Origin of the sequence: Actinoplanes sp. NPDC020271 (assembly GCF_044388125.1) — a bacterium.
GTDB lineage: Bacteria > Actinomycetota > Actinomycetes > Mycobacteriales > Micromonosporaceae > Actinoplanes.
On the sequence record NZ_JBIRWQ010000001.1, the window covers coordinates 230,687 to 287,233 of the forward strand.

The window sequence follows — 56,547 nt, forward strand, 5'->3', positions numbered from 1 at the left end:
CGCTGCACGTCGAGCAGTTGCGCGTGGGCCGCGACGATCATCTGATCCCGGTACGTGGGAGCCGCGCCCAGAAACGACAACGCCACGGCCGCCGGCGAACTGAACGTGAAGCTGTACGAGTCGGCCACCACCATCCCCGGCAGTGCGTGGCACCCCGCGATCACCGCGATGTCGCCCGTGGTGAGCGCCACGCCGTAACGGCCGAAGAACTCGGTGAGCTGATCCAGATCCGCCTGGGTCGTCATGCGCGCGGCTTTCCCGGGAATCGACGGAACCAAACACGAGCGGCTGGAAGGATCAGCACGTGGACCCCGCCTTGCGAGGGCTAGCAAGACGGACGTACGGTTTACCGGACGGCACAACCGAGAGTTAGGCAAACCTAATCCGAAGGTCGCCCTTTCGGTGCGAAAGACTTGACTTCCAGTCGCTGGGTGTGAAGGAGATGACGGTGGCCAGCCTCGACACCTTTGGTGCGAAGAGCGAGCTGCGCGTCGGAGACGCGAGCTACGAGATTTTCACGATCGACAAGGTGAAGGGGCACGATCGCCTGCCCTACTCCTTGAAGATCCTCCTGGAGAACCTGCTGCGTACTGAGGACGGCGCGAACATCACCGCCGACCACATCAACGCGCTCGGCTCCTGGGACCAGAACGCCGACCCCAGCGTCGAGATCCAGTTCACCCCGGCACGGGTGCTGATGCAGGACTTCACCGGCGTTCCCTGCGTGGTCGACCTGGCCACCATGCGCGAGGCCGTGAAGGACCTGGGCGGCGACCCGACCAAGGTCAACCCGCTCGCCCCGGCCGAGCTGGTCATCGACCACTCGGTCATCGCCGACCTGTTCGGCCGTGCGGACGCCTTCCAGCGCAACGTCGAGCTGGAGTACCAGCGCAACCGCGAGCGCTACCAGTTCCTGCGCTGGGGCCAGACCGCGTTCAACGAGTTCAAGGTCGTCCCGCCCGGCACCGGCATCGTGCACCAGGTCAACATCGAATACCTGGCCCGCACCATCATGGAGCGCAACGGTCAGGCCTACCCGGACACCGTGGTCGGCACCGACTCGCACACCACCATGGTCAACGGCCTGGGCGTGCTGGGCTGGGGCGTCGGTGGCATCGAGGCCGAGGCCGCGATGCTCGGCCAGCCGGTCAGCATGCTGATCCCGCGCGTCGTCGGCTTCAAGCTCTCCGGCGAGGCGCCGGCCGGCACCACCGCCACCGACCTGGTTCTCACGATCACCGAAATGCTGCGCAAGCACGGCGTGGTCAGCAAGTTCGTCGAGTTCTACGGCCCCGGCGTGAGCGCGGTGCCGCTGGCCAACCGGGCCACCATCGGCAACATGTCCCCGGAGTACGGGTCGACCGTCGCGATCTTCCCGATCGACGAGCAGACCATCGACTACCTGAAGCTGACCGGCCGCACCGAGCAGCAGGTCGCGCTCGTCGAGGCGTACGCGAAGCGGCAGGGTCTCTGGCTCGACCCGAACGCCGAGCCGGACTACTCCGAGAAGCTCGAGCTCGACCTCTCCACGATCGTCCCGTCGCTGGCCGGCCCGAAGCGCCCGCAGGACCGCGTGCTGCTCAGCGAGGCCAAGTCCGCGTTCCGTGAGGCGCTGCCGAACTACGCCGCCCCGCACGGCCACGCCGACGAGGCCAGCGAGGAGTCCTTCCCGGCATCCGACTCGCCCGCCAACGGCGTCGACGACGAGGCCGACAAGCCGCACGCGTTCAGCGCCGCCCTCGGCGCCACCGGCCGCACGTCGAAGCCGACCGTGGTCAAGGGCGACGACGGCGTGACGTACGAGCTGGACCACGGCGCGGTCGTCATCGCCGCCATCACGTCCTGCACCAACACCTCGAACCCGCAGGTGATGATCGGTGCGGCGCTGCTGGCGAAGAAGGCGGTCGAGAAGGGCCTGACCCGCAAGCCGTGGGTCAAGACCACCCTGGCCCCCGGTTCCAAGGTCGTCTCCGACTACTACGACCGGTCCGGCCTCACGCCGTACCTGGACAAGATCGGTTTCAACCTGGTCGGCTACGGCTGCACCACCTGCATCGGCAACTCGGGCCCGCTGCCCGAGGAGGTCTCGGCCGCGATCAACGAGAACGACCTGACCGCGGTCAGCGTCCTCTCCGGCAACCGCAACTTCGAGGGCCGGATCAACCCGGACGTCAAGATGAACTACCTGGCGTCGCCGCCGCTCGTCGTGGCGTACGCGCTCGCCGGCTCGATGGACATCGACATCACCACCGAGCCGCTCGGCACGGGGTCGGACGGCAAGCCGGTCTACCTCAACGACATCTGGCCGTCCGCGCAGGAGATCGACGCGGTCATCGCGCAGGCCATCGGCGCCGAGGGCTTCTCCACGGCGTACCAGGACGTCTTCGCCGGCGACCAGCAGTGGCAGTCGCTGCCGACCCCGACCGGCGACACCTTCGCCTGGGCCGGGGACTCCACCTACGTCCGCAAGCCCCCGTACTTCGAGGGCATGCAGGCCGACCCGAGCCCGGTCACCGACATCTCCGGCGCGCGCGTGCTGGCCAAGCTGGGCGACTCGGTCACCACCGACCACATCTCCCCGGCCAGCTCGATCAAGGCCGACTCGCCCGCCGGGAAGTACCTGGCCGAGCACGGCGTCCCGCGCGCCGAGTTCAACAGCTACGGCTCGCGCCGCGGCAACCACGAGGTCATGATCCGCGGCACGTTCGCCAACATCCGGCTGCGCAACCAGCTGCTGAACGACGTCGAGGGCGGCTTCACGGTCAACCACCTGACCGGCGAGCAGACCACGATCTTCGACGCCTCGGTCGCCTACCAGGAGGCCGGCGTCCCGCTGGTCATCCTCGCCGGCAAGGAGTACGGCTCGGGTTCCTCCCGTGACTGGGCCGCCAAGGGCACCATGCTCCTCGGCGTGCGCGCCGTCATCGCCGAGAGCTACGAGCGCATCCACCGCTCGAACCTGATCGGCATGGGCGTGCTCCCGCTGCAGTTCCCGCAGGGCGAGACCGCCGAGTCGCTCGGCCTGACCGGCACCGAGACGTTCTCGTTCGCCGGCGTCACCGAGCTCAACAACGGCACCACCCCGCGCACGGTCAAGGTCACCACCGACACCGGCCTCGAGTTCGACGCGGTCGTCCGCATCGACACGCCCGGCGAGGCCGACTACTACCGCAACGGCGGCATCCTGCAGTACGTCCTCCGCAAGATGCTCCGCAGCTGACATCTCGCTGTCCGGACGCCCCGCTCTCCACTCGGAGGGCGGGGCGTTCCGCATTTCCGGCATCGGACCAACTTCAAGATCTTCATTGCCTGTCTCCGCTGTGGTCCCGATCGTCGCTCCCGCGGGGACCCTTCCGATCCGAGCAGGCCGCTGGGGCGGCCAGAACGCTCGGATCGAAAGGGCGACCTCCGTGGGTGGGCACGGTCAGACCGAGAACCCGCCACACCGGCGCGAATAAATCGGTTGCGTGGTCATCCCGGGTGGGGAAAAGTCGTGCGCGCACCGCGGTGGCATCGCCGCGCGCACTGTCCGGCCCTGGCGCCGGCTCGAGAGAGAAGGGGGTGGCCACAAGATGGCTGTCTTTGTCATGCCTGCTGTTCCGGCTTCCCCGAAAACTTCTTTCTCCGAGGAGAACCTCCAGTGCGAGAGCACGACTCCTACGGTCCGGCGACCATGCGCCGCGGCCGTCGCAAGTTCGACGACGACGAGTCCGACTTCCTGAAGCGCGGCCGGCTCGAACCGGCCCTCCACGAAGACCCCGACCTGCCCGAGGTCGGTGACCGGTGGTCCACCTGGGACGGTGCGTTGCACGGTCCCGACCCGAGACCCGACTGGCTGCGCACCGAGCACGGCGCGGTCGACACCGAGCTGGGCGTCCTCAAGACCGGCAAGGAAGCGGACGTCTTCCTGGTCCGGCGCTGGCTGCCGGCGACCGGGCAGGTCAGCATGCTCGCCGCGAAACGGTACCGGGACGGCGAGCACCGCATGTTCCACCGCGACGCGGGCTACCTCGAAGGCCGCCGCGTCCGCCGGTCCCGGGAGATGCGGGCGATGACGAACCGCACCTCGTTCGGCAAGGAACTCATCGCCGGCCAGTGGGCGGCCGCCGAGTTCGACGCACTCGGGCGCCTGTGGCAGGTCGGCCAGGAGAGCGGGCTGGTCTGCGTGCCGTACCCGGTGCAGCTCATCGGCACCGAAGTGATGCTGGAGTTCATCGGCGACTGGGAGACCGGGGAGGCCGCGCCGCGGCTCGCCCAGATCCGCTCCGGCGCCGACGAGCTCGAGGACCTGTGGCGGCAGATGGTCGACGCGCTGTCGGTCCTGTCCCGCGCGCAGGTCGCGCACGGTGACCTGTCGCCCTACAACACACTGGTCCACGACGGCCGGCTGGTCCTGATCGACCTGCCGCAGATCGTCGACGTGGTCGCCAACCCGCGCGGCGCCGAGTTCATCGCCCGCGACGTCACCAACGTGGCAACCTGGTTCCGCGCCCGCGGGCTCCCGGTCGACGCCGAGGAACTGATCGACCAGCTGCTGTTCGAGGCGGGACTCCGATGAGGCCCCGGCCGGACCCCCGCCCGGTCCCGACCCGGACGTCCCGCATCACCGGTTGCCGTCGCCCGCGCGACAACCGCCCCGCCGGCCGCTGACCGGCTCGCGCCGTCGCCAGGCAGGCCGCTGACCGGCCCACTCGCCGTCGCCCGGCAGGCCGCTGACCGGCTCGCGCCGTCGCCCGGCAGGCCGCTGACCGGCTCGCGCCGTCGCCCGGCAGGCCGCTGACCGGCTCACTCGCCGTCGCCCGGCAGGCCGGCGGCCGTCCCGCATGCTCGAAGCCCCGGCCCCGCTCACCCCGGCCGGGGCGACGGGCACGGCCCGATGTGCGGCCGCCGATCGACAGCGGCGGCCGCACACCGGATCACTGCAGGTAGTTCTCCACCTCGCTGACGCTGTGAGCCTGCTCGGAGTCGGGGTTGTTGCCGAATTCCCGGGCGGCCCGGCGACGGCGCAGCAGATCCCAGCACTGGTCGAGCGCCTCCTCGACGTCCTTGAGGCGGGCGTGCTCCTCGGTGGAGGAGATCTTGCCCTGCGCCAGCTCCTGCCGCAGCTTGTGCTCCTCCTCGACCAGGCCGTGAATGCGGGTCAGCACATTGTTGTCATCCATCCCCGAAGCCTATTCACCTCGGCCGCGAACCCGGCACACCCCCGCACGTGTCCGACATCGCACTCCACCCGCACGCGACCTCCGGCCCGCTCCGCGGCGGCAACTCCCGGCTGGTTCTGACCGTGGTTGTTCGTTCCTCGTGAGCGGCCGGGAGGGTGAGGCGCGCTGCCTGCGGGACCACACGCCCACCTCGCGGGCTCCGACGGGCGGGCGGCTTCACAACGGGTTTGCTGCTCTGAGCTCGACCCGCCACGGACGCCGCCCTTGCGGGCTGAGCGTTCAGGGGCGCCCCGCGCCCCTGCTCGGACCGGAAGGGTCCCCGCGGGAGCGACGGTCGGCGACCACAGCGGAGACAGGCAATGAAGATCTTGAAGTTGATCCTTCTCAGTGCCGGCGGACCGCGTCCTCGACGAGGTCGAGCACCCGCGCGAGGTCGCCCGGCGGACGGCCGGTGGCCAGGTGCAGGACGAGGCCGTCGTAGGCCAGCTCGAGGAACTGCGTGAGCACCTCGACCGGGACGTCCTGCCGGAGCACGCCCGCGTCGCGCTGGCGTTGGAGCCGCTCGCGGGTCGCGTCGGCGATCGCGGCCGACCGCTCGGCCCAGCGCTTGGCGAACGCGGGATCGGTGCGCAGCCGGTGCGACACCTCGAGCTGCGTGCCGAGCCAGCCGGCCGTGTCGCCGTCGCTGGTGCCGGCGCGCGCGAGCAGGTCACGCATCACCTGGACGAGGCCGTTGCGGGCCACCGTCTCGACCATCGTGGCGGCGTCGTCCTCGGCGACGGCGAGGAACAGCGATTCCTTGTCACGAAAATGGTGGAAAATCGCGCCGCGGGACATGCCCGTGGCTTCCTCGAGACGGCGGACCGTGGCGCCCTCGTAGCCGAAGCGCGCGAAGCAGCCCCGCGCCGCCGTGAGGATCTCGTGGCGGCGGGCGTCGAGCTGGTCCTGGCTTACCCTGGGCACACTGCTGATCGTGTCACGTGGCCCCGCCGTCTTGCAATCCGTACGTACGGCTTTTAAAGCCACGATCGGATGACGCGAATTACGTCAAGTCTTCCGCTTTTTGTTTACAGTCCTGGACTGTTCGCTTCGGGCGCCGCTCACGTAAAGTGCCCGGGTGCCTCTAGTCTTCCTCGCCCTGGACGACACCCTGCTCGACCGCAGCGGTGCGTACCGGCTGTGGGCTAAAGGTTTCCTCGACGAGATCGGCGCCTCGCAAGATGATCTTGATTGGCTGGTCGCCGTGGACGCCGACGGCCTGACCTCCCGGTGGGACCTCGCCGACCAGATCCGGGACCGCTACCAGCTACGAGTGCCGGCCATCGATCTCGTCGACGAGCTCCACGAGGGACCGCAGGCATTCGAGCGGCTCGATCCGATGGTCGGCTGCGCCCTGGAGATCGCCGCCGACGCCGGCCTCGTCCCGGTCGTCGTCACGAACGGTGCGACCGAGCAATCAGAAGGGCGCATCCGGCGTACGGGGCTCGACCGTTATGTCGCCGACTGGGTGATTTCGGAGCAGGCCGGCGTCAGCAAACCCAACCCGCGGATCTTCGCCCTCGCCGCCCAGAAGGTCCGGATGCGTCTCGCCGGCGCGTGGGTCGTCGGCGACAGCCCCGAAGCCGACATCGGTGGCGCGGCCGCCCTCGGCCTCCCCAGCGTGTGGCTGCACCGCGGGCGGGAGTGGATGGACACCCGGTTCGCCCCGACGCGCGTGGTCGGCAACGTGATCCAGGGTCTGTCCGCCATCATGGCCGCCCGCGCCTGACCCGGCACGCTCCTGCCCCGGCTCTCGGGCCGGTCGAAGGCAGCCGTGAGGGCCGGCCGGCGAGCTTCGGCCGGCAGTCACGGCCGGAATCACCGCTCGACGACAACCCCGAGGCCGGGCGGCCGGGGTTCAGCGTGGTTGTCCGGGTCGGTGGCACCAAACGGCCGGGACGGCGCACATGGTCGCGGTGCCCGCCGGTGGTGGGGTGGGCCAGGGTAGGGGTGGCGGTTACCTCCGAGGTGAATGACGCCGGGACGGGAGGGCGCATAGCCTGGCGGGCATGAGCGCGGTGGGGCAGTTGTTGCGCACGTGGCGGGGTGAGCGGCGGCTGAGTCAGCTCGACCTGTCCGGCCGGGCGGGGGTCTCCGCACGGCACCTGTCCTTCGTGGAGACCGGCCGGTCACGACCGACCCGGGACATGATTCTGCGGCTGGCGCGGGAGTTGGACGTACCGCTGCGCAGTCGCAATGAGTTGCTGCTGGCCGGCGGCTATGCGCCGGCCTATTCCGAAGCGGACCTCGACGACCCGCCTCTGGCGGATGTCCTGCTCGGGCTGCGGCAGGTGCTGGACGGGCACGGGCCCAACCCCGCCGTTCTCATCGATCGGCATTGGACGATGGTGGACGCGAACGCGGCGGTGACGCGGTTCACCGACGGCTGCGCGCCGGCGTTGCTGGAGCCGCCGGTGAACGTGTTGCGCCTGGCCCTGCACCCGGACGGGCTGGCGCCGCGGATCGAGAACCTGGCCGAGTGGCGCACGCATCTGCTGCACCGCCTGGACCGGCAGGCCGCCGCGACCGCCGACCCGGTGCTGCGCGACCTGCGCACCGAGCTGAGCGGCTATCCCGGCGGCGAGATCGCCGCCGGTCCGCTCGGGGTCGTCGTTCCTCTGCGGTACGACGGTCTGAACTTCTTCACGATCACGTCGGTGCTCGGGACGCCGCGCGACGTGACCCTCTCCGAGCTGGCGATCGAGGCGTTCCTTCCGGCCGACGCGGCCACGGCGGCGGCTCTGGGAGGATAGGCGTCATGGATCTCGGGTTGTCCGAACGTGTCTTCATCCTGACCGGCGCCTCGCGAGGGCTGGGGCTGGCCACCGCGCAGGCGCTCGTCGCCGACGGCGCGCGGGTGGTGGTCTCGTCGCGCGACGAGGAGAAGATCGCCGACGCCGTCGACCTGCTCGGGGCGGGCAACGCCGTCGGGGTGACCGCCGACCTGTCCGATCCCGATACTCCGCGGGAGTTGGTGGACACGGCGACCGAGCGGTTCGGGCGGCTGGACGGCGCGCTGGTCTCGGTGGGCGGTCCGACGCCGGGCACGGCGGCGAGCATGAGCGACGACCAGTGGCGCACCGCGTTCGAGACGGTGTTCCTGGGGTCGGTGCGCGCGGTCCGGACGTTCGCGTCGGCGCTGCCCGAGGGTGGCGCGATCGGGCTGGTGCTGTCCACCTCGGTGAAGGCGCCGCTGAGCGGGCTCGGCCTCTCCAACGGGCTGCGGCCGGGTCTGGCGATGGCGGCGAAGGACATGGCCGACGAGTACGGACCGCGGGGCGTCCGGGTGTTCGGGATCCTGCCGGGGCGGTTCATGACCGAGCGGAGCCGTGAGCTGTTCCAGGCCTCCGAGGATCCGGCGACCGCGGCGGCCGAGGTCTCCGAGCGCATCCCGGTGCGCCGGATCGGTGAGCCGGCCGAGTTCGGCAGCGTGGCGGCGTTCCTGCTGTCGCCGGCGGCGAGCTACGTGACCGGGTGTGTGATCCCGGTCGACGGCGGCTCGACGCGCGCCCTGTGACGGTCTTCCCGAAACCGACCGCCGACGAGGTCGCGGCGGCCGGTGACCGGACCGTTCCGGATCTGGTCGGGCCAGACCTGAAGATTCTTTTCTCCGGGATCAACCCGAGCCTCTACTCGGCGGCGACCGGTCATCACTTCGCCCGCCCGGGCAACCGGTTCTGGCCGACTCTGCACGGCGCCGGTTTCACCGACCGGCTGCTGCACCCTTCGGAGCAGTACCTGCTGCCCGCCCTGGGTCTCGGCATCACGAACGTCGTCGCCCGGGCCACCGCCCGCGCCGACGAGCTCGCCCCGGAGGAACTGGTGGCCGGCGGTGCGATCCTGGCCGAACTGGCCCGCGTTGTTCAGCCTCGCTTCCTGGCCGTGCTCGGGGTGACCGCGTACCGTTCCGCGTTCGCCCGTCCCAAGGCGCGGATCGGGCGGCAGCCGGACACGGTCGGCGGCGTCCCGGTCTGGGTCCTCCCGAACCCGAGCGGGCTGAACGCCCACTTCCAGCTGCCGGACCTGATCCGCGAATTCGGCGCGCTGCGCGAAGCGGCGGCCTGACCCACGAGCTCAGCGTGCTGCACGAGGTGGCGGCCTGACCCGCGAGCTCAGCGCGCTGCACGAAGCGGCGGCCTGACCCGCGAGCTCAGCGCGCTGCACGAGGTGGCTGCCTGAACGAGTCGTCGCCGGGGCGTGGTGGGAGGACCCGCTGCTCGTGGATGGCGGTCTCGCGGCGGGCCCGGTCGGCGGCCGGGCGGTAGACCTCGTCGATCGGGCCCATGATGCCGCCGCCGATGCCCTTGCGCTTGACCCACGCCCCGAAGCGGGCGAGCGCCCACAGCAGGGCCGCCAGGACCGCCGCGAAGACCAGGAAGCCCGTCACGGCTCCACGGTACGCGCGGGAACCGTGACGATCTCCACCTCCGGCACCAGTGGCTCGGACGCGGCCGTGGCGAACTGGGTGCGGTAGAGGTCCGCGTACAGCCCACCGGCGGCGACGAGCGACTCGTGCGTGCCGCGCTCGACGACCCGCCCGTGGTCGAGGACCAGGATCAGGTCGGCCTCGCGGATCGTGGAGAGCCGGTGCGCGATGACCAGGGCCGTCCGCCCGCGCAGCGCCGTGGTCAGCGCCCGCTGCACGGCCGCCTCGGACTCGCTGTCCAGGTGTGCGGTGGCCTCGTCGAGGATCACGATCGACGGCTGTTTCAGCAGCAGCCGCGCGATCGCGATGCGCTGCTTCTCACCGCCGGAGAATCGGTAGCCGCGCTCGCCCACCACCGTGTCGAGCCCGTCGGGCAGGGCCCGGACGAGGTCGCCGACCTGCGCGCCGTCCAGGGCGGCCCACATCTCGTCGTCGGTCGCGCCCGGGCGGGCGTACGCCAAATTGTCCTTGATCGTCTCGTGGAACAGGTGCGAGTCCTGCGTGACCACGCCGACCGTGTCCCGCAGCGAGTCCAGGGTCGCGTCGCGGACGTCGACGCCGCCGACCCGGACCGCACCGCCGGTGACGTCGTAGACCCGGGAGACCAGCATCGACGTGGTGGACTTGCCGGCGCCGGACGGGCCGACGAGCGCGACCAGCTGACCCGGCTCGACGGTGAAGTCGACACCGTGCAGGACCGGCGTGTTCTCGGTCCGGTCCAGGGTCGTCACGTCCTCCAGCGTGGCGAGTGACACCTCGGCCGCGCTCGGATAGCGGAACTGCACGTCCCGGAACTCGATGCGTCCGGAACCGGCCGGGATCGGGGTCGCGTCCGGCTTCTCGGCGATGCCCGGCTTCAGGTCGAGCACCTCGAAGACCCGGTCGAACGAGACCAGGGCGCTCATCACGTCGACGCGGACGTTGCTGAGCGCGGTGAGCGGGCCGTAGAGGCGGGTGAGCAGGAGCGCCAGCGTCACGACGGTGCCCGCGGACACCTCACCGCGGACGGCGAGCCAGCCGCCGAGCCCGTAGGTGAGCGCCTGGGCTAGTGACGCGACGAGCAGCATCGCCACGAAGAACGTGCGGGAGAACATCGCCTGCTGGACGCCGATATCGCGTACGCGGGAAGCGCGCTCCTCGAATTTCGCCGCCTCGGTGTCGGGCCGGCCGAAGAGCTTGACCAGCAACGCGCCCGAGACGTTGAACCGCTCGGTCATCGTGGCATTCATCTTGGCGTCGAGGTTGTACGACTCCCGGGTGATCTCGGCGAGCCGTTTGCCGACCCGCCGCGCCGGGATGATGAAGACCGGGAGCAGCGCCAGCGAGATCACCGTGATCGGCCAGGACAGGCTGAACATCACCACGGCGGTGAGCACCAGCTGGATGACGTTGCTGAGCACCCCGGAGAGCGTCGACGTGAACGCGCGCTGCGCGCCGACCACGTCGTTGTTGAGCCGGCTGACCAGCGCGCCGGTCTGCGTGCGGGTGAAGAACTGCAGCGGCATGCGCTGCACGTGGTCGTAGACGCGAGTCCGCAGGCTGAGGATGATGCCCTCGCCGATGCGCGCCGAGTACCACCGCTGGGCCAGCGAGAGCAGCGCGTCGGCGACCGCGAGACCGGCGATGAACAGCGCGATCCGGATGACCGTGGCGGACGCCTCGGGGCCGCCGCGCGTGATCGTGTTGATCACGTCGCCGGCGAGCAGCGGGGTGGCCACGCCGATGCCGGCGTCGAAGACCACCGCGACCAGGAACACCGCGATGTCGCGGCGGTACGGCCGGGCGAAGCGCACGATCCGCTTCGTCGTGCCCGGCTTCACCTGGTGTTTCGCGACCTTGTCCGCGCTCTGGATCGAGCGCAGCATGCTCCAGCTGGTCATGCTCATGCCATTCGCCTCCCGGGTGCCGCAGATGACGACAACCCGGGAGGCGAAGGTGCTATTCCTCCGGACCGCTCCGCTGCCCTGAGCGGTCCGTTCTACTCCCCGGACCCCAGCAGTTCCGCGAGCCGGCGAGTCTGCGCTTCCCGCTCGGCCCGGTCCTGCTCCGCGTACGACCGGCCGGATGCTCCGGCCAGCAGGCCCTTGATCTCGGCGACCGCGTTCGCGTCCCCGGACAGCACGGCGGCTGTCAGGTCGGCGACCGCGTCGTCCAGGTCGGTCCGCGGGACCACTGCGGTGGCGAGACCGATCCGGTCGGCCTCGTCGGCCGGGATCCGCCGACCGGTCACACAGATCTCCAGCGCCCGGGACGGCCCGACCAGTTCGGTGAGCCGTTTCGTCCCGCCCAGATCAGGCACCAGGCCGAGCGTCACCTCGGCCATCGAGAACCGTGCGTCATCGGCGAGCACGCGCATGTCACAGTTCAACGCCAACTGGAAGCCGGCGCCTATGGCATGTCCCTGCACCGCCGCGATGGACACGATGGACGGACTCCGCAACCACGTGAACGCGGCCTGGAAGCCCGCAATCCGATCGGCACAGTCAGCGGCTGACAACTGCGCCAGACGAGCCAGTGAGGAATCGCCGTCGCCCTTGGCAACAGACAGATCCAGGCCGGCGGAAAACGCGCGGCCTTCGGCTCGCACAATGACGACGCGGACGTCGCCCGGCAATTTCCGGGAAATGTTGCTGAGCTCCGACCACATGGCCGGAGTCTGTGCATTGAGAACGTCGGGCCGGCACAACGTGACCGTCGCGACCGGCCCAGCCTGTTCGTAGCGAACGCCTACTTCGTCGGCGGTTGACGTTTTTACCGGCTCGGCGTCGGCCGCTGTCACGCCTTCTTGCGGCGGCGGGCACCGCCACGCTGGCGCAACTGCACACCGGATTCGGTGAGCACGCGGTGGACGAATCCATAGGAGCGGCCGGTCGAAGCGGCAAGCGCCCGGATGCTCTCTCCGGAGGTGTAACGCTTCACCAGGTCCTTGGCGAGCGACTGCCGCTCGCTACCGACGATTCGACGACCCTTCTCAGTACTGGTAGCTGTGCCAGTGGCTGCCATCTTGAATCCTCACGTCGTAGACAGTGCGGTCAGATACGGTCCCACCTATTACACCGCCTCCAACGATCATGCGCCAGGCATCCAGCACCCAGGAACGTGCCCATTTATTACTGTCAGGAACTTGACCGTCACCACGCGCATCAATGTCAGACAGTTAGCCGGTGACCTGCGAAGCAGCATTTCCGGTGTGTCACACGCGACACTCGGGACTCTCCAAGACCATCGATCACCTGCGGAAACTCTGGATCGAGACGGCTACCCCGAGCGCCACTCAGGGTAGCCGCGCCAGAACCGTGGGCAACCGTCCACGGGCCCCGCGGACGCGCCACGGCAAGTCCGACGTGCCCCCAAACGCCCGAACATCGCACTGTCTGTGTGGGCACCAGTTGACAACTGACGATGCCGATGATCCCCGGCTCACGCCAGCTCGACGAGCTCCAGCATGTCGTCGCTCCAGGTGTCCTCGTCGCCGTCCGGCAGGAGGATCGCGCGGTCCGGCTTGAGAGCCGCCACACAACCCGCGTCGTGGCTGACCAGGACGATCGCACCCGGGTAGTTGGCGATCGCGTCGAGCACCTGCTCGCGGCTCACCGGGTCGAGGTTGTTCGTCGGCTCGTCGAGCAGCAGCACGTTCGCCCCCGAACAGACGAGCGTGGCCAGCGCCAGCCGGGTCTTCTCCCCACCGGAGAGCACCCCGGCCGGCTTGTCCACGTCGTCACCCGAGAAGAGGAACGCGCCCAGAATCTTCCGCAGCTCGGTGTCCGTCTGCTCGGAAGCGGCACTGCGCATGTGCTCCAGGATCGTGCGATCCACGTCCAGGGTCTCGTGCTCCTGCGCGTAGTAACCCAGCCGCAGGCCGTGGCCCGGACGCACCTCACCGGTGTCGGACTCCAGCAGACCGCCGAGAATGCGCAGCAGAGTCGTCTTACCCGCGCCGTTGAGACCCAGGATGGCGACGCGCGAGCCGCGGTCCACGGCCACGTCGACATCGGCGAAGATCTCCAGCGACCCGTACGACTTCGACAGCCCGGTCGCGGTCAACGGCGTCTTGCCGCACGGGGCGGGGCTCGGGAACCGCACCTTCGCCACCTTGTCGGAGGTGCGGACCTCCTCCAGACCGCCGAGCAGTTTCTCGGCGCGCTTCGCCATGTTCTGCGCGGCCACGGTCTTGGTGGCCTTGGCGCGCATCTTGTCGGCCTGTGCCATCAGGGCGCCGGCCTTCTTCTCCGCGTTGGCGCGCTCGCGACGACGGCGGCGCTCGTCGGTCTCGCGGGCCTCCAGATACGTCTTCCAGCCCATGTTGTACATGTCGACGACCGCGCGGTTGGCATCCAGATACCACACCTTGTTGACCGCGGCCTCGAGCAGCTCGACGTCGTGGCTGATCACGATCAGGCCGCCCTTGTGCTGCGCCATGTAACCACGCAGCCAGGCGATCGAGTCCTGGTCGAGGTGGTTGGTGGGCTCGTCGAGCAGCAGGATGCCCTTGCCGTTCTGCCCGGAGTTGGCGAACAGGATGCGGGCCAGCTCGATCCGGCGGCGCTGACCACCGGAGAGCGTGCCGATGGTCTGCGCCAGGGCGCGGTCGGGCAGGCCCAGGTTCGCACAGATGCGGGCGGCCTCGGCCTCGGCGCCGTAGCCACCGAGAGCGGAGAACTGGTCCTCCAGCTGGCCGTAGCGCCGGACGAGCTTGTCGTCCGAGCTCTCCTCCAGCTGCACCTCGAGCTTCTGCATCTCGACGAGAATGGTGTCCAGCCCGCGGGCCGAGAGCACGCGGTCGCGGCCGGTCACGTTCAGGTCGCCGGTGCGCGGGTCCTGCGGGAGATAGCCGATCTCACTGGTCCGCTCGACCTGACCCGCATACGGAATGCCCTCGCCGGCCAGCACCTTGAGCGTCGTGGTCTTGCCGGCGCCGTTGCGGCCGACGAGGCCGATCCGGTCACCGGGCTGCACCCGTAGGGTGGTCGGGGACATCAGGATTCGTGCGCCGGCGCGGAGTTCCAGTCCGGTGGCGGTGATCATGTAAGGCTTCTCGCTCTCGGGGATCGGGCTGACTCGGGGCGCATCTGAGATATCGGCAGGTCAGCCTTCGCGGAGCAGCACCGCGCCATATTACCCGGGTCCCGGCGGCACCTCCCAACCGATTAGGCAGCAAGATCATCGGGTACACGCGTGGCAACCGTGGCGAAGTGAGGACGGCATGGAACTCAATGAGAACGCCGAGATCGATACCAGTCAGGTCGAGGACGGTCGTGGGTCGGGCGGAGGCGGGGGTGGGCTCGGTGGCCTGCCGATCGGTGGCGGCGGCCTGACCGGCATCATCGTCACGGTGCTGCTCGCCCTGGTCGGGGGCTATTTCGGCATCAACAACCTGGGCGGCGGTGGCGGCAGCGGCGATTCGGGCACCGGCAACAACGCCAAGATCGAGCAGGAGTGCAAGCAGGCCGACGCGAAGCAGCAGCTGGACTGCCGGAACGTGCTCTACGTCAACTCCATCCAGGCGTACTGGGCGACCGAGCTGCCCGACGCGTTCGGCAAGCAGTACACCAAATCGGTCACGCACGTCTTCGCCAACCGGGTCAGCACCGGCTGCGGCGCCGCGGACTCCGGCGTCGGCCCGTTCTACTGCCCGGCGGACAAGAAGGTCTACATCGACCTGACGTTCTACCAGCAGCTGGCGAAGGAGCTGGGCGCGCCGGGCGAGTTCGCGCAGCCCTACGTGCTGGCCCACGAGTACGGCCACCACGTGCAGGACCTGCTCGGCACCGAGGCCAAGATGCGCCAGGCGCAGAACTCGAACCCCGACCAGGCCAACCTGGAATCGGTCAAACTGGAACTGCAGGCCGACTGCTACGCCGGGGCCTGGGCGAAGGGCGCGACCGGCACCACCGACGCCAAGGGCAACAAGATCTTCAAGAGCCTCACCGCGTCGGACATCCAGGAAGGCATCCAGACGGCCGGCCAGATCGGTGACGACACACTGCAGCAACGTGGTGGTGGCACCATCAACCCGGCCGAGTTCACCCACGGGACGTCGGCCGACCGGCAGAAGTGGTTCAGCACCGGATACAACTCCGGCGACCCGAAGCAGTGCGACACGTTCGCGCCGGGTGCCGTCAAAGAGGGCGACTGACCGCTTCCGGCCATGGTGACCTCCGGCCGCCGACCCGCACCTGGCGCGGGACGGCGGCCGGACCCGTGTCCGGGCCCTGCTTCTCCCGGATCTCTCACTTCTCCCGGATCAGGATCGGCACCGCGCGAGCCAGGGGAATCGCCTTCAGCAGTACGGCGTGACGCGGCTCCGGCACGTCGAGCAGCCGGCCCGCGCGCAGCTCGGCGAGCGGCGTGAGCAGGCGATCGGCCAGAATCGCGTCGACCGCGGCCCGATCTCCGCCGGTGACCAGGGCGGTCAGGGTCCGCACCTCGGGAAGAAGGATCCGGCCCGCGATGCCGGCGCCGTCACTGGTCGCCGCCTTCGCCTGGTTGTCGCGCCGCCGGGCGAACCGCTGCTGCGACCAGCCGCCGGCCGCTGTCCGACCTTGCACATAGTGGGTGTCCACCTTGGAGGCGACCAGCTCGGGCCCGTCGGCGATCCCGGCCGCGACCGCGCCCTTGCGGGCCAGCAACAGCCCGATCCGGCGGGGCGTCCGCGCCGCGACAATGAGTTCCGTCACCGTCGCCGGTTCCCCCGCGCCGGGCGGGGCGGTCAGCGTCGCCTCGGCGCCGTCCTCGGCGATCAGGACCAGGCCCTCCTCCCGGTACGGCCCGTGCCGTCCGGCGAAATTGGCCAGCCAGCGTTCGAGCCGCTCCGGCGCGACGTCCACCCATTTCCCGCCGCCGGCGGCCGGCCGTTCACCCATTCTTGTCAGACTACGGTGGCAGGATCCGGGCCATGAAGACGTCCGCGCTCCGGAGGCTGCCCGCCCGGATCACCGCGCTGCCCGGCCGGGGGCCGGCGTGCCGAGGTTGATCACCACGCTGTCCGGCCGGGGGCTGCCGTGGCCGGGCTGACCACGACCCTGCTCGGGCGGCTGACCAACGACTTCCAGGCCGCTCGCGATCCGGCGCGCGCCCCGGCCATGGCGGCGTACATGCGGGACCAATTCCCGTTCCTCGGCCTGAGCGCGCCCGCTCGCCGGTCCGCCGCGCGCGCCGCTCTCGCCGGGCTGCCGAGACCGGCCGAGGCCGAGCTGGCCGAGATCGCCCGCGCGTGCTGGGCCCGCGACGAGCGCGAGTTCCAGCAGTTCGCCTGCGACTACCTGGTGGCGAACGTCACGGTGCCGGGCCCGGGCTTTCTCGACGTCACCGCGGAGCTGATCACGACCAAGTCCTGGTGGGACACGGTCGATCCGCTCGCCACCAGGTTCGTCGGCGGTCTCGTCCGGCGCCACCCCGAGCTGGTCGCGCGGATGGACGAGTGGTCCGCGTCCACCGACCTGTGGCTGGTCCGGACAGCGATCCTGCACCAGTTGCACTACGGCTCGGGGACGGACGTCACCCGCCTCTTCGCCTACTGCACGCGAAACACGTCCCACCAGGACTTCTTCGTGCGGAAAGCGATCGGATGGGCGCTGCGGCACCACGCCCGCACCGACCCGGAGGCCGTCCGTGCCTACCTGACGGCCCACGCCGCCGACCTGTCACCCTTGTCGATGCGAGAGGCGGCAAAACACCTCTAGAACCACATTTTTGTACGTCGTGAGCCGCACGTCCGCGCGGTAGTCGAGACCATCCCGTGAACACGCCGCGGTCCCGTCCGCCGGACCGGCCGGTCGCACGCCCGCCCAGCCCGACGGGGGCGAGCGCGCCCGACGGGGGGCGCGCCCGACGGGGGCGAGCGCGCCCGCAGACAGGCCGCGCGAAGCCGGAGCCCTGGGGCCGAGTCACGGCGCTGAACTGCGCGTGCAGCCGAGTCACGGCGCTGAACTGCGCATGCAGCCGAGTCACGGCGCTGAGCTGCGCGGAGCTCAACGACGGGGCTGCACTGCGCGAGAACGCCCCGCGGCCGCGTGCACGGTTACACCGTCGGACTCGGCGATGCGGGCCGCGCGGGCCTGCGCCGCGGACCCGGAACTGGCGCGCGGCGCTGCACCGTGCGGTGGGCCCGGCTACGCGGCGCTGCACCGCTGGACCGGGGCTGTGTCGGCTGAGCCGGGTGGGCGGGGCGGGGTGGCTCGTGTCGTGGGCCGTCGGCTCGTGGAACCGGCGGCCCACCGACGGTCAGGAGCCGAGCAGCAGGCGGACTGCGAGAACGGCGATCACCAGGCTCGACGTCAACGCGGTGACAAGCCGGCCGCGGGCACCGGTGAGCAGCCGGCCGACCAGGGAACCGCCGCCCGCGATCAGGAGCTGCCAGCTCGCCGACGCGAGGAACGCCCCGAGCACGAACCGGGCGCCGCCGCCCGTGCCGCCGTTGCCGAGGACCAGCGCCGCGAAGTAGATCACGGTGGCCGGGTTGAGCAGGGTCAGGCCGAGGATCCCGGCGTAAGCGCGGAACGCCGTGGTCGGCCGTTCCTCCCGCACGCCGTTCTTCGGCCCGCGGATCGCTCCCCACGTGGTCCACGCCGCGAAGGCGAGCAGCACAGCCGCGCCCGTCCAGCGCAACGGTCCGGCGATCGGCGCGATCACTCCGGCGACGGCCGCTCCCCCGGCCACCGCGAGGCAGGCGTAGATCCCGTCCGCGGTGGCCGCGCCCATCCCGGCCGCGGCGCCGACCCGCAGTGAGGTGCGTGCGCTCAGTCCTGCGATCAGTGCCCCGATCGCCCCGACCGGCACGGCGATCCCGTACCCGGCGACGACACCGGCCACGAATCCGCCGCTCATCGCCGCACCTCGCGCACGCCGGCACTCGACCGGCGACGGCGGGCGGTCACGACGGCTGCTTCGGCACCGCCGTTCCGCGGACGGCCCGCTGCTGTCGCCCGGCCCGTTCGGCCGCGCGGACAGGGACAGCGGAGTAGGCCCTCAGTTCGGTCACGCCGCCATCATGCTGGCCCTCGCCCCCACCAGCCAGCGATTTAGCCCCACAGAAGCACACGGGTCGAGCATGCGGCGAGCCCGAGGCGCGCGGCATCCGCGCGATCACGCACGGGGCCGGGCATGCGCGGCAGTCCCGCTCCCGGCTGGTTCTCACCGTGGTCATGAGGCACGAACGACCACGGTGAGAACCAGCACCGGCACTATCGCCCTCGCAGCATGCGTCGTGCCGCAACCGGCCGGCCGGGAGGGTGAGCGCGCCACGGGTGCGGGCAATTGCTCGCGGGCTCGGACCCGCGGGACCCACCCGGCCGGCGGGTTCCCGTGGGCGGGTTTGCTGCTCCGAGCGGGACCACCCACGGACGTCGCCCTTCCGGGCCTCGCGTTCTGGGCCGGCCCCGGCCCTGCGAGGCCCGGAAGGGTCCCCGCGGGAGCGGCGGCGAAGGACCACAGCGGACGGGGGACATGAGATTCTTGATGTTGATCGTCACCACGAGCGTCTTCCCGGCGACGGATCGTGACAGATAGGGTCCGATCATGGCGGTTGTCGCGGAGTTGATCCTGATCCGGCACGGGCAGAGCCTGGCCAACGTGCTTTTTCCGGAGGCGGATGCGCAGGAGCTGCTGGAGATCGCGGCGCTGAGCGGGCGTGATGCCGACGTTCCGCTGACCGATCTCGGTCAGGAGCAGGCTCGTGCGGTGGGCGCCTGGCTGGCCGGGCTGCCGGCGGAGCGTCGTCCGGAGGCCGTGGTCACGTCGCCGTATCTGCGGGCGAAAGAGACATGGCGCATAGCGGCGGAGGCGTCCGGGCTGTCCGCGCCGGCGCCGAGCACCGACGATCGCCTGGTGGACCGGCTGCTCGGGGAGTTGGAGATGTTGACCCGGGCCGCGGTGGCGGCGCGGTTCCCGGGCGAGTCGGCGCGGTTGGCAGAGGCCGGCGTCTGGGAGTACCGGCCGCCGGGCGGGGAATCGTTCGCGGACATCCGGGTGCGGCTGACCGCATTTATGGAGGAGCTGAACCGGCGTCATGACGGGCGGCGGGTGGTCGTTGTGGCGCACGACGCGGTGGTGCTGATGTTCCGCGCGGTGATCGAGGATCTGGACTGGGCCGGGCTGGAGGCGGTGGAGAAGTCGGCGGGCTTCGTGCGGAACGCGTCCATCAGCCGGTTCGTGCGTGACGGAAACAGTCTCAAACTTGACCGCTACAACGTCATCGAGCACCTTCCAGCGGCCTGAACGACGGAAAACACATCGACCGGCGTCTTCCAAAGATTTCTTTGCATGGATAGGTTGGGTCGATGCCCTCCCCCACCGGCGCGCTGGGCCCGCAGACGTTGCGTGGTCTCGCGCATCCCCTCCGTGTACGCATTCTCGCCCTCCTCCGCGAGCACGGCGCCTCCACCGCCACGCGTCTCGCGGGCCGGCTCGGCGAGTCGTCCGGGGCGACCAGCTATCACCTGCGTCAGCTCGCCGCGTACGGGTTCGTCGAGGACGTTCCCGGTCGTGGCGCGGGCCGGGAGCGCTGGTGGCGCACGGTGGCGCGGCGCAACGACAGCGCCGGGCACCTGCGCGCCGCGGCGGCCGACGGTTTCCAGCGGCTGCACGAGTTCTTCGGGTCGGCCGCGGAGCTGCCACCGGAGTGGTTGGCCGGGGTGGCGATCGGGGATGTGACGCTGCGGCTCTCCCCCGCGCAGGCGGTGGAACTGGTGTCCCGGATCGGCACGCTCCTGGGTGAGCTACCGGCCGAGGCGGTCGCGGGCAGCGAGGACGTGGTCGTGCAGTGGCAGATGTTCCCGCGCCTGAGGGAGAAGAGGAGGAATCAGCGGTGAGACGCGGACTGGCCGGCCTGCTCACGGCCGAGGCGATCTCCCTGCTCGGCAGCCGGATCACCTTCGTGGCGCTGCCCTGGCTGGTGCTGACCAGCACCGGTTCGGCGCTGATGGCCGGGGTCGCCGGCTTCGCCGAGATGCTGCCGTACGTGCTGGCGGGCCTGCTCGGTGGCCCGATCGTGGACCGGGTCGGCCCGCGCTCGACAGCCGTCGCGGCGGACGTGGCGAGCCTGCTGGCGGTCAGTGGCATCCCGCTGCTGGCGGCGACCGAGAACGTCTCGTATCACACCCTGCTCGGTCTGATCGCCCTGGCCGGAGCGCTGCGCGGGTTCGGTGACACGGCGAAACGGGCGCTGCTGCCGCGCATGATCGCGGAGGCCGGGCTGAGCACCGAGCGCGGCACCACGCTCTACGACGGGATCAGCCGGGTGGCCACGCTGCTCGGGCTGCCGCTGGCCGGTCTGCTGGTCGCGGCGGTCGGGCCGGCCCGGGTGCTGCTGGTGGACGCGGCGTCGTTCGGGGTGTGCGCGCTGCTGATCTCGATCTACGTGCGGACCGCGCCGGCGGCTCCGGGCCCGGCCGAGGAGGAGGGCGGCTACGCGGCGGCGCTGCGCTGCGGGTTCCGCTACGTGCGGCAGGACCGGCTGATCATCGGCATCATGTCGCTGCTGTTCGCCACGAACCTCTTCGACCAGGCGTTCGCGACCGTGTTCGTGCCGGTCTGGGTGCGCCAGGGTCCGCACGGGCCGGCCGCGCTGGGCGTGCTCGGCAGCGCGTTCGGGATCGGTGCGGTCGCCGGGAACATTCTGTGGACGATCGTCGGGCCGCGCCTGCCGCGCCGCATGACGTTCGCCGTCTGCTTCCTGATCGGTGGCCCGGCGCAACTGTTCGCGCTGGCCCTCAGCGACCGGTTGTGGCTGGTCCTGACGGTGGCCGCGGTGGCCGGAGCGCTGATGTCGACGATCAATCCGATCCTGCTGGCGGCCGTCTACGAGCGGATTCCGGTACGCGTGCAGGGGCGCGTCATGAGTGTGCTGATCGCGTTCTCGTGGGCCGGGATCCCGCTCGGCGGCGTGCTCGGCGGGTGGGCCGCCGACGATCTGGGACTGCGGACCGGGGCGCTGCTGGCCGGGATCGGGTACCTCGCGGTGACGCTGGCGCCGTTCCTCTTCCCCGTCTGGCACTCGCTCGACGAGCACCGGGCGCGGTCGGCGAGGACCAAAGCACTGGTCGGGGCGCAGTAGGGTGCGAGCGATGACGATCGCTCACGAGGTGACCGGCTCCGGGCCGGACGTGCTCCTGCTCCACTCGACCATCTGCGACCGCCGGATGTGGGCACCACAGGTGCCCGCACTGACCGCGGCCGGCTTCCGGGTGACCACCGTGGACCTGCGCGGGTTCGGTGAGTCGCCACTGCCCGGCAAACCGTGGAACGACGCCGACGACGTGGTCGCACTGTTCGGCGACGAGCCGGTCGCGCTGGTCGGCTCGTCCGGTGGCGGTTACGTCGCGCTGGAGATCGCGGCGCGCTTCCCCGAGCGGATCTCCGGGCTGGTCCTGCTCTGCGGCGGTTTCGCCGGCTGGCCGAAGAGTCCGCAGCGCCTGGCCTACGCCGAGCGGGAGGACGCGCTGATCGCCGCCGGTGACCTGGAGGCCGCGGTCGAACTCAACATCGCGACCTGGTTCGGGCCGGACGCCGGCCCCGAGGCCGAGGACGCGGTCCGTGCGATGCAGCGGCGCGTCTTCGAGCTGCAGCCGCCGGAGGACCCGGAGCCGGAACAGATCGAGGTCGACTGGGACGTGGCGGCGATCACCGCCCCGGCGGTGCTCGTCTCCGGGGCCCACGACCTGCCCGATTTCCGGCAGATCGCGGAACACCTGGCCGGGACGCTGCCCCGCGCCAGCCACCTCCCCCTCGACTGGGCGGGGCACTTCCCCAGCCTGGAGCGACCCGCCGTGATCAACTCACTGCTGATCGAGACTTTGCGAAATCTCTGATCCGCCATACGAATCCATCGGCGTCGTCGAGCCACGCGAAGTGCCCGCCGCCGGGGATCATGGCCAGCTCGGCCTGCGGGAACAGCGCGGCGAAGGCGGCGGCGTGTTCCGGCGGCAGTTGCAGGTCGGCGGTGCCCGCGATCAGGAGCACGGGTGCGGTGAGACGGGCGAGTTCCGCGCGTACCGAATCGGGGTTGAAATCCCCGTCGGCGTAGTAAGCCGCGGCCGCGGCCCGGTTCTTCTGACCGGCCTCGCGGGCCGAATAGGCCTGGGTCTCGGCGTCCCATCGGCCGTAGATGAAGGGCGCGAGCGCCCGCCCGTCGGCCGGGGTGGCCTGACCGGCCTGCACCCGCTCGAGCGCGGCGAACGCCTCCGGGAACCATGGCTCGCCGCGGCGCTGCTCGGCCACCCGGCGCCGGTCCGCGTCGGTGATCTCCAGGTTGACCGCGCGCGGGCTGGGGTTGACCAGGATCAACCGGCGCACCCGCTCCGGGTGGGCGACCGCGTAGAGCAGCGCGAGCGTCGCCCCGGCCGAGTGCCCGAGCAGGTCGAACCGGTCCAGCAGGACGTGCTCGCGCAGCGCCTCGACGTCGGCGACCTGACGGTCCACCCGATAGCCGGCCGGGTCGGACGGGACCTCCGAGTCGCCGGTGCCGCGCAGGTCCGGGATCAGCAGCAGCCGGTGCTCGGCCAGGCCGCCGAGGTCGCCGAGATAGGCCGAGGCCTGCATCGGGCCACCGGGCAGGCAGACCAGGGGATCACCGCGACCGGTCCGGTGCAGGGTGAGCCGGAGACCGTCGGGAGCGGTGAAGATGTCCACTCCCGAATCCTATGCGCGTACGTCGATTCGTCGGAGAATTTTGTCGGTGGTGCGGGCTACGCTCCCGGCCGTGAAAGAGATTACGGGGGACTTCGAGACGCACGTGACGGTCGCGGCCGGCCAGGCGGATCAGTTGGCGGCGTTCGCGGCGCGGCACGGGCTCACGTTCCTGCAGATCGAGCTGGATCGTGGGGCCGAGCCGTCCCAGCCGATGCTCACCCTGCACGGCAGCGGGACCCTGACCTCGCAGATCGCCCTGGTGCAGAGCTGGGCCACGCGGCTGCGGGCGGCGGGGATCGAGCCGGTCCGCAGCAAGATCGAGGCGACACCGTGGGCCGACGGGGTGCCCCGGCATTCGCGGGACGTCTCACCGGACCGGTACTTCGAGCACCACCTCAAACTGCGGCTGCCGGCCGGGGCCGATCCGCAGCCGATCACCGCGCTGGTCGAGCCGCACGGCGCGCGACTGTCGCGCAATGCGCGCAAGCGGTCGGCGGACGGCTCCGAGGTGCGGTTCGTCAACCAGCGCTGTCACGGGGTGACCCTGGCCACGGCCACCGCGCGCCTCGATCGGCTGGTCACCGACCTGCGCGAGGCCGGTCATCCGCCGATCTCGGTCGAGCAGGAGTATGTGGTGTTCGACAGCAACCTGGATCTCGACCGGGGCTGGCTGCCCAAGCCGACCGGCGCCGACGTGCCGATCGCGCGGATCGCCCCGGAACGGCGCCGGCCCGGGTTCCCGGCGACCTACCGGGCGGTGCCGGGCGCCCGGCAGGGGCTGGTCTTCGAACCCGCGCTCAAGCAGCACGACGACGCGTTCCGGGCCGGCGAGCCGGTGTTCGACGACCTTGCCACCGGGGAGCGCTGGCGGGCCGCCCGGCGAGCGGCGGCGCATCACGTGCTGTCCGTGCTCGCCGGCGCCACGCTGCCCGGCGACCTGGTGCTGCGCGGCAGCACGGTGCTGCCGGCCTGGGTCGGCGCGGCCGCCCGCGAGCCCGGCGACCTGGACTTCGTGGTCACGCCGGCCGGCCTGACCAGTGACAGCGCCGAGGCCCGGCTCCTGCTGGACGGGATCGTGGCGGCGGTGGCCGCCGACCCGGGCGCGGGGCTGCGGCCGGAACGGGTCGCCGAGACCGCGATCTGGACCTACGAGCGGGCCGACGGCCGGCGGCTGGTGATCCCGTTCCAGGTCCCCGGCGTCCCGGAGGGGATCGTGCAGCTCGACGTCGTGTTCGGCGAGGAGCTGCCGATCCCGCCGTCGCCGATCACGCTGCCCGGGGTCCGGTCGCCGGTCCTGGCCGCGACAGCCGAGTTGTCGCTGGCGTGGAAACTGCTGTGGCTGGCCACCGACTGGTACCCGCAGGGCAAGGACCTCTACGACGCGGTGCTGCTCGCCGAGCACACCACGGTCGACCTGGCGCTGGTCCGCGACCTGATGCGGCCCGAGCTGGGGTCCGAGGCCGACGACTTCACCGCGGACACCGTGCTCGGCTGGGCCGACGTGGAGTGGGGCAACTTCGCGCTCGACTATCCGGAGCTGGTCGAGATCCCGGACGAGCAGCCGTTGCTGCGGCGGCTCGCCGTCGCGCTCGGCCAGGCGTGGCATCAGGCCTAGGCCGGGTGTCCTGCGATCACCCGAGTGCGAGGCGAGGTCCGGGTGGTGGCCGGCGTCGGCCGCGGGAAGGCCTAGTCGATCGGGGACCACTCCCTCAACTGGGTGGCCACCTCGCGGTCGCCGTCGATGCGGACGGCGTCGAGAGGGATACGGCGGTAGAGGAGCAGGACCAGGTCGCTGGCCGTGGCGTGGATGCGGGTGACCGGCTCACCGCTGGCCGCCGGGTCGGGGGTGGCACCGGCCGGGGACAGGTCGACGGTCCAGGACGGGCCCTCGATCGCCTGGAACTGGACTCGGGCCGGGCGGTGCGGCCAGGCGCCGAGCGAGCCGAGGCAGGTGCTGAGGAACTCGGCGACACCGTCGACGGCGACCGCGGCGGGCACCGGCTCGGCCTTGCCGAGAGCTTCCAGCGCGTCGTAGGCGTGGACGGCCGCCTCCTGCACCTGGTGACGGGCCACCGCGCCGGCCGTCAGCGGGGCCACCTCCGGGCTCCACCACGCCCAGCAGGGAACATCCGGGCCGGCCGCGCGCAGGGCCGCGCTGAGCAGCTGAGTCGACTCGCCGAACCATTCCAGCAGGTCACTCTGCGGCAGGGTGCTGCCCTTGCGCTCCCGGGTCGGCGGGCCGGACGGGTCCGCCTCGGTCACCACCAGCGCCCAGAACCGTTGCACCTCGCCGAGGTGGGCGACGAGGTCACGCAGCGACCAGCCGGGGCAGCCGGGCACCGGGGCGGCCGGGTCGGAGGCGATCGCGGCGGCCGCCCTCAGGGTCTCGGAACGTTCCTCGACCAGCGTGACCAGCTCGGTGAAGGGCGGAGTCGGAGTCATGTCCGGTTTCTACCACCGGAATATGACGAAGGGCGGCACGCTTCGCGCGCACCGCCCTTTCGGATGTACGTCCTTACACGTTGAAGCCGAGCGCCCGCAGCTGCTCGCGGCCATCGTCGGTGATCTTGTCGGGGCCCCACGGCGGCAGCCACACCCAGTTGATCCGGAAGTCCTGGACCAGGCCGCCGCCGGGGCCGGTGGTCAGCGCCTGCCGGGTCTGATCCTCGATCACGTCGGTCAGCGGGCAGGCCGCCGACGTCAGCGTCATGTCCAGGGTGACGACGTTCTCGTCGTCGACGTGCACGCCGTAGACGAGTCCGAGGTCGACGACGTTGATGCCGAGTTCGGGGTCGACGACGTCCTTCATCGCCTCTTCGATGTCGTCGACGGACGCCTTCTTGCCCGGGTCGGCCTTGTCGGCCGGGGCCGTTTCGGCCGCGGCCGAGACTCCGGCGGCCGGCACGTCGACGGCCTCGCCGGCGTCGGCCGCCGCTGCCCGCTCCTCGGCGAGCCAGGCCGGGACCTCGTCGTCGGCGGCCGAGGTCGAGCCGCCCGGGACGCTGGCCACCGTTCGCACGGAGTCGGTCGCGGCCGCGTGCCCGTGGTCGTGGCCGTGGTGGTGACCGTGATCGTGACCGGCGTGGTCGTGACCGGCATGGTCGTGACCGGCATGGTCGTGACCGGCATGGTCGTGACCGGCATGGTCGTGACCGGCATGGTCGTGACCGGCATGGTCGTGACCGGCGTGGTCGTGGTGTGCGTGGTCGTGGCCGGCGTGGTCGTGGGCCACGGTCTGCACGGACTCGGTCTCGCTGGTCATGCCTTCACCTCCGGGCTCGCGCCCACCTCGACACCGGCGCGCGCCGCCGCGTCCTTGAATGCCATCCACGGGAGCAGGGCGCACTTCACCCGGGCCGGGAACTTGGCGACGCCGGCGAACGCGATGCCGTCGCCGAGCACCTCCTCGTCCGGCTCGATCTGGCCGCGGCTCTGCATCAGCTCCACGAACGCGTGGTGGATCTCCGACGCGTCGTGGACGTCCTTGCCCTGCAGCAGCTCGTGCAGCACGGACGCGGATGCCTGGCTGATCGAGCAGCCGAGTCCGTCGTACGAGATCTCGGAAAGATCCTCGTTGACCCGCACGGTGATCTCGTCGCCGCAGGTCGGGTTGACGTGGTGCGCCTCGCCGTCGAACTGCTCGCGCAGGCCACGCCCGTGCGGGTGCTTGTAGTGGTCCAGGATGATGTCCTGGTAGAGCGTGTCGAGCATCATCAGCCGAACACCTTCCGCACCTGGTCGAGGCCGCGCGCGAGGGCGTCGATCTCGTCCTTGGTCGTGTAGAGGTAGAACGAGGCCCGGGTCATGGCCGGCACCGAGAACCGCACGCACACCGGCCGCGCGCAGTGGTGCCCGACCCGCACCTCGACGCCGAGCGCGTCCAGGATCTGCCCGACGTCATGAGGGTGTACCCCGTCGACGCCGAAGGACACCGTGCCACCCCGGTTCACCGGTGACGCCGGGCCGTAGATCCGGACGTCGGGCACCGCGGTGAGCTGCTCCAGCGCGTACGCCGTGATCGCCTGCTCGTGGCGGTGGATCTCGTCCATGCCGATGCCGGTCAGGTAGTCGACCGCCGCGCCGAGCCCGATCGCCTCGGTGATCGGCGGGGTGCCGGCCTCGAAGCGGGCGGGCGGCGGCGCGAACGTCGTCTTCGCCATCGTCACGGTCTCGATCATCGAGCCACCGGCCAGGAACGGCGGCATCTCCGACAGCAGGCCGAGCCGGCCCCAGAGCACGCCGATGCCGGTCGGGCCGAGCATCTTGTGGCCGGTGAACGCGATGAAGTCCACGCCCAGCGCCTGCACGTCGACCGCGAAGTGCGGCACCGACTGCGAGGCGTCGAGCATGACCAGCGCGCCGACCTGACGGGCCCGCTCGACGAGCCGGGCCGGGTCGTTGATCGTGCCGAGCGTGTTGGACATGTGCGCGACCGAGACCAGCTTGGTGCGCTCGTTGACCAGCTCGTCCAGCCGGGACTCGTCGAGGCGGCCCTCGTCGGTGATGCCGAACCAGCGCAGGGTCGCGCCGGTCCGCTCGCAGAGGAGCTGCCAGGGGACGAGGTTGGAGTGGTGCTCCATCTCGGAGATCACGATCTCGTCGCCCGGTCCGAGCTGCAGGAACTGCCCGGCGGAGTGCGCGACCAGGTTGATCGCCTCGGTGGAGTTCTTGGTGAAGATCACTTCATCGGGGCTGCCCGCACCGATGAAGCTCGCGATCTTCGCCCGCGCGCCCTCGTACAGCTCGGTCGACTCGGTGCCCAGGGTGTGCACCGAGCGCGACACGTTGCCGTTGTGCTTCTCCTGGTGGGCGCGCATGACGTCGAGCACCTGCACCGGCTTCTGCGAGGTGTTGGCGCTGTCCAGGTAGACCAGCGGGTGGCCGTTCACCTCCCGCTCGAAGATCGGGAAGTCCTTGCGCACCCGCGCGACGTCGAAGCTCATCTTTACCCCTAGGCCTTGGCGAGGAACTTCTCGTAGCCGGACACCTCGAGCTCCTCGGCCAGCTCCGGGCCGCCCTCTTCGACGATCTTGCCGCCGACGAAGACGTGCACGAAGTCCGGCTTGATGTAGCGCAGGATCCGCGTGTAGTGGGTGATCAGCAGGAAGCCGGTCTCGCCGGTCTCGCGGACCCGGTTCACGCCCTCGCTGACGATGCGCAGCGCGTCGATGTCGAGGCCGGAGTCGGTCTCGTCGAGGATCGCCATCTTCGGCTTCAGCAGCTCGAGCTGCATGATCTCGTGCCGCTTCTTCTCACCGCCGGAGAAGCCCTCGTTGACGTTGCGCTGGGCGAACGCCGGGTCCATCTGCAGCTTCTCCATGGCGCCGCGCAGCTCGCCGGCCCAGGTGCGCAGCTTCGGCGCCTCGCCGTCGATCGCGGTCTTCGCCGTCCGGAGGAAGTTCGCCACCGAGACGCCGGGAACCTCGACCGGGTACTGCATGGCCAGGAAGAGGCCGGCGCGGGCGCGCTCGTCCACGGTCAGCGCGAGCACGTCCTGCCCGTCCAGGGTCACCGAACCGCCGGTGATCTCGTACTTCGGGTGGCCGGCGATGGAGTAGGCCAGCGTCGACTTGCCGGAGCCGTTCGGGCCCATGATGGCGTGCGTCTCGCCCGACTTGATGGTGAGGTCGACCCCGGCGAGGATCGGCTTCAGCTCGCCATCCGGCAGCTTCACCGAAACCTGCAGGTCGCGGATCTCCAGGGTGCTCACGGCTCTACTCCATTGCTCGGGTTCGTCGAAACGTAGATGTCTCCGTCGCGGATCTCGACGGGGTAGACCGCCACCGGGTCGATGGCGGGCGGTCCGGAGGGCTCACCGGTACGCAGGTCGAAGCGCGAACCGTGCAGCCAGCACTCCAGCGTGCACCCGTCCACCTCGCCCTCGGAGAGCGCCACCGAGGCGTGGCTGCACTCGTCCCGTACCGCGTAGAAGTTGTCGTCGTCGGCGTGCACGACCGCGACCTCGACACCGTCGATCTCCACCTGGAGCGCGGTGCCTTTCGCGATGCCGGACGCCGGCCCGACGTTCTCGAAGCTCACTTACTGACCCGCCTCGACCAGCCGGGCCTCGATCGCGTCGCCCAGCCGCTGGCGCAGCTCCTCGACCGGGATCTTGTTGATCAGCTCGGCGAAGAAGCCGCGGACGACCAGCTTGCGCGCCTCGGCCTCGGGAATGCCCCGGGCCATCAGGTAGAACAGCTGCTCGTCGTCGAAACGACCGGTCGCGCTCGCGTGCCCGGCTCCGGCCACCTCGCCGGTCTCGATTTCCAGATTGGGTACGGAGTCAGCCCGCGCCCCGTCGGTCAGGACGAGGTTCCGGTTGATCTCGTACGTGTCGGTGCCCGTCGCCGCCGCGCGGATCAGCACGTCGCCGACCCAGACGGTGTGCGCCGACGAACCCTGCAGCGCCCCGCGGTACCCCACGTAGCTCCGGCAGTCCGGCACGGCGTGGTCGACCAGCTGGCGGTGCTCGTGGTGCTGGCCGGCGTCGGCGAAGTACACGCCCCAGAGCTCGGCGTCGCCGCCCCGCCCCGCGTACTCCACGCTGGTGAACTGGCGGACCAGGTCACCGCCGAGCGTCACCTGCACGTGCTGGACGCGCGCGTCCTTGCCGACCCGGAACTTGACGTGCTGGGCCTGCACGGCGTCGCGGTCCCACCCGGCCACGGTCACGAAGGTGAGCTGGGCGCTGTCGCCGACGATCACCTCGATGTTGTCGGCCAGCGTGACCGTGCCGGTCTGCTCCAGCACGATCGTCGCCTTGGCGAAGGCGCCGACCTTGACGACGGTGCGCGCGGCCGCGGCCTCGCCACCCTTGCCGACCACGTGGATCACGGCGGGCCCGGCCGGCTCGGCCTCGGGCGCCACCTCGATGACGGTGACGCCGGCGGCCGAACCGTAGGCCAGGGCGCTGATCCGGTCGAACGGGGTGAGCACCGGGTCGACGTCGTCGGCGGTGCTCACCGTGACGCCGGCGGGCAGGTCGTCGTGCTCCACCGACGGCGCCGCGCCGTTCAGCGACGTGGCCTTGACCAGGTCACCCAGGCGCTTGAGCGGGGTGAAACGCCACTCCTCCTCCAGGCCGTTGAGGGCCGGGAAGTCGGCGACGTCGAAGGAGCGCAGCACCTGCGACTTGGTGCTCGGCGGGGCGATGGCCTCGGTAGTCATTTCTTCCTTTGATCCGCTTCTTTGCGATGGCCGGGCTGGATTAACCCACGGCCCCTTCCATCTGGAGCTCGATCAGGCGGTTCAGCTCCAACGCGTACTCCATCGGGAGCTCCTTGGCGATCGGCTCGATGAAGCCACGCACGATCATCGCCATCGCCTCGTCCTCGGTCAGGCCCCGGCTCATCAGGTAGAAGAGCTGGTCCTCGCTGACCTTGGAGACGGTCGCCTCGTGGCCCATGTTCACGTCGTCCTCACGGATGTCCACGTACGGGTACGTGTCCGAGCGGGAGATCGTGTCGACCAGCAGCGCGTCGCACTTGACCGTGCTCTTCGAGTGCGAGGAGCCCTCCAGGACCTGGACGAGACCGCGGTACGACGTGCGCCCGCCGCCCCGCGCGATCGACTTGGAGATGATCGTGGAGGACGTGTTCGGGGCGGCGTGCACCATCTTGGCGCCCGAGTCCTGGTGCTGCCCCTCGCCGGCCATCGCGATCGAGAGCACCTCGCCCTTGGCGTGCGGGCCGGTCATGTAGACGGCCGGGTACTTCATCGTCACCTTGGAGCCGATGTTGCCGTCGATCCACTCCATGGTCGCGCCCTCTTCGCAGGTGGCGCGCTTGGTGACCAGGTTGTAGACGTTGTTCGACCAGTTCTGGATGGTCGTGTAGCGCACGCGGGCGTTCTTCTTCACGACGATCTCGACGACCGCGGAGTGCAGCGAGTCGGACGAGTAGATCGGCGCGGTGCAACCCTCGACGTAGTGCACGTAGCTGCCCTCGTCGGCGATGATCAGGGTCCGCTCGAACTGGCCCATGTTCTCCGTGTTGATCCGGAAGTAGGCCTGCAGCGGGATGTCGACGTGGACACCCTTCGGCACGTAGATGAACGAGCCGCCGGACCAGGTCGCGGTGTTCAGCGCGGCGAACTTGTTGTCGCCGACCGGGATCACCGTGCCGAAGTACTCCTTGAAGATGTCCTCGTGCTGCTTCAGCGCCGTGTCGGTGTCCAGGAACAGGACGCCCTGCGCCTCCAGGTCCTCACGGATCGCGTGGTAGACGACCTCGGACTCGTACTGCGCGGCGACACCGGCGACCAGGCGCTGCTTCTCCGCCTCGGGGATGCCGAGCTTGTCGTACGTCGCCTTGATGTCCTCCGGCAGGTCCTCCCACGAGGCGGCCTGCTTCTCGGTGGAACGCACGAAGTACTTGATGTTCTGGAAGTCGATGCCGGTGAGGTCGGCGCCCCAGGACGGCATCGGCTTGCGGCCGAACAGGCGCAGGCCCTTGAGACGCAGGTCGAGCATCCACTGCGGCTCGCTCTTCAGCGCCGAGATGTTGCGCACCACCGCCTCGGACAGACCACGCTGCGCGGCGGCACCGGCCACGTCGGCGTCGGCCCAGCCGTACTCGTACTTACCGAGAGCGGCCAGGTGCTCTTCCTGAGTGACGATCTGGTCAGTCATCGCTTATCTGTCCTAACCGTGTTTGCGGCGGTTTGCGCGGGGCGCGAAGGGATGTGCGTGGTGCACACCCCGTCGCCGTGCGCGATGGTGGCGAGGCGCTGCACGTGAGTGCCGATGAGCCGGGAGATGACTTCGGTCTCGGCGTCGCACAGCTGAGGGAACTCGGCAGCCACGTGGGCCACCGGGCAGTGGTGCTGGCACAACTGCCCGCCGGACGCGATCGTGGTCGCGCTGGCAGCGTAGCCCTCGGCGGTCAGCGCGTCGGCGAGCGCCTCCGCCCGGGCGATCGGGTCGGTGGCGGCCTCCTCGAGAGCCGCGCGGCAGCGGTCCTCCAGGGCCTGGATCTGCGACCCGGCGAATGCGGTGACCGCCTCGGGCCCGTTGTGCTGGGCGATCCACCGCAGGGCGGCGGCGGCGATGTTGTCGTAGTGATGCGGAAAACCCTCGCGGGCGGCGGCGGTGAGGACGAACGCCTTCGCCGGGCGGCCACGGCCGCGCGGGCCGGTGCGGCGCACCTCGCGGGTCTCGACGAGCTGGTCGGCGAGCATCGCGTCGAGGTGCTTGCGGATGGCCGCGGGGCTCAGGCCCAGGCAGGCGCCGAGCTCGGCCGCGGTGGCCGCGCCACGCTCCAGCAGCAGCTGGGCGACCCGATCCCGGGTGCGGCCGTCCGACGCGGTGGCCGAAGCCGCCGCACCGTCTCTCACCTGCACCTGGTTTTTCACTACTACAACGTTACGTATTTCCTCCGGGGGCTGCAAACCGATGTCCCGGTGATCCATCACACCGGGCCTTTCTTTCAAGATCAAATTCGCGCGTACGATGCCACGAGTGAAGTCCTTCGAGCCGCTCTACCGTCCGTTCGCCGCCTGGTTGCGCCCGCTGGCCCTCGCGTCACTGGTCGCCAACATCGCGCTGATCGTCACCGGCGCGGCCGTCCGCCTCACCGACTCGGGGCTCGGCTGCCCGACGTGGCCCCGGTGCACCGACGAGTCGTACACGACGACCGCGGCGATGGGCGTGCACGGCGTCATCGAGTTCGGCAACCGGCTCCTCACGTTCGTCCTCGCCGGCCTCGCCATCGCCTGCTTCCTCGGCGCGCTCGGCGGTCCCCGCCGCCGCTCGCTGGTCCGGCTGTCGGTGGCGGTCGGGCTCGGCATCCCGATGCAGGGCGTGGTCGGCGGCATCACCGTGCTCACCCACCTCAACCCGTGGGTCGTCGGGCTGCACTTCCTGCTGTCGGTCGCGCTGATCACGGTGGCGTTCGCGTTCTGGCGCCGCATCGACGAGGGCGACGGCGCACCCGTCCCGCTGGTCCCCGCCCCGATGCGCACCCTGGCCGCGCTCACCGCACTGGCCGGCTTCGCCGTCGTCGCCGTCGGCGTGGTGGTGACCGGCAGCGGCCCGCACTCCGGCGACCGGGGCGCCAAGCGCAACGGCCTCGACCCCGCCGCGATCTCCCAGGTCCACGCCGACCTGGTGTTCCTGCTGATCGGCCTCTCGGTCGCGGTGTGGTTCGCGCTGCGCGCCCTGCAGGCCCCGGCGCCCGCCGTCCGCGCCGCGCTGACCCTCGTGGTGGTCGAGCTGGCGCAGGGGCTGATCGGCTTCGTGCAGTACTTCACGCACCTGCCGGTCGTCCTGGTCGCGGCCCACATGCTCGGCGCCGGCCTGGTCTGGACCGCCACGCTGGCCGTCCTCTGGTCCCTCCGCGAACGCCCGGCCCTCTCCCCCGCGCCGCTCACCCCGTCCCCCGCCCAGGAACCCGTCCCCGCCGCCTGACCCCGACCCCGCCGCCCGGAGCCCGGCCTCCGGCTCATTCAGGTCGACTGAGCCCCTGGGGTGCTGCCCCCGCGCGGACAACACCCCTGCGAACGAGCCAGGACAGCGTGGCTGGGCTCCCGGGGTGCCTCGACCGGCTCGAGATCGCCCCGGAGGACCGGCCACCGACGCCGGGGCGCGGCCGCCGAGCGCGGTCGCGGTACGAGCTCGCGCGGCCGGAGCGGTGTCATCCGAGATCTGAACCACGCTGCGAACCGGCCGGGCCGGGACCTGGGCGGTGGTTGCGCTCGGCGCGGGGTGCGGTTCCGGCTGGTTGTCAGGGGCTTCCCTGATCAACCGGCCGGGGGCGGGAGTCGCGGCAGGACAGTACGACGGGGCCGGGTTGCGTGGGGGTCGCGAGGGCGGCGGCGCAGCTGCGGCCGGGAGCGGAGCGGCGTCGCGGACCGTAGTGGATGGACGGTCCACATGCGGTCGGGGCGCCGAGAAGACGTACTGCGGAAAGATCGACGGCCGGGAGGGAGCGGCGGACCCGGAGGCCGGCGGGGCCTCAGAGGCGGGCGAGGACCGCTTCGGCGAGGCGGGCGCCGGATCCAGGGGCGTGGCTGAGGAACAGCGACGGCTCGGTGAGTTCGAACTCGACCATCAGCGGGGTGCCGTCCGGGCCCGGGATGACGTCGACGCGGGCGTAGAGCAGGCGTTTCGCGCCGCCGGGGACCGCGGCGAGGGCCTGGCGGGCGACCTCGATCTCGGCGTCGGTCGCGGTGCGCGGAGTGATGTCCTCACTGCCGGGATCGATCTCGTGCTCCCCGGTGCGGCGGAGCATCGGTCCCTTGCGGACGGCGTGGCTGTACGTCAGTTCGCCGGACGCGTCGGGGAGGCAGAGCACGGCGGTCTCGCCGGCCGTGTCCACTGCGGAGAGGTACGGCTGGATCATCGCGGTCCGGCCGGCCGCGGTGAGGCGGGCGACGTGAGCCCGGGCCTGCGCGAGCTGCGTGGGGAGACGGTGCCGGGCGGTGTCCTGACTGCCGGCCGAGACGGCCGGCTTGACCACCCATTCGCCGGTGGACGGTGCCGTCCAGCTCTCGCCGGGGCCGACGAACGTGGTCGGGATGACCGGGACCCCGGCCGCGGCGAGGTCGCTCAGGTAACGCTTGTCAGTGTTCCACGCGATGATGTCGGCCGGGTTGGCCAGCCGCGGGACGCTGCGGGCCCAGGCGACGAACTCGTCGCGGCGGGGCACGTAGTCCCACGGTGAGCGGATCACGGTGAGGTCGTAGGCGGACCAGTCGGCGTCCGGATCGTCCCAGCGCACCACGTCGACGGCCACGCCGCGCTCGCGCAGCGCGTCGCGGACGGGATGGTCGTCCTCCCACAGGTCGGGGAAGGCGGCGCAGGTGACGAGGGCGACCCGGGCGTCGACGGGCATGATCAGCGGGCCATGCTCCGGCGGGCCATGGAGCGCCAGAGGTCGTTGCTGGGGCGCATCTGCTCGAGCAGCTCCCGCTCCCACTCGTTCTCCACCTGCACGCCGGCGCCCTCGCACGCCTGCCGGGCGACCCCGGTGTCCTGGGCGAACTGGTCGGACCACTCGCCGTCCTCGCCGACGAGGACGATGCGGGCGCCGCGCTTGCCGACGTACTCGATGACCGCCTTCGCGCCGCCGTGACCGGCGGCGAAAGTCTTGATCTCGGAAGTCAGCGTCGTTACGGAACCTTCTGCCATGCCTCGCAGCCTAAGCACTCAAAGACGTTTCGCGGGGTACTCGTGTTCCCTTTTGTGACTCCCGTTACCTGCGGGTTTACCCGTGGGAGACATTGTTTCGCACCAATTACGCCCGATTTGTCGCATTGCCAGAATCCGCCTATCGAGTGACGGACAGTAGTTGACACGCATCACAATCCGGGCATCCTGTGCGACGAGGCCGTCACCTGATGACGGAACGCGATCTCAGATCAGCGCATCGACGGCGATCGCCATGAAGAGCACCGTCAGGTACGTGATCGAGAGCTGGAACAGCCGCATCGGCTTCACCGCGCCGCCCTTGCGGCTCTGGTACGCCAGCCGGACCGCCTCACCGAGGAACAGCACCCCGGTGACGATCGCGGCCGCACCGTAGATCCAGCCGAGACCGAGATCGAGACCGAGCGGCCAGACGACGAACGACGACGCCAGGGTGAGCACGGTGTAGAGGATGATCTCGAAGTTCACCCGGCGCATCGAGCGCACGACCGGGAGCATCGGGATGCCGGCCCGCTTGTAGTCGTCCTTGTATTTGATGGCAAGTGCATAGAAATGCGGCATCTGCCAGAAGAAGACGACTGCGAACAGGGCCCAGCCCATCGCGGAGATGGAACCGGTGACCGCGGCCCAGCCGATGACGACCGGCGCGGCCCCGCAGACGCCGCCCCAGAACGTGTTCGCCGGGGTGCGCCGCTTCAGCCACAAGGTGTAGATCACGTCGTAGTAGAAGATCGAGAACGCGGTGAGCGCGGTCGCCAGCCAGTTGGTCAGCACCGCCATCAGCGCCACCGACACCACGGCCAGCGTCAGCCCGAAGATCAGCACCGAGCGCGGGGTGATCTGATGGGTCGGCAGCGGGCGCCGCTTGGTCCGCTTCATCAGCACGTCGATGTCACGGTCGATGTAGCAGTTCAGCGCGCTCGCCGCGCCGCCCGCCAGCGCGCCGCCGACCAGCACCGCGAAGAAGGTGACCAGGTCCGGCCAGCCGCCGGCGGCCAGCATCATCGTCGGCACCGTGGTGACGAGCAGCAGCTCGACGATCGCCGGCTTGGTCAGCGCCAGGTAAGCCCGGAACACCGCCATCCGGTCTCGTCGCGCTTCGATGCGTGGCGCAGGCTCCACCACGCCGGGCGTCCGTGGTTGGACGGAACGCTCGGTGATCATGCTCACGGACAGCCACCTTCCGGCATTTGGACCAACTCGCGGCCGCCTGCCGGGCAGAGATCAACCCGGCCGAGCCGCCCGGACAGCCTACGCGCCACCGTCTCCGCTGCTCGGGGCACCCGGCACGGGTGGACGCCGTCACACCCTTCGACCGTGTGTCCGCTCACAGCGTATGCACCTGTGCCGTTCGCTGCGCAGACGTTTAGCCCTACTGGATAGGGTCAAGCCGAAAAGGGTTCCACAATCCGCTGCCCGAGGAGCACAACAGACGTGGGTGCCAACGATCCTGCTCTCAACTGGTCCGACCTCGACCGCAAAGCGGTCGACACGGTGCGGGTGCTGGCCATGGATGCCGTCGAGAAGGCCGGCAACGGCCACCCCGGCACGGCCATGAGCCTGGCGCCGGCCGCCTACCTGCTGTTCAACCGCGTGATGCGCCATGACCCGACCGACCCGCACTGGGCCGGCCGCGACCGCTTCGTGCTGTCCTGTGGTCACTCCAGCCTCACCCTCTACATTCAGCTCTTCCTCAGTGGTTACAGCACGTCACTGGACGACCTGAAGTCGCTGCGCCAGTGGGACTCGCTCACCCCGGGCCACCCGGAGTACGGGCACACCCCCGGCGTCGAGATCACCACCGGCCCGCTCGGCCAGGGCATCGGCAACGCGATCGGCATGGCCATGTCGGCCCGCCGTGAGCGCGGCCTGTTCGACCCGGACGCCGCCGCCGGTCAGTCGCCGTTCGACCACCACGTCTACTCGATCGCCTCCGACGGCGACATCGAGGAGGGTGTCAGCCACGAGTCGAGCGCCATCGCCGCGGTGCAGAAGCTCGGCAACCTCACGGTGATCTACGACGACAACCAGATCTCCATCGAGGACGACACCCGGATCGCCAAGAACGAGGACGTCGGCGCACGCTACGAGGCGTACGGATGGCACGTCCAGACGGTCAACTGGTCCGGCTCGGAGCCCTACGTCGAGGACGTCGAGGCGCTCTGGAACGCGATCCAGGCCGCCAAGGCGGTGACCGACAAGCCGTCGTTCATCGTCCTCAAGACGATCATCGGCTGGCCGGCCCCGAAGAAGCAGAACACCGGCAAGATCCACGGTTCGGCGCTGGGCAAAGACGAGATCACCGCCACCAAGGCGCTGCTCGGCTTCGCCGACGAGCCGTTCGCCATCGACGACGAGGTCGTCAAGCACGCCCAGCAGACCGTCGAGCGCGGCAAGGCGGCGCACGCCGAGTGGCAGAAGGCGTTCGACGCCTGGGCCGCCGGCAACGCCGAGGGCAAGAAGCTGTTCGACCGGCTCGCCGCCAAGCAGCTGCCGGAGGGCTGGACCTCGGCGCTGCCCGAGTTCCCGGCCGACGAGAAGGGCCTGGCCACCCGCGCCGCGTCCGGCAAGATCCTCAAGGCGCTCGCGCCGGTCCTGCCCGAGCTGTGGGGCGGCTCCGCCGACCTGGCCGAGAGCAACAACACCACCATGGAAGGCGAGCCGTCCTTCATCCCGGCGGAGTACGCCACCAAGGCCTTCCCCGGTCACGAGTACGGCCGCACGCTGCACTTCGGCATCCGTGAGCACGGCATGGGCTCCATCCTCAACGGCATCGCCGTGCACGGTGGCACCCGGCCTTACGGTGGCACGTTCCTGGTCTTCAGCGACTACATGCGTGGCGCCGTCCGGCTCTCCGCGCTGATGAAGCTGCCGGTGACGTTCGTGTGGACGCACGACTCGATCGGTCTCGGCGAGGACGGCCCGACGCACCAGCCGATCGAGACGCTGACCGCGCTGCGCGCGATCGTCGGCCTCGACGTGGTCCGGCCGGCCGACGCGAACGAGACGGCGTACGCGTGGCGCGGCGCCCTCGAGCACAACGACCGCCCGACCGCGCTCGCGCTGTCCCGGCAGAACCTGCCGACGCTCGACCGCTCGAAGTACGCGTCGGCCGAGGGCACCCTCAAGGGCGGCTACATCCTGTCCGAGGCGTCCACCGGCACGCCGAAGGTGATCCTGATCGCCAGCGGCTCCGAGGTGTCGATCGCGCTGACCGCGCAGGAGCGCCTGGAGGCCGACGGCACCCCGACCCGGGTCGTGTCGATGCCCTGCCAGGAGTGGTTCTTCCAGCAGGACACGGCGTACCAGCAGCAGGTCCTGCCGCACGGCGTGAAGGCGCGCGTCACCGTCGAGGCCGGCATCCGGATGAGCTGGGACCGGATCCTCGGCGACGCCGGCGAGGCGGTCAGCATCGAGCACTACGGCGCCAGCGCCCCCGCCAAGATCCTTTTCGAGCAGTTCGGCTTCACCGCGGACAACGTCGTCGCGAAGGCCAACGCCTCTCTCGCCAAGGTGGGCGAGATCACTGGCCACACGACGGGTAACTGAGTTCTATACAGCCCGACAAAGGAGTTGAAGGTTATGACCGACAGGCTGGCCGAGCTCTCCGCCCAGGGTGTGGCGGTTTGGCTCGACGATCTCTCCCGGGTCCGCCTGACCAGCGGCTCGCTCGACAAGATGCGTCGCGAGCAGCACATGGTCGGGGTCACCACGAACCCGAGCATCTTCCAGAAGGCGCTCTCCGACGCGGACGCCTACGACGAGCAGCTGCGTGACCTGGCCGCTCAGCGCGTCACCGTCGAGGAGGCGGTCCGCCTGATGACCGCCGCCGACGTGCGCGCGGCGGCCGACGTGCTGCGCCCGGCCTACGACGCCTCCAACGGTGTCGACGGCCGCGTCTCCATCGAGGTGGACCCGCGCAAGGCCCACGAGACCGAGTCGACCGTCGCCGAGGCGAAGACGCTCTGGTGGCTCGTGGACCGGCCGAACCTGTACATCAAGATCCCGGCGACCCTGGCCGGGCTGCCCGCGATCACGCAGACGCTGGCCGCCGGCATCAGCGTCAACGTCACGCTGATCTTCTCGCTCGAGCGCTACCGGGCGGTCATGGACGCGTTCCTGGCCGGCCTGGAGCAGGCGAAGGCGAACGGCCACGACCTGTCCAAGATCGGCTCGGTCGCCTCGTTCTTCGTCTCCCGCGTCGACTCCGAGGTGGACAAGCGCCTCGACAAGATCGGCAGCGACGAGGCGAAGGCGCTCAAGGGCAAGGCGGCGATCGCCAACGCCCGGCTCGCCTACGAGGCGTACGAGGAGGTGTTCGGCACCGACCGCTGGAAGACGCTGGCCTCCGCCGGAGCCAACCCGCAGCGGCCGCTGTGGGCCTCCACGTCCACGAAGAGCCCGGACTTCCGCGACACGATCTACGTCGAGGAGCTGATCGCGCCCGGGACGGTCAACACGATGCCGGAGTCGGTCATCGTGGCCTACGCCGACCACGGCGAGACCAAGGGCGACACCGTCACCGGCAACTACGGCGACGCCAAGAAGGTCTTCGCGGATCTCGCGGCGGCCGGCATCGACTTCGACGACGTCGTGAAGGTCCTCGAGGAAGAGGGCGTCGAGAAGTTCGAGTCGGCGTGGAAGGACCTGCTGGAGGGCGTCACCAAGTCGCTGAAGGCGGCCTCGGCCGGCGCCGACAACCCGAGCGACGCGGCTTAGTAACAACGTCGTGCGGCCTGTCGTGGAACACTCCGCGACAGGCCGCTCCGTTCGCGAAAAACTGGCAGGATGGCAACGTGGGTAATCCGCTGCGTACCGCACAGGACCGACGTCTACCGCGGATTCCGGAGCCCTGCGCTCTGGTGATCTTCGGGGTCACCGGTGACCTGTCCCGTAAGAAGCTCATCCCGGCCGTGTACGACTTGGCCAACCGTGGTCTGCTGCCCCCCGGCTTCGTAGTGGTGGGCTTCGCGCGCGCTGACTGGGGCGACGGCGATTTCGAGACGCTGGCCTACAACGCCGCCAAGAAGGGCGCCCGCACGCCGTGGCGCGAGGACGTCTGGCAGCGGCTGTCGAGCCAGTTCCAGTTCGTCCCGGGTTCCTTCGACGACGACGCCGACTTCGACAAACTTTCCGAGACGCTGGACGAGCTCCGCGAGCGCAACGGGATCCAGGGCAACACGGCCTTCTACTTCTCGATCCCGCCGGCCGCTTTCCCGCTGGTGCTCAACCAGCTCAACCGTACCGGCCTGGCCGACAACGCGAAGCTGGGCGGCTGGCGCCGGGTGGTGGTGGAGAAGCCGTTCGGCAACGACCTGGCCACGGCCGTCGCGCTGAACCAGCTCGTCGACGACGTGTTCAACCCGGCCGACGTCTACCGGATCGACCACTATCTGGGCAAGGAGACGGTCCAGAACATTCTGGCCCTGCGCTTCGCGAACAGCCTGTTCGAGCCGGTGTGGAACTCGAAGTACGTGGACTCGGTGCAGATCACCATGGCCGAGGACGTCGGCATCGGCACCCGGGCCGCGTTCTACGACGCGTCCGGCGCCGCCCGCGACGTGCTGCAGAACCACCTGCTCCAGCTGCTCGCGCTGGTCGGGATGGAGGAGCCGACCAGCTTCGACCCGCAGGAGGTGCGGGCCGAGAAGCTGAAGGTGCTCAGGGCGATCAGCCTGCCGGCCGACATCACCAAGGGCTCGGTCCGCGGGCAGTACCTGCCGGGCTGGGTCGCCGGTGAGCGCGCCGTGGGGTACCTCGAGGAGAAGAACATCCCGGCGGACTCCAAGACCGAGACGTATGTCGCGGTCCGCCTCGGGATCCAGAACCGGCGCTGGGCGGGCGTGCCGTTCTTCGTGCGCGTCGGCAAGCGGATGCCGCGCCGGGTCACCGAGATCGCGATCCTCTTCAAGAAGGCTCCGCACCTGCCGTTCGACCCGGCCGACGTGGAGATGCTCGGCAACAACCAACTGGTCATCCGGGTCCAGCCGGACGAGGGCGTGGTCCTCAAGTTCGGCTCCAAGGTGCCGGGGACGGCCATGGAGGTCCGCGACATCGCGATGGACTTCCAGTACGGCGAGGCGTTCACCGAGTCCAGCCCGGAGGCGTACGAGCGGCTGGTCCTGGACGTGCTGATCGGCGACCGCACCCTGTTCCCGGACGCGGCCGAGGTCGAGCAGTCCTGGCGGGTCATCGACCCGCTGGAGGCCGCCTGGGCGGGCACCACACCGGAGCCCTACCGGGCCGGCGAGTGGGGCCCGCGGGCCTCCGACGAGATGCTGGCAAGCGAAGGCCGTGCCTGGAGGCGAGCATGATCGGGCTGTGGGACACCACCGGTAACGAGGTGGTCAAGGCACTCACCGCGGAGCGGCGCAGTGCCGGCGGAGTGGCCTCCGGCCTGGCGCTGACCCTGATCGCCGTGGTCGAGGAGAAGAAGGTCCGGGAGGCCGAGGCGGCCGCGACGATAGCCGCCGCCGCCCACCCGTGCCGGGTGCTGATCATCGTGCGCTCCGACCTGGACGGCCGCAGCCGCCTGGACGCGGAGATCGTCGTCGGCGGCCGGCTCGGTCCGGCCGAGGCGGTCGTCATGCGGATGTACGGGCGGCTGGCGCTGCACGCCGAGTCGGTGGTCATCCCGCTGCTCGCCCCGGACGTCCCGGTGGTCTCCTGGTGGCACGAGGAGCCGCCGAACATGATCGCCAACGACTTCCTGGGCGTCATCGCGGACCGCCGGATCACCGACAGCGCCCAGGCGCCGGACCCGGTCGCCGCGCTCAAGCAGCGGGCCGTGGACTACGCGCCCGGTGACACCGACCTCACCTGGACCCGCATCACGCTGTGGCGGACCCTGGTGGCCGGCGCGTTCGACACCACCGACGCGCGGGTGATCGGGGCGAAGATCGTGGCCCCGCAGAAGGACCCGACCGCCTGGCTGATGCTCGGCTGGCTCAAGTCCCGGCTCGGCATCGAGCCGGTCCTGGAGCACACCGACCGGGCCCCGCGCATGCACTCCGTCGAGCTCCAGTGCGAGAACGGCGACTGTGTGCGGGTCACCCGGGAGGAGGGCACCGCCCTCTTCAGCCGGACCGGCCAGGAGGACCGTTACATGCCGCTGCCGAAGCGGCCGGTCGGCGACGAGCTCGCCGAGGAACTGCGCCGGCTCGACGCCGACCAGATCTACGCGGAAGCGCTGGGTGCCCTGGCCGGGTTGTCCGGTCTGGACCACCGCCCGGCGGCCCGGGTGCACGTCTGGAAGGACCCGGCGCTGGCGGCCCGGGCGGCCAGCCCGACCGACGCGATGGCCGGCTGACACAGGTTTCTACAAGAGAAGGGCCGTCCGCCACCGGCGGGCGGCCCTTTCATTAAAGGAGTCGTTCATGAGTGAGACCGTTGTCGTGGTCGTTCCGGACGCCGACATCCTGGCGTCCACGGTGGCGGCCCGGCTGGCCATCCGGATCATCGACGCGCAGGCGGTGCACGGCACGGCCAGCGTGGTGCTGACCGGTGGCCGGGTCGCCGCCAAGGTGCTGCGCCAGCTGCGTGACCTGCCGGCCGCCGCGGCGATCGACTGGTCCCGGGTGGACCTGTGGTGGGGCGACGAGCGGTTCCTGCCGTCCGGTGACCCGGACCGCAACGAGACCCAGGCCCGTGAGGCGGTGCTGGACGCGCTGCCGCTCGACCCGGCCCGGGTGCACGCCATGCCGGCCAGCGACGGGCCGGACGGCGACGACGCGGACGCGGCCGCCGAGCGGTACGCCGCCGAGGTCAGCGCGGCCGGCCTGCGCTTCGACGTGCTGATGCTGGGCGTCGGTGAGGACGGCCACGTGGCGTCGCTCTTCCCCGGGCACCCGGTGCTGGAGAAGAGCGGGGTGGCGGTCGCCACCTACGACAGCCCGAAGCCCCCGCCTACCCGCATCACGCTGACCCTGGCGACGATCGGGAACGCCGACGAGGTGTGGCTGGTCGCGGCCGGGCCGGACAAAGCCGAGCCGATCGGGACGGTGCTGCGGGGCGGGGACCTGCCGGCGGCGCACGCTCACGGCGTCCGCAGGACGCTGTTCCTTCTCGACGAGGCAGCCGCCTCCAAGCGCTAGGAACGGGTGGAGATCTGCTGGACCGCCCAACTGTTGCCGTCGGGGTCGCTGAAGAAGACGAACCCGACGTTGTCCAGCGGATCCGGGGTCGGCGTCGGGTTCTCCCCCAGCGTGGTCACCTCGCTGACGTCGACCCCGCGGGCCACCAGCTCGGCGTGCGCGGCCTTGATGTCGCGCACCACCAGCTGCAGGCCCTTCAGCGAGCCGGGCGGCATGTCCGGCACCGCGCCCCGGCCGATCACGATCGAGCAGCCGCTGCCCGGGGGCGTGAGCTGCACGATCCGCACCTGGTCACCGAACGCGGTGTCATGGTCGACGTTGAAGCCGAGTTGCTCGGCGTAGAACTTCTTCGCCCGGTCGATGTCGGTGACGGGGACGACGACCACCTCGAGAGTCCAGTTCATTCGCACCATGGTGCCATCCGTAGACTTCGGCGAGTGCCTGTTGCGATACGTGCCTACCGATCGAGCGACCTCGAAGCCGTCTACGACATCTGTGTCCGGACCGGTGACGCGGGCCAGGACGCCCGGGGGAAGTACAGCTCGGACCGCCTGCTCGGGGACATCTGGGCAGCGCCCTACGTGATCCTGGAGCCGGAGCACGCGCACGTCCTCGACGACGGCACCGGGCGCGCGGTCGGCTACGTCATCGGCACCGCCGACACCGCGCGGTTCGTCGAGCGGTACCGCGCCGAGTGGCTGCCGGCCACCGCCGACCGTCTCGTCGACGGCGACCCGCGCGACGAGATCATGCTCGACCTGCACCGGCACCCGGAGCGGATGCTGCACCCGGAGCTCGCCGACCACCCGGCCCACCTGCACATCGACCTGGTGCCGGAGTGGCAGGGCCGCGGTCAGGGGCGCGGCCTGATAGCGGCGTTCCTCGACGGGCTGCGGGCCGCGGGGGTGCCCCGGGTCCACCTCGGCATGGCGCCGTCGAACAGCGGGGCCTACGCGTTCTACCAGCGGCTCGGGTTCCGCGACCTGCCGATCGACGACCCCGGCGCGCTCTACCTGGGCCGGGACACCAGCCCGCTCTGACGATCACGGACCCCGAAGATCAACTTCAAGATCTTCATGTCCCACGTCCGCTGTGGTCCTGCTCCGCCGCTCCCGCGGGGACCCTTCCGGGCCGAGCAGGGCGCGGGGCGCCCAGAACGCTCAGCCCTCCAGGGCGGCCTCCGTGGCGGGGCACGGTCAGAGCAACAGACCCGTTCACGCCCGCAAGCCCAGCTTGCAGCCCTCGAGGCCGCCGCCACTCCGGGTGGCGACGCGCCCCCGTTCCGGCTGGTTCCCACGGTGGCTGTTCGTCCCTCATAACCACGGTGAGAAGCAGCCGGGACCGTGCGCACGCTGCGGCCCGGCGCGGGCCGCAGCCGGTGCGGGCCGGTGCGGGCCGCAGCCGGTGCGGGCCGGTGCGGGCCGCAGCCGTGCGGGCCCCAGCGTGCGGCGGCGTCGACGGTCAAGCCGCCGGCCGGTGCAGACAGAGGAGGTTGCGGGCGGCGTCCACCGTCAGGCACGCCAGAACGGGCGCGCGCACCGACAGGCACGCCGATGCGGGCGGCGTCCACCGTCAGGCACGCCAGAACGGGCGCGCGCACCGACAGGCACGCCGATGCGGGCGGCGTCCACCGTCAGGCACGCCAGAACGGGCGCGCGCACCGACAGGCGCGCCGATGTGGGCGGGGCACCCCGTCAGACAGAGCGGTGCGGGCGGCGTGGAGGGTCAGACGCGGCCACGGCGCTGGCGGAGCTTGGCCAGCGCCTCCTCCAGGATCGCCGCGCCGTCCTCCTCGGAGCGTCGCTCCTTCACGTAGGCCAGGTGCGACTTGTACGGCTCGGCCCGCAACCGCCCCGGGGGCGCCTGCTGGTCGAGCCCGGCCGGCTGCCCGCAGCGCGGGCAGTCCCAGGTGTCCGGCGCCGGGGCGTCGGCGGCGAACCAGATGCCGCTGTCATGGCCGGCCGCACAGAAGTAGTTCACCAGGCGGCGAGGGGCGGGCTCGGTGCGCTCGTCGGGGCGCATCGGGCTGGATCCGACGCGGCTGCCACGGATGGCGCTGCCACTGGACACGGACGTCACTCCTGTCTCATGGGAATCGAGCACAACGGAAGATCAAAACGGACAGGTGAAGCAAAAAGCCGCACGGCCGGTAAAACCGGCCGCGCGGCAGATTGTACGACGTTACCCGCGAGTCAGGAATTCAGCGTCACGCGAAGCCAGAGACCGAGCCCGATGATGCACGCGAACCAGATGACAGCGACCAGGACCGTGTACCGGTCGAGGTTCTTCTCGGCCACCGACGAACCGGCCAGGCTCGACGTCACGCCGCCACCGAACATGCTGGACATGCCGCCGCCCTTGCCCCGGTGCAGCAGGATCAGCAGGGTCAGCAGGATGCTGGTGATGATCAGCAACACGATCAACGTGTACGCGAACGCGATCGGCATGGTCGGGTTCATTCCTCTCGAAGGGCACAGCAGCGGTCCCACAATAGCGGGTGCCCGGCCGTTTACCACGGCCGGGCACGCGCTGGAAAATATCTATCGGGCGACGTGCTCCGGGAAGCGCACGATGGCCGCGAAGCCCTCGGCGTCCAGGCTCGCGCCACCGACCAACGCGCCGTCCACGTCGGGCTGGGACATGATCTGCGCGATGTTGTTCGCCTTGACCGATCCACCGTACTGAATGCGGACGGCCTCGGCGACCTCGCTGCCGTACTTCTCGGTCAGGCGGGCGCGGATCGCTCCGCACACCTCCTGGGCGTCGTCCGGCGTCGCGGTCTTGCCGGTGCCGATTGCCCAGACCGGCTCGTACGCGATCACGATCTGCTTGATCTGGTCTTCCTTCAGACCGTCGAGGCCGGCGTCGGTCTGCGCGGTGCAGTGCGGGACGTGCCCGGACTGCTCGCGGATCTCCAGGCCCTCGCCGACGCAGAAGATCGGGGTCAGGCCGGCCGCGAAGGCCGCCTTGATCTTCGCGTTGATCAGCTGGTCGCTCTCGTGGTGGTACTCGCGGCGCTCGGAGTGCCCGATCACCACGTAGGTGCAGCCGAGCTTCGCCAGCATCGAGCCGGCGATGTCACCGGTGTACGCGCCGGAGGCGTGCTGCGAGATGTCCTGAGCGCCGTACTTGATCGCGAGCTTGTCGCCCTCGATCGCGGTCTGCACCGTGCGCAGGTCGGTGAAGGGCGGCAGGACCACCGTCTCCACCGCCTCGAGCTGCTCGGCGTTCAGGCTCGCGGCCAGCTTCTGGATCAGCAGATTCGCCTCGTAGTGGTTGAGGTTCATCTTCCAGTTACCGGCGATGATCGGCTTGCGGGTCACGTCACCCATCACTTCTCCAGGGCGGCGACGCCCGGCAGCGTCTTGCCTTCGAGGTACTCCAGGGACGCGCCCCCGCCGGTGGAGATGTGGCCGAACGCGGTCTCGTCCAGGCCGAGCGTGCGGACCGCCGCGGCCGAGTCGCCGCCGCCGACGACCGAGAAGCCGTCGATCTTGGTGATCGCCTCGGCGACGCCGCGGGTACCCGCGGCGAACGGGGCGAGCTCGAAGACGCCCATCGGACCGTTCCAGAACACGGTCCTGGCGCCCGCGATCGCCTCCGCGAACAGCGCAGTCGACCGGGGGCCGATGTCGAGACCGAGACGGTCGGCGGGAATGCCGGAAGCATCCACCACGTCGTGAGCGGCGTCCGCGGAGAACTCCGTCGCGGCCACCACGTCGACGGGCAGAACGATCCGGCCCTGCGCCTGCTCCAGCAGATCGGCGCAAACAGAGATCATCTCGGTCTCCAGCAGCGACTTCCCGACCTCGTGGCCCTGGGCCTTGAGGAACGTGAAGCACATGCCGCCACCGACGAGGAGCTTGTCCACCTTCGGCAGCAGCGCCTGGATCACGGCGAGCTTGTCGGAGACCTTCGAGCCGCCGAGCACCACGACGTACGGCTTCTCGGGGGTCTCGGACACCTTGCGGAGAACCTCGACCTCCTTGACGACCAGGCCACCCGCGAAGTGCGGGAGCCGGGCCGGGACGTCGTAGACCGAGGCGTGCTTGCGGTGCACCGCACCGAACGCGTCGTCGACGTAGAACTCGGCGAACTTCGCCAGCTCGTCGGCGAATGCACCCCGGACCGCGTCGTCCTTCGAGGTCTCGCCCTCGTTGAACCGCAGGTTCTCCAGGAGCAGCACCTGGCCGTCGGTGAGCGCCTCGACCTTGGCCTGCGCGTCGGCGCCGACCGTGTCGTCCGCGAACACCACGTCCGAGCCGAGCAGCTCACCCAGCCGGGTCGCCACCGGCGCGAGGGTGAACTTCGGGTCCGGCGCGCCCTTCGGGCGGCCCAGGTGGGACGCCACGATCACGCGGGCGCCCGCGTCACGCAGGGCGATCAGCGTCGGCAGGACCGCGCGGGCGCGGCCGTCGTCGCTGATGACACCCGGGTTTGCCTTGTCGAACGGGACGTTCAGGTCGGCGCGCACGAACACGCGCCGACCCGAGACACCCTCGCCGAGCAGGTCGTCGAGAGTCTTCATGATGAAGATCAGGCCCCGACGAGCTTGACCAGGTCGACGAGACGGTTCGAGTAGCCCCACTCGTTGTCGTACCAGCCGACGACCTTGACCTGGTTGCCACCGATGACCTTGGTCAGGCCGGCGTCGAAGATGCAGGACGACGGGTCGGTGACGATGTCCGCGGACACGATCGGGTCCTCGGTGTAGGTCAGGAAGCCCTTGAGAGCACCCTCGGCCGCGGCCTTGATCGCGCCGTTGACCTCGTCGACCGTGGTGTCACGGGCGGCGGTGAAGGTCAGGTCGGTGGCGGAGCCGGTCGGGATCGGCACGCGCAGCGCGAAGCCGTCCAGCTTGCCCTTCAGCTCCGGGAGCACCAGGCTGACGGCCTTCGCCGCACCGGTCGAGGTGGGGACGATGTTCAGCGCGGCGGCGCGGGCGCGACGCAGGTCGCTGTGCGGGCCGTCCTGCAGGTTCTGGTCCTGGGTGTACGCGTGGATCGTGGTCATCAGACCCTTCTCGATCCCGATCGTGTCGTTCAGGACCTTCGCCATCGGGGCGAGGCAGTTCGTGGTGCAGGACGCGTTCGAGATGATGGTGTGCTTGGCGGCGTCGTACAGACCGTCGTTCACACCCATCACGATCGTGATGTCCTCGTTCTTGGCCGGAGCCGAGATGATGACCTTCTTGGCGCCCTTGTCGACGTGCGCCTTGGCCTTGGTGGCGTCGGTGAAGAAGCCGGTCGACTCGATGACGACGTCGGCGCCCAGGTCGCCCCACGGCAGGTTGTTCGGGTCGCGCTCGGCGAACGCCTTGAAGGTCTTGCCCCCGACGGTGATCTCGTCGGCGGTCGCCTTCACCTCGGCGCCCAGCCGGCCCAGGATGCTGTCGTACTTCAGCAGGTGGGCAAGAGTGGCGTTGTCGGTCAGGTCGTTCACGCCGACGATCTCGATGTCGGCTCCGGAGGCGAGAACCGCCCGGAAGAAGTTACGACCGATACGGCCGAAGCCGTTGATGCCAACCCGGATGGTCACAGGTGGTCTCCTCGTTTCGGTCCGCCGGATTTTGCGACCGGCGGAGGATCTCGTGCCGGCCACGTGGAGGGCCTGCACAGGGGGCGTCCGGCCGCCGCGCCCGCAGGAGCGAGGACGCCGCAGCAGAGAAACTCGGCGGCGTCACAACGGGGGTTCGGCCGAACTGCCGGCACCGTCGCCGTCACCAGTGACCCTAGCCGAGCCTCCCGCCCCCGGACGCAGCGGGGCGCGACCTGAACGTTATCTAAACCGGAACCCGAAATCCGGGCCGAAGGTCCCGAAAATCCAAGATCCAGGCCCATTGATGGTACGGCCGTGGAACGTGTCCGACATCACGTAACTCGTGGACCCGCGCGCTTCGCCGCCGGCGAGTCGGCCGCCGAGCCCTCGACGCCCGCGGGGTGTGCGGGCGGCGGAACTCGGCGGCCGGCTCACCGGTTGCGAGGCGAATCGCCGCGGAGCGGAGCGGAGCCGTTCAACAGGCCATCATCTCGGGGGTCACGGCGGCCTCGGTGTCGGGAATCCCGAGGTCCCGAGCCCGCTTGTCGGCGAGCGCCAGCAGCCGCCGGATCCGCCCCGCGATGGCGTCCTTGGTCAGCGGCGGGTCGGCCAGCGCCCCCAGCTCCTCCAGGGACGCCTGCCGGTGCTCCAGCCGCAGCTGCCCGGCCGAGGTCAGGTGGTTCGGCGCGTCCTCGGAGAGGATCTCCAGCGCCCGGGTGACCCGGGCCGCGGCGGCGACGGCCGCGCGGGCCGAGCGGCGCAGGTTCGCGTCGTCGAAGTTCGCCAGCCGGTTCGCGGTGGCCCGCACCTCGCGGCGCACCCGGCGCTCCTCCCAGGCCAGCACGCTGGAGTGCGCGCCGATCCGGGTGAGCAGGGCGGCGATCGCGTCCCCGTCCTTGATCACCACTCGGTCCACGCCGCGGACCTCGCGCTCCTTGGCGGTGATGCCGATCCGCCGGGCGGCGCCGCGCAGCGCCAGCGCCGCCTCCGGCCCCGGGCAGGTGATCTCCAGCGCGCTGGACCGGCCCGGCTCGGTGAGCGAGCCGTGGGCCATGAACGCGCCCCGCCACGCGGCCACCGCGCAGCAGACGTTGGCCGACACGACGTGCGGCGGGAGCCCGCGGACCGGCCGCCCCCGCACGTCGAGCAGGCCGGTCTGCCGGGCCAGGGCCTCGCCGTCCTTGACGATCCGGACGATGTAGTGGCTGCCCTTGCGCAGGCCGCCGGAGGCCAGGACGTGCACCTCGCTGGGGTAGCCGTAGACGTCGGCGATCTCCCGGCGCAGCCGGCGCGCGACCGCACCGGTGTCCAGCTCGGCCTCCACGACCACCCGGCCGGAGACGATGTGCAGGCCGCCGGCGAACCGGAGCAGGGACGCCATCTCCGCCCGCCGACAGCAGGGCTTGGGCACGTCGACCCGGCTCAGCTCGTCTTTGACCGCTGCCGTCATCGCCATCGTGTTGTCACCTCATGCGCCGGATCATGGACAGTGTGTGCCGCACTTACGCCAGTAATTAACGAGCGGCGCCCAATACTGGCACCAGTGCAACACCGAGTGCCTCAGGATCATGCCGTGGGCTTCCGTCCGCAACGGCCACGGGTGCCAATACGAGTTCGGCTCCCATCCGCAGTGCCGCGGCCCGTACCGGTTCGGGCTCGCCTGTCCATTTCTGATCAGCCAGCACGGTGTCGACCCGGAGCTCGGGCAGATACCGGTGGAGCGTGCCGAGGTGCCCGGCGGCGGAGAGACCCTGCGTCTCCTTGTCGGCACCGAGGTTCAGCGTGATCAGCCGGCGGGCCGGGCTCGCCACGATCGCCCGGGCCAGGCCGGGGACCAGCAGGTGCGGCAGCACGCTGGTGTACCAGCTGCCCGGGCCGAAGATCAGCCAGTCCGCGGCGAGGACCGCCTCGACCGCCTGCGGGCAGGCCGGTGGGTCGGCCGGCTCCAGACGGACGGCCTCGACCCGCCCGTCCGCCACCGCCACCGAGTGCTGGCCGCGGACCGTCGTGGTCCGCCCCCCGGCGTCGGCCACGTCCGCCTCGATGCCGACCGCGTGCAGCGCCATCGGCAGCACCCGCCCCCGCGCACCGACCATCGCGGCCGCGTGGTCGAGCGCCGTCACCGGGTCGCCGAGCATCTCCATCAGCCCGAGCAGCAGCAGGTTGCCGACCGTGTGCCCGGCCAGGGTGTCCTTGCTGCGGTCGGCGCGCCGCTCCAGCCGGGGCCCGCGGACCACCGGCGGCAGCGGGCTCGCCCCGGGCTCGGTCATCGCCACGAACCGGTGCTGCATCACCTTCGCGGTCAGCTGCGCGGTCGGGTCCTCGTCGGCCAGCGCGGCGAGCGCCTGGCGCAGGTCGCCCGGGGGCAGCAGGGCGTCCCGCTCGACCCGCAGGCGGCCGCTGGAGCCGCCGTCGTCGCCGACCGTGACGATCGCCGTGATGTCCATTTCCAGATCGGCCGAGGTCCGGCGGAGCGCCCGCAGCGACGCTCCCAGTCCATGACCGCCACCGAAGGCCACGACCCGGATCACTCGCGCCCCAGATCACGGTGCGAAGCGTGTGCCGAAAGGCGCATGGCGCTGAGCCGCGAAGTCAACTCCTCGGTTATCGCCACGCTCCGGTGTTTCCCACCGGTGCACCCGATCGCCACGGTCAGATAGCGCTTGCCCTCGCGCTCGAAACCGGGCGCGGTGGCCGCGATCAGCCCGGCGTAGGTCGCCACGAAGTCGGTGGCACCCTCCTGGCCCAGCACGTAGCTGCTCACGCCCTCCTCCAGGCCGGTGTGCTCGCGCAACTCCGGGACCCAGAACGGGTTCGGCAGGAAGCGGGCGTCCAGCACGTAGTCGGCGTCCGGCGGCAGACCGTACTTGAAGCCGAACGAGAGCACCGTGATCCGCAGCTTGCGCGCGTCCTCCCCGCCGAACAGCTCCTCCACCCGGCGGCGCAGCTGGTTCACGTTCAGGTGGCTGGTGTCGATGATCACGTCGGCCTGCTCGCGGGCCTCCTCCAGCAGCTTGCGCTCGGCGGCGATCCCGTCCGCCAGCCGGCCGTCGCCCTGCAGCGGGTGCGAGCGGCGCACCGACTCGAAGCGCCGGATCAGCACCTCGTCGTCGGCGTCGACGAAGACCACGCGCGGCGAGAAGCCACGTTCCTTGAGCGCGCGCACCGCGCCGGCCAGGTCGGTGGAGAACGCACGACTGCGCACGTCCAGCACCATCGCGGTGCGCCGGGCCGCGCCACCGGCGGCGAAGGCCAGCTCGGCCATCTCCAGCATCAGCGCCTGCGGCAAGTTGTCGACAACGTAGAAACCGACGTTCTCCAGGGCCCGGGCCACCGTGCTGCGGCCACCGCCGGACAGCCCGGTGACCACCACCAGGTCGGTTCCGGCCTCGTCCGGGTCGACCACGTCGCCGGGTCCGAACTCGGGCATCGCTTCCGTCACGCACGCCTCCCGCGTCGCTGCGCCCGCACCTCGCGAACGGACACAACATGGTAGTCCGACGCACGCCCCTCCGGCCGCCGGACAGGTTGTCCGGCGGACCGGTGAGGGCACGGTCGCCGGCCCGTTCAGCCGTTCTCCGAAGCCACCTTCGGCCCGGCTTTGTTCCCGCGCTCGCCGGCACCGGCCGGCCCGGCGTCGTCCCTGCCCTCGCCGGGGCCGTTCAGCGCCGTCAGCACCGCCTCGGCGGTGCGCCGGCCGATCCCCGGCACCTCGATGATCTCCTCCGGAGTGGCGGCCGCGAGCCGCTTCACCGATCCGAAGTGCCGCAGCAGCGCCTTGCGCCGGGTCTCCCCCAGCCCGGCGACGGTGTCCAGCGCGGACTCGGTCATCCGCTTGGAGCGCCGCTGGCGGTGGAACGTGATGGCGAACCGGTGCGCCTCGTCCCGCACGCGTTGCAGCAGGTAGAGCGCCTCGGACGTGCGCGGCAGGATGACCGGGAAATCCTCCCCGGGCAGCCACACCTCCTCCAGCCGCTTGGCCAGGCCACAGAGCGCCACGTCGGTGATGCCCAGGTCGGCGAGGACCGTGGCGACCGCGTTCACCTGCGGTTGGCCACCGTCGACGACGATCAACTGCGGTGGGTACGCGAACCGCCGTGGCTTGCCGGTCAGCGGATCGATCCCGGGCAGCTCCGCGGTCTCCAGCTCGCCGGTCGCCTCGCCGGTCTCCGCCGCGGTGGGTTCCGGCTCGTCCCGCGGCGCGTCCGCGCCCGCCTGCGCCTTGTAGCGGGCGAAGCGGCGCCGCATCACCTCGCTCATCGCGGCGAGGTCGTCCAGCCCGCTGCCGTCCGGGTTGCCCCGCACGGCAAACCGCCGGTACTCCGCCTTGCGGGCCAGGCCGTCCTCGAAGACGACCATCGAGGCGACCACGTCGGTGCCCTGGATGTGCGAGACGTCATAGCACTCGATGCGCAGCGGTGCCGACTCCAGCCCGAGCGCCTCGGCGATCTCCTCCAGCGCCTTGTTCCGGATGGTGAGGTCACCGGCCCGGCTCAGCTTGTGCCGCTGCAGCACCTGACCGGCGTTGCGCGCGACCGTCTCCAGCAGGTCGACCTTGTCGCCGCGCTGCGGCACGCGCAGGCTGACCCGGCTGCCACGGCGCTGGGAGAGCCAGTCGGCGAGCGCATCGGCGTCGTCGGGCAGGGCCGGGACCAGCAGCTCGCGGGGCACATCGGCCTCACCGGCCGACTCCCCGTACATCTGGGTGCAGAAGTGGTGGACGAGGTCGCCGGTGGACAGGTCCTCCACCTTCTCGACGACCCAGCCGCGCTGGCCGCGGACCCGGCCGTCACGCACGTGGAAGACCTGCACGGCGGCCTCGAGCGGATCCTCGGCGAAGGCGACCACGTCGGCGTCGGTGCCGTCGCCGAACACCACGGTCTGTTTCTCCATGGCCCGGCGCAGGGCGGCGATGTCGTCCCGCAGGCGGGCGGCGCGTTCGAACTCCAGCTCCTCGGAGGCGGCCAGCATGTCCTTCTCCAGCCGCTTCACGAACGTGTCGGTGCGGCCGGCCATGAAGTCACAGAAGTCGTCGACGATCTTGCGGTGCTCGTCGGCGCTGACCTGGCCGACGCACGGCGCCGAGCACTTCCCGATGTAGCCCAGCAGGCAGGGGCGGCCGACCTGGCCGGAGCGCTTGAAGACGCCGGTCGAGCAGGTGCGCGCCGGGAAGACCCGCAGCAGCAGATCGAGCGTCTCGCGGATGGCCCAGGCGTGCGAGTAGGGCCCGAAGTAGCGCACGCCCTTGCGCTTCGCGCCGCGCATCACCTGCAGGCGGGGGAACTCCTCGTTCAGGGTGACGGCGAGGAACGGGTACGACTTGTCGTCCCGATATTTCACGTTGAAGCGCGGGTCGAACTCCTTGATCCAGGAGAACTCCAGCTGGAGCGCTTCCACCTCGGTGCCGACCGTCACCCAGTCGACCGAGCCCGCGGTGGTGACCATCTGCTGGGTGCGCGGGTGCAGTGACCAGGTGTCGGCGAAGTAGGAGTTGAGCCGGTTACGCAGGCTCTTGGCCTTGCCGACGTAGATCACCCGGCCGGCCGGATCGCGGAAGCGGTAGACGCCCGGAGCGTCGGGAATGGTACCGGGCGCCGGACGATAAGTGGACGGGTCTGGCACAACCACAACAGTAGTGCGTGGGACTGACAGAATTGCCCGACCGGAGGTCCGGTGCCGCCGCCACGGCGCCGGATCTCCGGCCTGTGATCACATGACCACGGTCAGGCCGCGACGATCTTGTCGCCGTCCACCTTGACCTTCGTCTCGGCGAGCGGCTTCGGGGCCGGGCCGCCCTTGACCGAGCCGTCCTCGATCGAGAACTTGGCGCCGTGGCACGGGCAGTTGATCGTGCCGCCCTTCACCTCGTTGACCTCGCAGCCCTGGTGGGTGCAGACCTTCGTGAACGCCTTGAAGGTGCCCTGCGTGGGCTGGGTGATGACGAGATCACCGGCGATGATGCCGCCACCGGTGGGCACGTCGGCGACCAGCGCCAGGGACGCGCCGGCCGCGGCGCCGCCGCCGGTGCTGCCACCACCGGTGCTGCCACCGCCCGCCGCGGCGCCCTTGCTGCCGGCCGGGGCCGGGTCGGCGGCGAAGTCCGAGCCGTTCGGGTTGGTGGTGCTGGTGGAGGTGCCACAAGCGGCCAGGACCGCGGCGGCGCCGAGGCCGCCGGCGCCCAGCAGGACGCAGCGGCGGGTCGAGTGGGTGCCCGCCTGCTCCTGCTCGCACCGGGTGTCGACGTCGGCCCTCGTCTGCACGTCAGTCATGTATCGCCCTCCAGTACCTGGTCCGCGTCCGATGTCACGCGGAGTCGCCCCTGAGTACGCGGCTGCCACCGCGATCGGTTCATGCGTGCGACGGAAATAACCGGGGGTGGCTTTCCCGCATTCGTACGCATACGCCGCCCCGGTTCCGGCCCGTGGCGGCGCGCTGCCGACCCTAGGCGACCCGTCTGCGCCGATTGCTATGAGTCATCTAAGAAGTTCTTAAAATCAACTTTCCCAGGGTGGAACAACTCGGCGGCCGTGACGCCGGCTCCCCGCCCGCGGACGTTTCGCGCCGCCGACGCGAGGACCGTGACTCCCCGGCCGGCTCTCACCGCAACGCGCAGCGGCGACCGTGACCCGGAGGCCACGGTCGCCGCGGAACGCCGTACCGGCCAAAGGTTTCAGACCGTCGCCTTGGCCTTGGCCCGCGTCGCCCGGGGCTTGGCCGCCTTGGCCGGGGTCGTCTTCTCCCCGTTGGCCTTGGCGGCCCGCGCGACCGCGGCCGGCGACCCGGCGGCGTCACCGGCCAGGCCGAGCATGTGCCGCAGGAACTGCCCGGTGTGGCTTTCCGGCACCTCGGCCAGCTCCTCCGGCGTGCCGGCGGCGAGCACCAGGCCGCCCTTGTGGCCGCCCTCGGGGCCCATGTCGATCAGCCAGTCGGCGGTCTTGATCACGTCGAGGTTGTGCTCGATCGTGATGACCGTGTTGCCCTTGTCGACCAGGCCGTTGAGGACGATCAGCAGCTTGCGGATGTCCTCGAAGTGCAGGCCGGTGGTCGGCTCGTCGAGCACGTAGACCGTCCGCCCGGTGGAACGTTTCTGCAGCTCGGAGGCGAGCTTGACGCGCTGCGCCTCACCACCCGAGAGCGTGGTGGCGGGCTGGCCGAGCCGCACGTAGCCCAGACCGACCTCGACCAGGGTGCGCAGGTGCCGGTGGATGGCCGGCAGCGCCGAGAAGAACTCGGCCGCCTCCTCGATCGGCATCTCCAGCACCTCGGAGATGGTCTTGCCCTTGTAGTGCACCTCGAGCGTCTCCCGGTTGTACCGCGCGCCCTTGCAGACCTCGCAGGGGACGTAGACGTCCGGCAGGAAGTTCATCTCGATCTTGATGGTGCCGTCGCCGGAGCAGTTCTCGCAGCGACCGCCCTTGACGTTGAACGAGAACCGGCCCGGCCCGTAACCGCGCACCTTCGCCTCGGCGGTCTCCGCGAACAGCTTGCGGACGTGGTCGAAGACGCCGGTGTAGGTGG

At 70.5% G+C, this 56,547-nt stretch carries 55 protein-coding genes (2 of these 55 only partly in view); 20 read left to right on the forward strand and 35 right to left on the reverse strand.

Features of this window, described 5'->3' with window-relative positions; all coding sequences use genetic code 11:
* Positions 1–245: the 5' portion of a hypothetical protein gene (locus ACH442_RS00990; RefSeq protein ID WP_396120496.1), read on the reverse strand. 145 nt of this gene lie to the left of the window's left edge; 245 of the gene's 390 nt are visible here — the first part of the coding sequence; the start codon lies at positions 243–245; its stop codon lies off the left edge, out of view.
* Positions 246–442: 197 nt separating this feature from the next.
* On the opposite strand from ACH442_RS00990, the gene acnA reads away from it, so the two are divergent.
* Entirely contained in the window at positions 443–3,220 is a 2,778-nt protein-coding gene (gene acnA, locus ACH442_RS00995) for an aconitate hydratase AcnA (protein WP_396120497.1), read from the forward strand.
* Positions 3,221–3,640: 420 nt separating this feature from the next.
* Positions 3,641–4,558, forward strand: a complete 918-nt coding sequence (locus ACH442_RS01000) for a serine protein kinase RIO (protein WP_396120498.1) — start codon at positions 3,641–3,643, stop codon at positions 4,556–4,558.
* A 358-nt stretch (positions 4,559–4,916) separates the two neighbouring features.
* Here ACH442_RS01000 and ACH442_RS01005 read toward each other — a convergent pair whose 3' ends face one another.
* Positions 4,917–5,162, reverse strand: a complete 246-nt coding sequence (locus ACH442_RS01005; protein WP_396120499.1) for a DUF2630 family protein — start codon at positions 5,160–5,162, stop codon at positions 4,917–4,919.
* Between the two features lie 384 nt (positions 5,163–5,546).
* Positions 5,547–6,125, reverse strand: a complete 579-nt coding sequence (locus ACH442_RS01010) for a TetR/AcrR family transcriptional regulator (RefSeq protein ID WP_396120500.1) — start codon at positions 6,123–6,125, stop codon at positions 5,547–5,549.
* A 154-nt stretch (positions 6,126–6,279) separates the two neighbouring features.
* Between ACH442_RS01010 and ACH442_RS01015 the strand changes: the two genes are divergently transcribed.
* The 4 genes from ACH442_RS01015 (at position 6,280) to mug (ending at position 9,266) form a co-directional block, all read left to right on the forward strand.
* Complete coding sequence (locus ACH442_RS01015; RefSeq protein WP_396120501.1) at positions 6,280–6,930, forward strand: HAD family hydrolase; 651 nt, start codon at positions 6,280–6,282, stop codon at positions 6,928–6,930.
* Between the two features lie 280 nt (positions 6,931–7,210).
* On the forward strand, positions 7,211–7,954 hold the full coding sequence (locus tag ACH442_RS01020; protein ID WP_396120502.1) for a helix-turn-helix domain-containing protein: 744 nt from the start codon (positions 7,211–7,213) through the stop codon (positions 7,952–7,954).
* 5 nt (positions 7,955–7,959) lie between these two features.
* Positions 7,960–8,718 (forward strand): SDR family oxidoreductase, encoded by a 759-nt coding sequence (locus tag ACH442_RS01025; RefSeq protein ID WP_396120503.1) that lies wholly within the window; start codon positions 7,960–7,962, stop codon positions 8,716–8,718.
* Positions 8,715–9,266 carry a G/U mismatch-specific DNA glycosylase gene (gene mug, locus ACH442_RS01030; RefSeq protein WP_396120504.1) on the forward strand — a complete coding sequence of 184 codons (552 nt, stop codon included), beginning with the start codon at positions 8,715–8,717 and terminating at the stop codon, positions 9,264–9,266. Before ACH442_RS01025 ends, mug begins: the two co-directional genes overlap by 4 nt.
* An 85-nt stretch (positions 9,267–9,351) precedes the next feature.
* On the opposite strand, the gene ACH442_RS01035 is transcribed toward mug, so the two are convergent.
* The 5 genes from ACH442_RS01035 to ACH442_RS01055 form a co-directional block, all read right to left on the reverse strand.
* The gene (locus ACH442_RS01035) at positions 9,352–9,588 is read right to left on the reverse strand and encodes a hypothetical protein (RefSeq protein WP_396120505.1); all 237 of its coding nucleotides are present in this window, start codon (positions 9,586–9,588) and stop codon (positions 9,352–9,354) included.
* Entirely contained in the window at positions 9,585–11,513 is a 1,929-nt protein-coding gene (locus ACH442_RS01040; protein ID WP_396120506.1) for an ABC transporter ATP-binding protein, read from the reverse strand. The genes ACH442_RS01035 and ACH442_RS01040 overlap by 4 nt, the downstream gene beginning before the upstream one ends.
* Before the next feature lie 92 nt (positions 11,514–11,605).
* The gene (locus ACH442_RS01045; protein ID WP_396120507.1) at positions 11,606–12,406 is read right to left on the reverse strand and encodes an enoyl-CoA hydratase/isomerase family protein; all 801 of its coding nucleotides are present in this window, start codon (positions 12,404–12,406) and stop codon (positions 11,606–11,608) included.
* Positions 12,403–12,630, reverse strand: a complete 228-nt coding sequence (locus ACH442_RS01050) for a helix-turn-helix domain-containing protein (protein ID WP_014441759.1) — start codon at positions 12,628–12,630, stop codon at positions 12,403–12,405. Before ACH442_RS01050 ends, ACH442_RS01045 begins: the two co-directional genes overlap by 4 nt.
* A 417-nt stretch (positions 12,631–13,047) precedes the next feature.
* Positions 13,048–14,652, reverse strand: a complete 1,605-nt coding sequence (locus tag ACH442_RS01055; protein WP_396120508.1) for an ABC-F family ATP-binding cassette domain-containing protein — start codon at positions 14,650–14,652, stop codon at positions 13,048–13,050.
* Between the two features lie 178 nt (positions 14,653–14,830).
* Here ACH442_RS01055 and ACH442_RS01060 point away from each other — a divergent pair, with 178 nt between their 5' ends.
* Entirely contained in the window at positions 14,831–15,763 is a 933-nt protein-coding gene (locus tag ACH442_RS01060) for a neutral zinc metallopeptidase (protein ID WP_396120509.1), read from the forward strand.
* Positions 15,764–15,857: 94 nt separating this feature from the next.
* Here the strand turns inward: ACH442_RS01060 and ACH442_RS01065 are convergent, their stop codons facing one another.
* Positions 15,858–16,490, reverse strand: coding sequence for an acVLRF1 family peptidyl-tRNA hydrolase (locus tag ACH442_RS01065; protein ID WP_396120510.1), 633 nt, complete (start codon positions 16,488–16,490; stop codon positions 15,858–15,860).
* Between the two features lie 138 nt (positions 16,491–16,628).
* On the opposite strand from ACH442_RS01065, the gene ACH442_RS01070 reads away from it, so the two are divergent.
* On the forward strand, positions 16,629–17,309 hold the full coding sequence (locus ACH442_RS01070; RefSeq protein ID WP_396120511.1) for a DNA alkylation repair protein: 681 nt from the start codon (positions 16,629–16,631) through the stop codon (positions 17,307–17,309).
* A gap of 541 nt (positions 17,310–17,850) precedes the next feature.
* On the opposite strand, the gene ACH442_RS01075 is transcribed toward ACH442_RS01070, so the two are convergent.
* On the reverse strand, positions 17,851–18,453 hold the full coding sequence (locus ACH442_RS01075) for a LysE family transporter (RefSeq protein ID WP_396120512.1): 603 nt from the start codon (positions 18,451–18,453) through the stop codon (positions 17,851–17,853).
* 690 nt (positions 18,454–19,143) lie between these two features.
* Here ACH442_RS01075 and ACH442_RS01080 point away from each other — a divergent pair.
* The 4 genes from ACH442_RS01080 to ACH442_RS01095 all read left to right on the forward strand — a co-directional run bounded on the left by ACH442_RS01080 (position 19,144) and on the right by ACH442_RS01095 (position 22,433).
* Positions 19,144–19,842: a histidine phosphatase family protein gene (locus ACH442_RS01080; RefSeq protein WP_396120513.1), complete on the forward strand. Its 699-nt coding sequence runs from the start codon at positions 19,144–19,146 to the stop codon at positions 19,840–19,842.
* A 62-nt stretch (positions 19,843–19,904) separates the two neighbouring features.
* The gene (locus ACH442_RS01085) at positions 19,905–20,435 is read left to right on the forward strand and encodes an ArsR/SmtB family transcription factor (RefSeq protein WP_396120514.1); all 531 of its coding nucleotides are present in this window, start codon (positions 19,905–19,907) and stop codon (positions 20,433–20,435) included.
* Complete coding sequence (locus tag ACH442_RS01090) at positions 20,432–21,679, forward strand: MFS transporter (protein ID WP_396120515.1); 1,248 nt, start codon at positions 20,432–20,434, stop codon at positions 21,677–21,679. Before ACH442_RS01085 ends, ACH442_RS01090 begins: the two co-directional genes overlap by 4 nt.
* A gap of 10 nt (positions 21,680–21,689) precedes the next feature.
* Complete coding sequence (locus ACH442_RS01095; protein ID WP_396120516.1) at positions 21,690–22,433, forward strand: alpha/beta fold hydrolase; 744 nt, start codon at positions 21,690–21,692, stop codon at positions 22,431–22,433.
* Here ACH442_RS01095 and ACH442_RS01100 read toward each other — a convergent pair.
* The gene (locus tag ACH442_RS01100; protein ID WP_396120517.1) at positions 22,396–23,253 is read right to left on the reverse strand and encodes an alpha/beta fold hydrolase; all 858 of its coding nucleotides are present in this window, start codon (positions 23,251–23,253) and stop codon (positions 22,396–22,398) included. The two genes, ACH442_RS01095 and ACH442_RS01100, sit on opposite strands and share 38 nt — an antisense overlap.
* Before the next feature lie 70 nt (positions 23,254–23,323).
* Between ACH442_RS01100 and ACH442_RS01105 the strand changes: the two genes are divergently transcribed.
* Positions 23,324–24,868 carry a nucleotidyl transferase AbiEii/AbiGii toxin family protein gene (locus ACH442_RS01105; RefSeq protein WP_396120518.1) on the forward strand — a complete coding sequence of 515 codons (1,545 nt, stop codon included), beginning with the start codon at positions 23,324–23,326 and terminating at the stop codon, positions 24,866–24,868.
* 71 nt (positions 24,869–24,939) lie between these two features.
* On the opposite strand, the gene ACH442_RS01110 is transcribed toward ACH442_RS01105, so the two are convergent.
* The 9 genes from ACH442_RS01110 to ACH442_RS01150 form a co-directional block, all read right to left on the reverse strand.
* Positions 24,940–25,695: a maleylpyruvate isomerase family mycothiol-dependent enzyme gene (locus ACH442_RS01110; RefSeq protein WP_396120519.1), complete on the reverse strand. Its 756-nt coding sequence runs from the start codon at positions 25,693–25,695 to the stop codon at positions 24,940–24,942.
* Between the two features lie 73 nt (positions 25,696–25,768).
* Positions 25,769–26,158, reverse strand: coding sequence for a metal-sulfur cluster assembly factor (locus ACH442_RS01115; RefSeq protein ID WP_396121010.1), 390 nt, complete (start codon positions 26,156–26,158; stop codon positions 25,769–25,771).
* A gap of 353 nt (positions 26,159–26,511) precedes the next feature.
* The gene (sufU, locus tag ACH442_RS01120) at positions 26,512–26,967 is read right to left on the reverse strand and encodes a Fe-S cluster assembly sulfur transfer protein SufU (protein WP_396120520.1); all 456 of its coding nucleotides are present in this window, start codon (positions 26,965–26,967) and stop codon (positions 26,512–26,514) included.
* Positions 26,967–28,196 carry a cysteine desulfurase gene (locus ACH442_RS01125; RefSeq protein ID WP_396120521.1) on the reverse strand — a complete coding sequence of 410 codons (1,230 nt, stop codon included), beginning with the start codon at positions 28,194–28,196 and terminating at the stop codon, positions 26,967–26,969. The genes sufU and ACH442_RS01125 overlap by 1 nt, the downstream gene beginning before the upstream one ends.
* A gap of 8 nt (positions 28,197–28,204) precedes the next feature.
* Positions 28,205–28,963 (reverse strand): Fe-S cluster assembly ATPase SufC, encoded by a 759-nt coding sequence (sufC, locus tag ACH442_RS01130; protein WP_396120522.1) that lies wholly within the window; start codon positions 28,961–28,963, stop codon positions 28,205–28,207.
* A complete protein-coding gene (locus ACH442_RS01135) occupies positions 28,960–29,292 on the reverse strand; it encodes a non-heme iron oxygenase ferredoxin subunit (RefSeq protein WP_396120523.1) in 333 nt (110 codons plus the stop codon). The genes sufC and ACH442_RS01135 overlap by 4 nt, the downstream gene beginning before the upstream one ends.
* Complete coding sequence (sufD, locus tag ACH442_RS01140; RefSeq protein ID WP_396120524.1) at positions 29,293–30,420, reverse strand: Fe-S cluster assembly protein SufD; 1,128 nt, start codon at positions 30,418–30,420, stop codon at positions 29,293–29,295.
* 40 nt (positions 30,421–30,460) lie between these two features.
* The gene (sufB, locus tag ACH442_RS01145) at positions 30,461–31,882 is read right to left on the reverse strand and encodes a Fe-S cluster assembly protein SufB (RefSeq protein ID WP_396120525.1); all 1,422 of its coding nucleotides are present in this window, start codon (positions 31,880–31,882) and stop codon (positions 30,461–30,463) included.
* On the reverse strand, positions 31,879–32,604 hold the full coding sequence (locus tag ACH442_RS01150) for a helix-turn-helix transcriptional regulator (RefSeq protein WP_396120526.1): 726 nt from the start codon (positions 32,602–32,604) through the stop codon (positions 31,879–31,881). The genes sufB and ACH442_RS01150 overlap by 4 nt, the downstream gene beginning before the upstream one ends.
* Before the next feature lie 106 nt (positions 32,605–32,710).
* Here ACH442_RS01150 and ACH442_RS01155 point away from each other — a divergent pair, with 106 nt between their 5' ends.
* Positions 32,711–33,658, forward strand: coding sequence for a heme A synthase (locus ACH442_RS01155; RefSeq protein ID WP_396120527.1), 948 nt, complete (start codon positions 32,711–32,713; stop codon positions 33,656–33,658).
* A gap of 547 nt (positions 33,659–34,205) precedes the next feature.
* Here ACH442_RS01155 and ACH442_RS01160 read toward each other — a convergent pair.
* From ACH442_RS01160 to ACH442_RS01170, 3 genes are all read right to left on the reverse strand, one after another.
* A complete protein-coding gene (locus ACH442_RS01160; protein WP_396120528.1) occupies positions 34,206–35,084 on the reverse strand; it encodes a RimK family alpha-L-glutamate ligase in 879 nt (292 codons plus the stop codon).
* Positions 35,085–35,086: 2 nt separating this feature from the next.
* Positions 35,087–35,380: a hypothetical protein gene (locus ACH442_RS01165; RefSeq protein WP_203738888.1), complete on the reverse strand. Its 294-nt coding sequence runs from the start codon at positions 35,378–35,380 to the stop codon at positions 35,087–35,089.
* A 225-nt stretch (positions 35,381–35,605) separates the two neighbouring features.
* Positions 35,606–36,568, reverse strand: coding sequence for a heme o synthase (locus ACH442_RS01170; protein WP_396120529.1), 963 nt, complete (start codon positions 36,566–36,568; stop codon positions 35,606–35,608).
* Between the two features lie 339 nt (positions 36,569–36,907).
* Between ACH442_RS01170 and tkt the strand changes: the two genes are divergently transcribed.
* The 5 genes from tkt to pgl all read left to right on the forward strand — a co-directional run bounded on the left by tkt (position 36,908) and on the right by pgl (position 43,491).
* A complete protein-coding gene (gene tkt, locus ACH442_RS01175; protein ID WP_396121011.1) occupies positions 36,908–38,947 on the forward strand; it encodes a transketolase in 2,040 nt (679 codons plus the stop codon).
* 33 nt (positions 38,948–38,980) lie between these two features.
* Positions 38,981–40,117 carry a transaldolase gene (gene tal, locus ACH442_RS01180; protein WP_396120530.1) on the forward strand — a complete coding sequence of 379 codons (1,137 nt, stop codon included), beginning with the start codon at positions 38,981–38,983 and terminating at the stop codon, positions 40,115–40,117.
* A 77-nt stretch (positions 40,118–40,194) separates the two neighbouring features.
* Positions 40,195–41,712, forward strand: coding sequence for a glucose-6-phosphate dehydrogenase (zwf, locus tag ACH442_RS01185; protein WP_396120531.1), 1,518 nt, complete (start codon positions 40,195–40,197; stop codon positions 41,710–41,712).
* Positions 41,709–42,707, forward strand: coding sequence for a glucose-6-phosphate dehydrogenase assembly protein OpcA (locus ACH442_RS01190; protein ID WP_396120532.1), 999 nt, complete (start codon positions 41,709–41,711; stop codon positions 42,705–42,707). The genes zwf and ACH442_RS01190 overlap by 4 nt, the downstream gene beginning before the upstream one ends.
* Before the next feature lie 67 nt (positions 42,708–42,774).
* Positions 42,775–43,491: a 6-phosphogluconolactonase gene (gene pgl, locus ACH442_RS01195; protein WP_396120533.1), complete on the forward strand. Its 717-nt coding sequence runs from the start codon at positions 42,775–42,777 to the stop codon at positions 43,489–43,491.
* Here pgl and ACH442_RS01200 read toward each other — a convergent pair.
* A complete protein-coding gene (locus tag ACH442_RS01200; RefSeq protein ID WP_396120534.1) occupies positions 43,488–43,895 on the reverse strand; it encodes a VOC family protein in 408 nt (135 codons plus the stop codon). The genes pgl and ACH442_RS01200 overlap by 4 nt on opposite strands.
* A gap of 33 nt (positions 43,896–43,928) precedes the next feature.
* On the opposite strand from ACH442_RS01200, the gene ACH442_RS01205 reads away from it, so the two are divergent.
* A complete protein-coding gene (locus tag ACH442_RS01205; RefSeq protein WP_396120535.1) occupies positions 43,929–44,531 on the forward strand; it encodes a GNAT family N-acetyltransferase in 603 nt (200 codons plus the stop codon).
* Between the two features lie 685 nt (positions 44,532–45,216).
* On the opposite strand, the gene ACH442_RS01210 is transcribed toward ACH442_RS01205, so the two are convergent.
* The 11 genes from ACH442_RS01210 to uvrA all read right to left on the reverse strand — a co-directional run.
* Positions 45,217–45,561 carry an RNA polymerase-binding protein RbpA gene (locus tag ACH442_RS01210; RefSeq protein ID WP_396120536.1) on the reverse strand — a complete coding sequence of 115 codons (345 nt, stop codon included), beginning with the start codon at positions 45,559–45,561 and terminating at the stop codon, positions 45,217–45,219.
* A 122-nt stretch (positions 45,562–45,683) separates the two neighbouring features.
* A complete protein-coding gene (gene secG / locus ACH442_RS01215) occupies positions 45,684–45,938 on the reverse strand; it encodes a preprotein translocase subunit SecG (protein WP_203738837.1) in 255 nt (84 codons plus the stop codon).
* Positions 45,939–46,031: 93 nt separating this feature from the next.
* Positions 46,032–46,823 (reverse strand): triose-phosphate isomerase, encoded by a 792-nt coding sequence (gene tpiA, locus ACH442_RS01220; RefSeq protein WP_396120537.1) that lies wholly within the window; start codon positions 46,821–46,823, stop codon positions 46,032–46,034.
* Positions 46,823–48,019 carry a phosphoglycerate kinase gene (locus ACH442_RS01225; RefSeq protein ID WP_396120538.1) on the reverse strand — a complete coding sequence of 399 codons (1,197 nt, stop codon included), beginning with the start codon at positions 48,017–48,019 and terminating at the stop codon, positions 46,823–46,825. Before ACH442_RS01225 ends, tpiA begins: the two co-directional genes overlap by 1 nt.
* Before the next feature lie 8 nt (positions 48,020–48,027).
* Positions 48,028–49,029: a type I glyceraldehyde-3-phosphate dehydrogenase gene (gene gap / locus ACH442_RS01230; protein ID WP_396120539.1), complete on the reverse strand. Its 1,002-nt coding sequence runs from the start codon at positions 49,027–49,029 to the stop codon at positions 48,028–48,030.
* Positions 49,030–49,504: 475 nt separating this feature from the next.
* Positions 49,505–50,485 carry a DNA-binding protein WhiA gene (gene whiA, locus ACH442_RS01235; protein ID WP_189335820.1) on the reverse strand — a complete coding sequence of 327 codons (981 nt, stop codon included), beginning with the start codon at positions 50,483–50,485 and terminating at the stop codon, positions 49,505–49,507.
* A gap of 58 nt (positions 50,486–50,543) precedes the next feature.
* Complete coding sequence (locus ACH442_RS01240) at positions 50,544–51,560, reverse strand: 2-phospho-L-lactate transferase CofD family protein (RefSeq protein WP_396120540.1); 1,017 nt, start codon at positions 51,558–51,560, stop codon at positions 50,544–50,546.
* The gene (gene rapZ / locus ACH442_RS01245; RefSeq protein ID WP_221329869.1) at positions 51,557–52,459 is read right to left on the reverse strand and encodes an RNase adapter RapZ; all 903 of its coding nucleotides are present in this window, start codon (positions 52,457–52,459) and stop codon (positions 51,557–51,559) included. The genes ACH442_RS01240 and rapZ overlap by 4 nt, the downstream gene beginning before the upstream one ends.
* A gap of 137 nt (positions 52,460–52,596) precedes the next feature.
* A complete protein-coding gene (uvrC, locus tag ACH442_RS01250; protein WP_396120541.1) occupies positions 52,597–54,651 on the reverse strand; it encodes an excinuclease ABC subunit UvrC in 2,055 nt (684 codons plus the stop codon).
* Positions 54,652–54,752: 101 nt separating this feature from the next.
* Positions 54,753–55,298: a Rieske (2Fe-2S) protein gene (locus tag ACH442_RS01255; protein ID WP_396120542.1), complete on the reverse strand. Its 546-nt coding sequence runs from the start codon at positions 55,296–55,298 to the stop codon at positions 54,753–54,755.
* Positions 55,299–55,699: 401 nt separating this feature from the next.
* Positions 55,700–56,547: the end of an excinuclease ABC subunit UvrA gene (gene uvrA / locus ACH442_RS01260; protein WP_396120543.1), read on the reverse strand. It continues 2,119 nt past the right edge of the window; 848 of the gene's 2,967 nt are visible here — the last part of the coding sequence; its start codon lies off the right edge, out of view; its stop codon occupies positions 55,700–55,702.

Excerpts from the sequence above, each read along its gene's own strand:
- acnA (WP_396120497.1), top strand. The coding sequence starts at position 443 with ATGACGGTGGCCAGCCTCGACACCTTTGGTGCGAAGAGCGAGCTGCGC.
- ACH442_RS01005 (WP_396120499.1), bottom strand. The coding sequence starts at position 5,162 with ATGGATGACAACAATGTGCTGACCCGCATTCACGGCCTGGTCGAGGAG.
- ACH442_RS01020 (WP_396120502.1), top strand. The coding sequence starts at position 7,211 with ATGAGCGCGGTGGGGCAGTTGTTGCGCACGTGGCGGGGTGAGCGGCGG.
- ACH442_RS01025 (WP_396120503.1), top strand. The coding sequence starts at position 7,960 with ATGGATCTCGGGTTGTCCGAACGTGTCTTCATCCTGACCGGCGCCTCG.
- ACH442_RS01040 (WP_396120506.1), bottom strand. The coding sequence starts at position 11,513 with ATGAGCATGACCAGCTGGAGCATGCTGCGCTCGATCCAGAGCGCGGAC.
- ACH442_RS01050 (WP_014441759.1), bottom strand. The coding sequence starts at position 12,630 with ATGGCAGCCACTGGCACAGCTACCAGTACTGAGAAGGGTCGTCGAATC.
- ACH442_RS01055 (WP_396120508.1), bottom strand. The coding sequence starts at position 14,652 with ATGATCACCGCCACCGGACTGGAACTCCGCGCCGGCGCACGAATCCTG.
- ACH442_RS01060 (WP_396120509.1), top strand. The coding sequence starts at position 14,831 with ATGGAACTCAATGAGAACGCCGAGATCGATACCAGTCAGGTCGAGGAC.
- ACH442_RS01065 (WP_396120510.1), bottom strand. The coding sequence starts at position 16,490 with ATGGGTGAACGGCCGGCCGCCGGCGGCGGGAAATGGGTGGACGTCGCG.
- ACH442_RS01075 (WP_396120512.1), bottom strand. The coding sequence starts at position 18,453 with ATGAGCGGCGGATTCGTGGCCGGTGTCGTCGCCGGGTACGGGATCGCC.
- ACH442_RS01080 (WP_396120513.1), top strand. The coding sequence starts at position 19,144 with ATGGCGGTTGTCGCGGAGTTGATCCTGATCCGGCACGGGCAGAGCCTG.
- ACH442_RS01085 (WP_396120514.1), top strand. The coding sequence starts at position 19,905 with ATGCCCTCCCCCACCGGCGCGCTGGGCCCGCAGACGTTGCGTGGTCTC.
- ACH442_RS01095 (WP_396120516.1), top strand. The coding sequence starts at position 21,690 with ATGACGATCGCTCACGAGGTGACCGGCTCCGGGCCGGACGTGCTCCTG.
- ACH442_RS01110 (WP_396120519.1), bottom strand. The coding sequence starts at position 25,695 with ATGACTCCGACTCCGCCCTTCACCGAGCTGGTCACGCTGGTCGAGGAA.
- sufU (WP_396120520.1), bottom strand. The coding sequence starts at position 26,967 with ATGATGCTCGACACGCTCTACCAGGACATCATCCTGGACCACTACAAG.
- ACH442_RS01125 (WP_396120521.1), bottom strand. The coding sequence starts at position 28,196 with ATGAGCTTCGACGTCGCGCGGGTGCGCAAGGACTTCCCGATCTTCGAG.
- sufD (WP_396120524.1), bottom strand. The coding sequence starts at position 30,420 with ATGACTACCGAGGCCATCGCCCCGCCGAGCACCAAGTCGCAGGTGCTG.
- sufB (WP_396120525.1), bottom strand. The coding sequence starts at position 31,882 with ATGACTGACCAGATCGTCACTCAGGAAGAGCACCTGGCCGCTCTCGGT.
- ACH442_RS01160 (WP_396120528.1), bottom strand. The coding sequence starts at position 35,084 with ATGCCCGTCGACGCCCGGGTCGCCCTCGTCACCTGCGCCGCCTTCCCC.
- ACH442_RS01165 (WP_203738888.1), bottom strand. The coding sequence starts at position 35,380 with ATGGCAGAAGGTTCCGTAACGACGCTGACTTCCGAGATCAAGACTTTC.
- tkt (WP_396121011.1), top strand. The coding sequence starts at position 36,908 with ATGGATGCCGTCGAGAAGGCCGGCAACGGCCACCCCGGCACGGCCATG.
- tal (WP_396120530.1), top strand. The coding sequence starts at position 38,981 with ATGACCGACAGGCTGGCCGAGCTCTCCGCCCAGGGTGTGGCGGTTTGG.
- ACH442_RS01190 (WP_396120532.1), top strand. The coding sequence starts at position 41,709 with ATGATCGGGCTGTGGGACACCACCGGTAACGAGGTGGTCAAGGCACTC.
- pgl (WP_396120533.1), top strand. The coding sequence starts at position 42,775 with ATGAGTGAGACCGTTGTCGTGGTCGTTCCGGACGCCGACATCCTGGCG.
- ACH442_RS01200 (WP_396120534.1), bottom strand. The coding sequence starts at position 43,895 with ATGAACTGGACTCTCGAGGTGGTCGTCGTCCCCGTCACCGACATCGAC.
- secG (WP_203738837.1), bottom strand. The coding sequence starts at position 45,938 with ATGCCGATCGCGTTCGCGTACACGTTGATCGTGTTGCTGATCATCACC.
- tpiA (WP_396120537.1), bottom strand. The coding sequence starts at position 46,823 with ATGGGTGACGTGACCCGCAAGCCGATCATCGCCGGTAACTGGAAGATG.
- ACH442_RS01225 (WP_396120538.1), bottom strand. The coding sequence starts at position 48,019 with ATGAAGACTCTCGACGACCTGCTCGGCGAGGGTGTCTCGGGTCGGCGC.
- whiA (WP_189335820.1), bottom strand. The coding sequence starts at position 50,485 with ATGGCGATGACGGCAGCGGTCAAAGACGAGCTGAGCCGGGTCGACGTG.
- rapZ (WP_221329869.1), bottom strand. The coding sequence starts at position 52,459 with ATGCCCGAGTTCGGACCCGGCGACGTGGTCGACCCGGACGAGGCCGGA.
- ACH442_RS01255 (WP_396120542.1), bottom strand. The coding sequence starts at position 55,298 with ATGACTGACGTGCAGACGAGGGCCGACGTCGACACCCGGTGCGAGCAG.